The sequence below is a fragment of the Gottfriedia endophytica genome (assembly GCF_017814275.1).
In the GTDB taxonomy this organism is placed as follows: Bacteria; Bacillota; Bacilli; order Bacillales; family Bacillaceae_G; genus Gottfriedia; species Gottfriedia endophytica.
In genome coordinates, this window is the sequence record NZ_JAGIYQ010000017.1 from 1 (window position 1) to 57,671 (window position 57,671).

A 57,671-nucleotide genomic window follows, 5' to 3' on the forward strand; every position below is an offset into this window, starting at 1 on the left:
GTCTTAAAAGTCTATATCAAAGATATGAATTTCTGCGTCAGACTTAATTTGAACCGCCGTATACGGAACCGTACGTACGGTGGTGTGAGAGGTCGGGAGTTAGTCGCTCCCTCCTACTCGATTAGGCAGGATAGTTGATCAAGGAATAGAACTTAGTCTAAATGAAATTATTTTTTCGGGGGAGTAACAATGCATTTAATTTTTACTATAATTGGTAGTATTGTATCCGGTTGGTTTTATGGATTTTCATGGATTAAAATTCAAGAAGGGTTAAATAATCACTATTTAGATGATTACGAGAAAGAGGCTTTATACAAACGAAGTATATTAGTAAGTTTCGTATTAGGGTTAGTTTTTTATTTCATTGGATGGTAATAACAATATCCACCTTAGGATAACTACATCGTAGTGTTGAGATTGTAGGAAATGAGGTCATTTGAATCGTCAATAGAAATTGGCATGAATGCTTGCCATACTTAAGAGATTGTAACTACTCGCGAGATTAACAATCGATTTAAGTTAGGAGTCAAATCAAAGTATGATGATGGTAGTTGGTTTGAATTTGAAAATGTAAAATCAGAAAAAGATTTTGAGAAAGATAGATTTATTAAATCTTCCAAATCGCTCATGGATTATCAAGTTATTAAACTAATCCAAACTTAAATACAAACAAGTGAAAAATAAAGAATCAGGAGGTAAAGAAGAATGACACCAGAAAATATCGTCGTTGCCTTCTCATCCGGAAAAGACTCAGTCTACACCGTTCATCAATTAGCAAAAGACAAAAGGTACAACATCGTATCATTGATTACGACCTGTACCGAAAATGGAAGCGTGACCAGCCATCACGTAGCTGAAAAGCTCGTTGAAAAACAAGCTGAAGCGATCGGACTGCCACTATTTATAATCAAAATGAATGTGTTTACAACGGAAAACTTCGAAAACGAGTTAATCAGAACCATGATGTATTTCAATGAACAATTTGGCGTAACCAAAATTGCCTACGGCGACTTATTTTTAGAAGAGGTCAAGAACTATAAGGAAGAGTTGCTAGCGAAACATGGATTCCAACTCCTGCTCCCTTTGTGGAAGTGTGATACGAAAACACTAGCACACGAGATTGTGAACGAGGGGTACAAAGCTGCCGTCATATCTATAGATTCCACAAAATTGAGTACTGAAGCATTAGGGAAAACATTGACGGAAGAATGGCTGGAACAGTTGCCTCCAGGTGTAGACCCGTGTGGCGAATACGGCGAGTACCATACCTTTGTCTACGATGGACCATTATTTGCACATACTGTTCCTATTGAATTCGAGACGGATAAGATAACAGAAAGGGACAAGTGGAAATTTGTTGGAATAAAAACGAACTAATCGGCATTATCCTGTTTTATTTTTCTATGGAGAGTTTCAACGAGATGAACGATACATAGGAAACATTGATCTTGATCATCACGACAGACTTATACCTATAGGAGTCAAATGAATTCAGTGTATAATGAAAATGATTCAATATAAAAAGTGGCAGAAATAATCAGGGGAATATAGAATGATCATTCTTGACAATAAACTGATCGAAAAATTGAAGAGAGGTGGTCCTTTGATGACAAATAGTAGAATGAATCCTAAAGTTGATGAATTTTTAAGTAAAACCAAAAAGTGGAAGGAAGAATTTGAGAAATTAAGAAATATCGTTCTTGACTGTGAGCTGACCGAAGAATTTAAGTGGATGCATCCTTGTTACACATTGGATGAAAAAAATATCGTTTTAATACATGGATTTAAAGAATATTGTGCACTTCTGTTTCACAAAGGTGCTTTATTACAGGATGCCCATGGGATTCTAATCCAACAAACGGAAAATGTACAGGCGGGGCGCCAGATTCGGTTTACCAATGTTCAAGAAATAGTAGAAATGGAAACCATCTTAAAAGCCTATATTTATGAAGCCATTGAAGTTGAAAAAGCTGGTTTGGAAGTTAAAAAGAAAGAGCATAAAGAATTCATCATTCCAGAAGAACTTCATAAAAAATTCGATGAAAAGCCTAATTTTAAAACTGCTTTTGAATCATTGACACCTGGACGGCAAAGAGCATACATTCTTTATTTTTCTCAACCTAAGCAATCGAAAACTCGAGAGTCCAGGATTGAAAAATATATCCAAAGAATATTCGATGGAAAGGGATTAAATGATTGTACTTGTGGGCTTTCTCAAAAGCAGCCTAACTGTGATGGCTCACACAAGTCATTGAAGGCTTAAGTATTGCCAGTTAAGAAAAGAAAAATACTGCATAAAAAAGTGTACCCTTTGTTTTTTTGCTAAAGGTACACTTTTTTGAACTAATGGGTACGATAGTTGAACAAGACTTAGGAGCTGAGTAATGATCAGCTCTCTTTTATTTTGCAAAAAGTTATTCATTTGGTTTTATTATTGCTAAAACTTGATGGTTGATAAAGTAATAGTTATGATGTCCTATCTTACTTGAATATAAATAAGTATTTACTTTATATGGAGGGCTGCTTTGACGTTTTTATATGTACCTTATTAATCAAATAGTCATTTTAGAAAAAAGGAATATTCTTTATGGTATTGAATATATTCAAGGGATAATAATACCTAGTCTTACTTTAACCCTGAAAATTAGGTGAAATGACAAGGAGGAAAGAGCCCGATATGTCTCATAAACATAATTATTTTAGTGCCCTATGTCTTGTAATATCAGGAATATTGTTTGTTATTTATCCAGCGATTCGTCCTTTTTCAGATGAATCAACTTTGGAAGGAGCCTCTGCTTTTGCATCCACAGAATGGCTTATAGCTCATATTTTTGCAATTATTGCTTTCACTCTACTACCTTTAGGTTTACTTGGACTTCATAACTCATTGAAAGGAACAACTTTGAAGTCACTGGCTTATTCTGCGGTTTTATTATGTATATTTGGTATAGGATTAACTTTACCTTTTTATGGAGGTGAAAGCTACGGACTACACGCAATAGGGCAGGAGGCAATGAAACGGCATTCAGCTGATTTAGTTAGTATTGCAAATGTTGTACGTTCTGGTCCAGGGCTTATTTTGTTTGCAATTGGTCTTCTATTACTCGCAGCTTCTTCTATTATAGTCTCAATTACTATTTGGAGGTCAGAAAGGTACCATAAATGGAGAGGTATCCCCTTCGCTTTAGGAATTTCTTTATATATACCACAATTCTTCGCAGGTCAACCGCTACGAGTAGCGCATGGATTTCTTGTTTTCATAGGATGTCTACTTATAGCGGTTAGCTTATGGAGGCAAGATGATTCAAATTACGTAAAGAAAGAATAAAGAAACATTCGGAGGAATACTGAATAGAACCCAAATTTTCACACAAGATTTGCAAAGTAGAGTTTAATTAGCTTTTGAAAGATCATAATTTAATAAGCTAAAAATTATAGTTCTTTGTTGAGTTACCATAGAAGAGAGAATTAAAGTTCCATTCTCTGTGGTGTGGCCGCGTTACATGGGTTGCTAACAGGTCTTCTAAAACTGCCCAAGTAATCTGCGGTTCACCATCTAAAGTTTTCATTGAGCCTACATTGACTTGATTAGGGTTAACTTTACCTATTGCCATCTATACTTGGTAAAATGTATTAGTAATCAAAATTATAGATAATTGGGATCTACCTAGGGAAACCACCCATACCCATGCCAGGGAAACCACCCATGCCCATGCCAGGGAAACCACCCATGCCCATGCCAGGAAAACCACCCATGCCCATGCCAGGAAAACCACCCATGCCCATGCCAGGGAAACCGCCCATGCCAGGGAAGCCACCCATACCCATGCCAGGAAAACCGCCCATACCCATGCCAGGAAAACCACCCATGCCCATGCCAGGGAAACCACCCATGCCCATGCCAGGGAAACCACCCATGCCCATGCCAGGGAAACCACCCATGCCCATACCAGGGAAACCACCCATGCCCATGCCAGGGAAACCACCCATGCCCATGCCAGGAATACGACGTTGATAATCTAATGTCATGTTTTCACCTACTTTTTAGAAATATTTTAATGCTTTTACATGCTATGCTTAAAAAAATTAAATGAGCTTATTCTCCTTTAAAATTAGGCAGAATAATAAACTAGATTTGTACATGTTATTCATAGAAAATGAAGTGGATCTTCTTAAATTAACTTACAGTATAGTCAAAGAAGGAAAATTAATTTAAATAGTAGAATTACATTCGAAACTATATAGGTTTTAATATTAATGATAGGAACAGAAAGTAGACTGTAAGTCAGTTATTAATAATGCTTGGGAGCTGAATGATGTTCAGCTCCTATTTTACTACTGGTAGGTTAGTTAAATAAGATGGATTACAGAAGATCGTCTATAGAGTCGATCATTTTTTTTCACTTTCAGATCAAAGAGTTACTATTTGAAGGCACGTTGCCACCAATTTTCTAGTAATAATTTTTATGAATTAGAAAAAAATAGTGTTAATGATAAGGAGGGAATGCGAATGTCTGTGAAAAAGTGGTTAACAGGATTGGCTGTTTTGCTTGCAATGATTGTGGTTACGACAACTCTAGGATCACTGGGCGTATTTGCCGAATCTGGTGTACTAACCCAGCCTATGGAGACAGTGAAAGCAATTGAGGTAAAGATAAATGATGATTATTTTAATCCGAATGCCATCACTATTCTCAATGGAAAAGCGACACCGTTGATATTGAAAAACGAAGGTAACAAAGAACACACCTTCACAGTGAAAAAGCTAGGAATTGACGTAGAAGTCCAGCCAGGAAAAGAAAAAAGCATTACCGTTAAACCAAAAATGCCCGGTACATATGAACTGATATGTCGGTACCATTTCGAGAAAGGAATGGTTGGAAAAGTAATAGTTAACTAACAAGCAGGGCCAATGAGCCTTGCTTTTTTAATTAGCAACGGTAACTTGCATATTATTAATACCATCTATCATTCTTCCACAAAAGAATGTTCCTTTAAGGGGGCAATTAAGTTTTAGAGAGAAATGGACAGAGGTAAATGGAATCGGCTTATTTTTTAAAGATAGTAGTTAGTTTCAATCAAGATTGTGTAATAAGATTTGCTGGCATGTTAAAAAACAGGATGATCAGTTTAAATGTAGAATATCTACAGATGTGATTTTCATAATTTCTTTAAAATGAATGATAAGTGTTAAAGGAGGAGATAGATTTGGAACGAAAAGATTTGCTTTTATACGTACTAGATTCAACGTTTGATAAGGAAAGTTGGTATGCTCCACTCAAAAATGCAATTGAAGGAATCACAGCTGAACAAGCTAATTGGAGACCAGCAGGCGAAGCAACCAAAACAATCTGGGAGAACGTTAATCACCTTATTTATTACAAAGAGAGGCTTGTTGCAAACATGGACGGCTGTAACTGGACACATAATCTCGACGGTGACGAAACTTTCCATCTCACTGAACAATCAAATGAAGAAAAGGAATGGAAGAAAGTTGTTGAACGTGTGGAAAATGCACACCATAATCTAAGACAGATACTAAGTCATATTTCCATTGAAGAGCTTAATGAAAATTCCCTCGAAGGGAAACTCATGGATATATTACTTCATGACGCTTATCATACGGGTCAAATTATTCAAATCAGAAAAATGCAAGGATCCTGGCCATCACATCGTTGACCAAAAGAAATATCATTATATTTTATCAATAAAATTATTATATCTCTTACCACATTTTTAATAGTCTATTAAATTAAAACTAAAATATAAAATTTCTTTTTATTAAGAAAATACAGAAAAATCATTTTACTTCGATTATTGAAATGCTAAGATAGTTGTATATTGCTAAAGAAGGAGGAAAGAAGAATGACAAAACGCCCTGTTACCGCAGAAGACTTATGTAAATTTAAGTTTGTAGGAGATCCTCAGGTATCTCCTAACAGAGACAAGGTTGCCTATGTATTAACTCGTGTTGATAAAGAAAAAGATGGGTATTACTCTTTTATCTACATAACTGATTTAAAAGGTGAAGGCAGAAAGTTTACTTCTCATTATTCAAAGGATAGTTTAGTAAAAGATATGTCTCCAAAGTGGTCACCTGATGGAACCACACTTGCCTTCTGTTCAAATCGCTCAGGAAAAAATCAGGTTTGGTTATTACATACTGATGGTGGTGAAGCGAAACAATTAACAGACGTTAAGCAAGGAATTGGAGAGTTTACTTGGTTTCCAGACGGAAAGCAGCTAGCTCTTACGATTACTGGAGAATTAAAACTAACCTCTGATAAGGAAGAAGTGAAGAAAGAAGAAAAAAGTGATGTTAAAGTAATTACTAGACTTCGTTATAAAGGTGACGGAGCAGGTATTTATAATGACGATCGTAAGCATGTTTATTTATTTGATCTTGAGACAAAGGCTTATACGAAGATAACTGAAGGAGAGCATGATTTTTCTCAGCCTCGCTTCACTCCAGATGGGAAAAGCTTATTCTATATCGGAACGAAAGCGGAAGATAAAGAGTGGGGTTACCTTCCAGCCATTTGGAAGTTTGACATTACTTCCAAGGAAGAGACTCTTTTCTATCAAGGAAATGGATATCTTATGGCACCATCTCTGTCACCAGACGGTAAGTGGCTAGCCGTTGCTGGACATGCCCGTGGAGAAAGAAGCCAGGGTAATGCGAATATTCTTCTACTTTCTATAGAAACAGGTGAGTTTACTAATTTAACAGAAGACTTTGATTACACAGTTGGAAATCTTGTAGGTGTTGATGCGAAGTATGACACGGCAGAACAACGACTAATTTGGGACTCTGCTAGCTCTACTATTTACTTTAATGCGACCGTTGGTGGAGATTGCCAGTTGTTTAGAGTAAATCTAGATGGAGAAGTTTCACCGGCCTTATCTCCTTCCGCTTCAGTAGTTACTTCATTTGATATCGTTAGTGATGATCAAGCTATACTTATTATGGCAACTCCTCATTCAACAGGAGATTTGGTTACTCAGGATTTACATAATGTGAATAACGCTTACAAGTTAACAAATTGGAATAAAGAACTATATAACGAGGTTCATTTAAGTAATCCTGAAAATTTCCATTTCGACAGTACAGATGGAAAGAAAATTGAAGGTTGGATTCTAAAGCCTTATGGTTTTGAGGAAGGAAAAACATACCCAATGATCCTTCAAATACATGGTGGTCCAGCTACCGCTTATGGAAATGGATTACACCATGAAATGCAATTAATGGCATCTAAAGGGTATATAGTGTTGTATACAAATCCAAGAGGAAGCCATGGCTATGGACATGACTTTGTCAACGCAGTTATCGGTGATTACGGCGGCATGGATTATGAGGATATTATGGCTGGTTTAGATTATGCCTTAGAAAACTTTAATTACATAGATCATGACCAATTATTTGTGACAGGTGGAAGTTACGGTGGGTACATGACAAATGTTATCGTCACTCGTACAGACCGTTTCAAAGCAGCCGTAACACAACGTAGTATTTGTAACTGGCACAGCTTCTATGGCACAAGTGATATAGGATTCTACTTTACTGAATGGCAACATGGACAAGCTGATTTATGGGATGATGCAGTTAAGCTCTTAAAGGTATCACCACTTCACCATGCTCGTAATGTGAAAACACCAATCCTTATCCTTCACAGCGAACAAGACTTACGCTGTCCAATGGAGCAAGCAGAGCAATGGTATGTCGCACTTAAGCGTCTAGGTGTGGAAACAAAGCTCGTCCGCTTCCCAGATGAAAACCATGAACTTTCCCGCTCTGGTAAGCCAAAGCACCGCTTAGAGCGCTTACAGCATTTAATTGGTTGGTTTGATGATCGACGAAAATAAGAATATTTTTTAATAAATGATTGGAGAAAGGATCTTTTAGATTCTTTCTCTTCTTTTTTGAAAAAATAGTAAATCTATTGTTTTTAAGTTGGAAAATAAAATTGTGAATTAATTGCTGTCAGAGTTAAGAAGTACTTTCTAGTTTTTGAAGATTATTTTTTTCCTGTTTTACAGACTGCCAGTTTTGTTCATAAATTTAATTAATGAAAATATCCTTAAGAAAGAAAGGAGGGTGAGAAATGAATTCATTTAGAAATAAGGTAGCTTTGGTCACAGGTGGGGGATCAGGGATTGGAAGAGCTATAGCTATAAATTTTGCCAATCAAGGATCAAAAGTTGTTGTGGCAGGAAGATCACCCAAAACCATAAATGAAACTCAGAACTTAATTCGAGAAATGGGGGGAGAAGCACTATCATTTCAAACCGATGTGAGTTCTGAAGAACAGGTTAAAAAATTAATTCAATCAACTGTAGATAGTTTTGGAAGTCTAGATTTTGCTTGTAATGCTGCGGGAGTAATGGGGAGTATTGCACCAATTGCTGATACTACAGAAGCGGATTTTGATACAGTTATCTGTACTAATCTTAAAGGTGTATGGTTATGTATGAAATTTCAGATACAACAAATGCTAAAGCAAGGTTACGGAAATATTGTAAACATCTCATCGATTAATGGTTTAGGAGGAACTCCGTTTGCATCACTTTATGCTTCAACTAAAGCTGGAGTTATTAGTCTAACAAAGTCTGCGGCACTTGAATATGCGAAATCAAATATACGTATTAATGTTATCTGTCCAGGTGCGATCCACACACCTTTATTGGAAAAGGTATTTAAGGAAACAGGAGTTACAGTAAGTCAAACTGAAGCAGTTATTCCTCAAGGAAGAATTGGAGATCCAAACGAAATAGCTGAAGGTGCGATTTGGTTATGCTCTGATCAAGCTTCATATATAAATGGCCACGTATTGGTTATAGATGGTGGTGAATCAGCTAAATGCTGAGTCTAATATCAAATTCATCTGTAAGGTGCTTTAGTTAAATAAACCGTCATTGATGGTAGGATGGTGTATGTTCAACAATCGGGGGAAGAGTTGAAGAAGGGATCGCTGCAGGCGGTCCTATTTTTGTTGAACGCCTATGAATATAAAAAAAGAATAAAAGATAGATGGATAAAAATAAGGTGATCCTTGTTCAATTACATACAAAGTTAAACTTCTATTTTTAGAAATTGTGCCGATATATGTATTAGTACCTATTTTAAACCGTATTATTTGTATGAATTTCGATTCAGTAAATTGAATTTCAAACTTGTATCGAAATTAATTTGTAATTATTTACAACTAGAAGTGTAGTTAAAGGAGAAAGTGATGTTTAAATTAAGTATTCAAGTTTCGTGCCTTGCAACGGTTATGTCACTCTTTGTGAGTCTCACTAATTACTTAGTCTCGTATTCAGTAGGAAATACGAGTATAACTGATGCGATTAATTATAATATTTATGTAAAGTATTGGGTATATCTCACAGCATTTTTTTTGGGGTTAACAATTCTCCTGTTAATCGTGTTTTTAATACTAAAACCAAAGAATAAACAATCAGATATATCAAATAATGACAGTGAATTTACTAATACATATGCCTATACAAATACGAGCGAAAGTGGCCCGGTAGATGAATATGTAAGTATACGCGTAAAGAAATCTGAGTTATCCAAATTTCAGGAATAGGAATGGAAGAAGGCAGACTGAAGATTTCTTATATATATAAACTGTTTACTTTTCATGTTGCTATTCTAAAGGCTTCCGGTGGGAGTCTTTTTATATTGACTATAAGTTGAATAAGAAAAGGACTTTATAAATAATAAGAGTAAATTTATTTGAAAAATATTAACCGGAGATGATTGGTTGTGTCCTTTCGATCAAAAATAGATACTTCCATGGTTGTTTTTGGAATCATAACAGTTGGTACCTTAATAACAGGATTAATCTCAACTTTATCTTCAGGAGAGAATTTTTTCACCAGATTTTCTTTATCAATTTTATTTGGCATCGTTATTTTATATTTTGTATTCATGTTTGTAAATACAAGGTATGTTATTACAAATCAAGATTTAATTATTTGGGATTCATTCATAAAAAGAAAAATACCAATTAATGAGATTAACCAAATCAATAATGTTAGTGATCTTATTTCAAGTCCAGCTCTTTCTTTAGATAGAATTGAAATTATTCATCATCAAAATAAGAAACTTTATGTATCTCCAATGAATAAAGTTGAATTTGTTAAGACTCTTAAAACTTATAATGTAAATATATTGTTAGATGAAAGATTGCAAACATAATTTGTTCAAGGGTGGCTACCACATACGATTCAATAAGTGGCCGGACTGGTGAATAAAAGATGCACATATTTGTTTATGAAAGACTTAATAATGAAAGCAGGTTAACAATGAAAGAATTAATTACAAATATGATATTTTTGATGTTAGGGGTAGTCATTTTCACAATTGAATTAGTTTATAAATTCAATGATACACTAGGGTGGTTATTGGCGACAGTTGGTGTACTACTATTTGGTATAGGTTTGTTTTATAAATCTAGGAAACCAATTAAATTTTTTATTGAGTTTTTTATACATTTCTTTTAAATCTAAAATTAAAAGAAATCTTTATTAAAAAGTGTTAAACTGATATTCATCACAGTAATGAAATAATAAGGAATGATTGAAAACAACATGAATATTTATGATGCTTTTTCGAAAATTGTTATTGAAAATAAAGAAGATACAGCTTTAGTACATAATGGAAATTCCATTTCATATAAAGAACTTGATGAATCTTGTTCTATCTATTCACAGTTACTCTTGAGCAATGGAGTCAAAAGTAGGGATTGTGTAGCAATTTATTTAGAGAATAGTCCGGAGTTTTTATATGCTTATCTTGGTCTTTTAAAGATAGGGGCAACTGCAGTACCGATTAATCCAGTTTTAACGGAGACGGAATTACAATATGTTTTGCAAAACTGTAATGCGAAAGCATTATTTATTGGTGAAAAGCAAAAAGAGAAACTAGAAAATCTAAAAGATACTTTTTCTCCTTTTCCCAGACTTTTAATAGTAGAAAATATTAAGATACTAAATTTTGAAAAAGAAACTCTTTTGTTAAATAATACAAGCGATGGTGAAGCTAACGATATTGCGGTCATTATCTATACTTCTGGTACAACAGGTAAACCAAAAGGAGCCATGCTAACGCATGAAAACCTCTATTCGAATGCAATGTCGTTTACGCAAGTGTCTCAAACAACAAAGCAAGATCGAATTGTAGCTGTGCTACCAATGTTCCATTTATTTTGTTTAACAGTAAGTGTAAACCTAAGTTTACTAAATGGCGCAAAATTACTCATTCAATCTCCATTTAACCCTACAGAATTAGTTCAACTAATTCGTGACGAAAAAGTGACATTACTTGCAGCGGTTCCAACGATTTACAATTATTTATATCACTTAGAGCATGTAACAAGTAAAGATTTCTCTACTGTAAGAACATTTATTTCCGGTGGTTCATCTATGTCTGTTGATTTATTAAAAAATATTCAAGCAAAATACGGTGTTACGATATTAGAAGGATATGGCTTGACAGAAACAGCTCCGGTTATATCTTTTAATCCATACAAAGGGACCTGTAAACCAGGTTCTGTTGGATTAGACATACCAAATGTAAAAACAAAAATCGTGGATGAGGTTGGAAATGAATTAGCAGCTTTAGAAGTTGGTGAAGTAATTGTTAGTGGCCCGAATGTTATGAAGGGTTACCTAAATAATAAAATTGAAACTGATAAAGCAATAAAAAATGGTTGGTTTTATACTGGAGACATTGGACGTAAGGATGAAGATGGCTATCTATTTCTATTAGATCGTAAAAAGGATGTAATTTTAATGAACGGATATAGTGTCTATCCTAGAGAAATTGAAGAAGTGCTTTATGCACATCCAAATATTATAGAGGCTGCTGTCATAGGAATTAAAAATGAGCGGACTGGTGAAGCAGTAAAAGCATTCATTGTTTTAAATGATTCAAATGTTACAGAAGAAGAAATATTTACTTACTGTAAAAAACATTTAGCAAAGTATAAACAACCTAGTGAAATTCAATTTTTAGAAGAAATTCCAAAAAACAGTACAGGTAAAATTATGAAAAGACTACTAGAAAAATAAAAAGTAGATTTTAAGAAGGATATTTTGATATTATTTCAATTTTGTATATGAAAGGATTTTTCTAAAGGTTTCTTGTTTTTATAAAGATTTTGTTATATGACACTGGTGATAAATAAGTTGATTGGAGTGGAAGGTGCGAGACTCCTGTGGGAGCAGCGGGACAGGTGAGACCCCGCAGGAGCGTAAGCGACGAGGAGGCTCAACGCCCGCCCCAAGGAAAGCGAGTGTCCTGGAGAGGAAATGAACTTATCACATTTTCAAAATAGCAATGAAGTTTACAGAAATTGCTAAATGATAAAAGTAGGGGAGTATATGGAATTATTTATTAAGGATATGAATGAAAAATTTGCAGTAGAAATTGTAAATTGGAGATACGAAGCACCGTATGACTTTTATGATAATGAAGAAACCTTTGAAGCAATTAATGAAATGATTGAAAATCCGTATTATGCAGTAGTCAATCAGAGTGAAGAGTTGGTTGGATTTTTTTGTATAGGATCCTCAGCGCAAGTTCCAATTGGACATCAGTTTGGAGCATACTCTGAGGAAATTCTGGATATTGGAATTGGGATGAAGCCAGATATGACTGGTAAAGGATTCGGTTTCACTTTTTTTTCAAAAGTTCTTCAAACTATAGGAAAAGACAAATCAATTAGATTAACTGTTGCAGAATTTAATCGCAGAGCGATCCGCCTTTATAAGAAACTTGGTTTTATCGAAAAGATGAAGTTTAAAAGAGATTCAATCGAATTTATAGTGATGATAAAGGAATAATAATATTATATAGAACAATTAAGTGGTTTACTTCGAAAGTAGGACCACTTTTTTTAAAAATAGATACTATAATAAGTCAAAGAATATAAGATAGTTTATTTGAAACAAATGCATGAAACTGCCTCGTTCTTGAAGCGAGGAAAGGGAGCGGATCCTCATGAATATCAATAAAGTAATTTTATAGAGCCAACTTAAGAAAATTTTTTTAAATAATTTATTGAAAATTCACCAAAAGTGGAATATACTGAATGTAGTTACTAGTTTAAAGACTTCAACATCGAGGTAAACTTATATGGCACAACAAGAACAACGTATTGGTCGCTATGCATTATTACTAGCACTATCTGAAGAAAATGATCCAATTGTTATGGATCAAAAAAATGTTAAAAGCTGTGTTGGTAAAGTTGGAACAATGGACTCACAAAAAATTGTTGCCGCAATTGAAACCGCTGCCAAAAGTAATGGATTGATAAATGGTAATGTTTATCGTGAAGTACATGCATTATATCATGCGATTTTGGAAGCGATACAAGGTGTCACAAGAGGGCATCTACAGTTATCAGGAATTTTGAGAACAGTTGGATTGCGATTTGCTGTTGTTCGGGGAGCTCCTTATCGAAATAAGGAAGAAGGGGACTGGATTGCAGTTGCGTTATACGGCACAATTGGTGCTCCAATTAAAGGTTCTGAGCATGAATCTGCTGGGTTAGGAATTAATCACATATAGTAAGCCCATAGTTATTTTAGTGAATAGGGGGCTATGTTTCGTCATTGATGACGTTGCATAGCCTCTTTTTGTGGTTTTTTAGACATTTGGAGGTGGAAATAATGGTTACATTAACAGGTTCAACATTAACAATTGAACAAATGAAAGAAATTTTATTGAATAATTCTTATGTTAAAGCAAGCGAAGAAAGCATGGAACGAGTAAAAGCTTGTCGCGAAAAAGTAGAAAAAATCGTAGATGAAGAGCAAGTAGTTTACGGAATCACAACTGGTTTTGGGAAATTCAGTGATGTTTTTATCTCAAAAGAAAACGTTTCCAAATTACAACATAACTTAATTGTTTCTCACGCTTGTGGTGTTGGTGAATTATTCCCTGAAAAGGTATCAAGAGCAATGCTTGTTTTACGAACAAATACAATGCTTAAAGGGTTCTCAGGAGTAAGACCGATCGTTGTTGAGAAATTAATATCTTTAGTTAATGCACAAATTCACCCTGCAATTCCTCAGCAAGGTTCGTTAGGAGCAAGTGGAGATTTAGCTCCACTATCACACCTAGCACTTGTATTACTTGGAGAAGGTGAAGTTTTTTATAAAGGTGAAGTTGTTAAGACTGAAGAAGCTCTTGCAAAAGAGGGGATTTCACCAATTTCTTTGGAAGCAAAAGAGGGTCTTGCATTAATAAATGGAACTCAAGCAATGACTGCAATGGGAGTTTTAGCTTACATTGAAGGTGAAGAATTAGCTTATCAAAGTGAATTGATTTCTTCGATTACATTTGAATCACTACAAGGAATCATTGATGTATTTGATGAAAGACTTCATACAGCAAGAGGATTTAAAGAACAAATTGATGTAGCAGAACGCTATCGTAATATTTTATCAGATAGTAAATTGATCACAAAGCAAGGTGAAATTCGTGTACAAGATGCATATACATTAAGATGTATTCCCCAAGTACACGGAGCATCTTGGCAAGTTTTAACATATGTAAAAGAAAAATTAGAAATTGAAATGAATGCGGCAACAGATAACCCATTAATTTTTGATGATGCTGTCATTTCAGGTGGTAATTTCCATGGTCAGCCAATTGCGTTTGCAATGGATTTCTTCAAACTTGGAGTAGCAGAGCTTGCTAATATTTCGGAACGCCGAATTGAAAGACTTGTTAATCCACAGCTAAATGATTTACCACCATTCTTAAGTCCTGAGCCAGGTCTTCAATCAGGTGCGATGATCATGCAATACGCAGCTGCGTCTCTTGTATCAGAGAATAAAACGCTTGCTCATCCTGCAAGTGTCGACTCAATCCCATCATCTGCAAATCAAGAAGATCATGTAAGTATGGGAACGATTGGAGCAAGACATGCATATCAAATTTTACAAAACTCACGTCGCGTGTTAGCGATTGAATTAATTTGTGCATTACAGGCAGTTGAATATCGTGGAGTTGAGGGAATGGGATCCATTACAAGAAAGTTCTATGAGGATGCTAGAAATATTGTTCCTTCAATTAAACAAGACCGTATTTTCTCTACAGATATAGAGCGAGTAACAAGCTATTTAAAGGGCTTGTCTAATACAAAAAATACATTTCATCAAAAAACAATTTACGGAGGTTAAGAACATGCAAGAAACTAAACGTGTAATCAGAGCACCAAGAGGAACTGAATTAAATACAAAGGGTTGGGTTCAAGAAGCAGTTCTACGTATGCTGATGAATAATTTAGATGAAGAAGTAGCTGAAAGACCAGAAGATTTAGTTGTATACGGTGGTATTGGTCGTGCAGCAAGAAACTGGGATAGCTATGATGCAATTGTTGAGTCTTTAAAAAACCTTGAAAGTGACGAAACACTTCTTGTTCAATCTGGAAAACCTGTTGCAATCTTTAAATCACATGAAGATGCGCCAAGAGTACTATTAGCAAACTCTAATTTAGTACCAAAATGGGCAACTTGGGAGCATTTCCGTGAGCTTGATGAAAAAGGCTTAATGATGTATGGACAAATGACAGCAGGAAGCTGGATTTATATTGGTACACAAGGTATTTTACAAGGTACGTATGAAACTTTTGGAGAAGCTGCTAAACAACATTTCGGTGGTAGCTTAAAAGGAACAATTACAGTAACTGCTGGTCTTGGTGGAATGGGTGGAGCTCAACCGTTAGCAGTAACAATGAATGGCGGAGTTGTTATTGGTATTGATGTTGATGAAACAAGAATTCAACGTCGTATTGATACAAGATATTGTGATGTGTTAACACATTCTTTGGATGAAGCTATTAAACTAGCAAACGAAGCAAAAGCTGAAGGTAGAGCATTAGCAATTGGTTTAGTAGGTAATGCAGCCGAAATTTTACCTGAGTTAGTTTCTCGCAATTTTATTCCAGAATTAGTAACTGACCAAACTTCTGCACATGATCCTTTAAATGGCTATTTACCAATTGGATTATCAATGGAAGAAGGTAAAAAACTTCGTGAAGAAAATCCAAAAGAATATATTAAACAATCAAGTCATAGTATGGCAGTGCATGTTGAAGCAATGCTTGCATTCCAGCAAAAAGGTTCTATCGTATTTGATTACGGTAATAACATTCGCCAAGTTGCATTTGATGAAGGCGTAAAAAATGCATTTGATTTCCCAGGTTTCGTTCCTGCATTCATTCGTCCATTATTCTGTGAAGGTAAAGGACCATTCCGCTGGGCAGCTCTATCTGGAGATCCAGAAGATATTTATAAATTAGACGAAGTATTATTAAAGGAATTTGCTGATGATGAACATTTATGTAATTGGATCAAAATGGCTCGTGAAAAAGTAGCATTCCAAGGATTACCATCAAGAATTTGTTGGTTAGGCTATGGAGAGCGTGCAAGATTTGGAGCAATTATTAATGAAATGGTTAAAAATGGAGAATTAAAAGCTCCTATCGTTATTGGTCGTGACCATTTAGATTGTGGTTCTGTTGCTTCTCCAAACCGTGAAACGGAAGCAATGAAAGACGGTTCTGATGCAGTTGCTGACTGGCCAATTTTAAATGCATTAATTAACGGTGTAAATGGCGCAAGCTGGGTAAGTATTCACCATGGTGGCGGAGTAGGAATGGGTTATTCTTTACACGCTGGAATGGTAATCGTTGCAGACGGAACAGATGCAGCAGCTCGTCGTATTGAGCGCGTATTAACATCTGACCCAGGTATGGGTGTTGTTCGTCACGTTGATGCTGGATACGATCTAGCAATCAAGACTGCGAAAGAAAAAGGCGTAAATATTCCAATGATGAAGTAGGTGAACCTCTTGAAAGCAGATATTTTATTAACGAATATTGGTCAATTACTTACAATGGATCACGGAAATGGAGCAATTCATGGGAGTGAAATGAGTAATTTACCATTGATCGAAGACGCAGCAATAGCATGGAAAGATGGTCAAATCATTTATGTCGGTTCGAAAGATGGAGTAGAAATCGAAGCAAATGAAGTAATTGATTGTCAAGGTAAGTTAGTAACACCAGGATTAATTGACCCTCATACACATTTAGTGTTTGGGGGGTCTCGTGAACATGAAGTTCAATTGAAGCTTCAAGGATTATCATATTTAGAAATCTTAAGCCGTGGTGGGGGTATTCTTTCTACGGTAAAACATACACAAGAAGCAACTGAAGAAGTTTTAAAGAAAAAAGCGAAATTCCACTTAGATCGTATGCTTTCACTTGGTGTAACAACAATTGAAGCAAAAAGTGGTTATGGTTTAGATGAAGAAACAGAATTAAAACAATTACGTGTTGTAAAAGCGTTGCAAAAAGAGCATGATATGGACTTAGTTTCTACTTTCCTTGGGGCACATGCTGTACCTGCTGAATACAAAGGAAAAGAAGAAGAGTTCTTAGATCGTATGCTTGCAATGCTAGACCAAATTGAAAAAGAAGAGCTAGCAGAATTTGTAGATATCTTCGCTGAAACAGGTGTATTTACTGTAGAGCAATCGAAAAAATTCCTACAAAAAGCAATGGATTTAGGATTTTCAGTAAAAATTCATGCTGATGAAATTGATCCACTTGGCGGAACAGAAATGGCTGCTGAAATCGGGGCAACATCTGCCGACCACTTATGTGGTGCTTCTGAAACAGGTGTGAAAATGTTAGGGGAAAGTGAAACAGTTGCAGTCATTTTACCTGGAACAACATTCTACTTAAATAAACCAGAATTTGCTCCAGCTAGACCAATGATTGAAAACAATGTAGCAGTATCACTTGCTACTGACTTCAATCCTGGTAGCTGCCCAACTGAAAATCTTCAGCTAATTATGAGCATTGCAATGCTTAAACTTAAAATGACACCAGAAGAAATTTGGAATGCTGTAACAATTAATGCGTCTCACGCTATTAATAGAGGAGAAACAGCTGGTAAATTGAAAGTTGGTCGCCAAGCTGATGTTGTTATTTGGGATGCACCTAACTATGTTTATATACCGTACCATTTTGGTGTAAACCATGTTAATTCTGTATTTAAAAACGGGAAGCTTGTTGTGAATAGAGGTGAGGAACTTGCCACTATCACATCTTAAAAAAGCTGGTGATGCTGTCTTTGTAGATTCATATGTTACGAAGGCTCATGAAATTGTAGTTCCTTGGGATGGAAAAGAGGTTGCACCGTTTTCTTTAATCGGTGCACCACTTTCTAAAACATCGATTAGTCATTCAGGTGCTAGTTTTTCTCCAACTGTTATCCGTAAAATGTTATCTAGTTATAGTACTTACGCTATTGAGGATGACATTGACTTAAAAGATGTCATGGTAACTGATTTTGGTGATATCTTGATGCATGTGACGGATTTAGATGAATCACGTAATCGAATTAGAAATACAATTGAAGAGTTACTAAGTCAGCATTCAAACACAATTCCAATTGTTTTAGGTGGAGACCATGGTATCAGTTTCCCAAGTATATCTGGGTTTAAGAAAAACAAAGGTAAAGTGGGAGTTATTCAATTTGATGCACATCATGATTTAAGAAATACAGTTGATGGTGGAAGGTCAAATGGAACACCATTTCGAAGTTTAATTGAACAAGGTATTATTGATGGAGAAAATCTGATCCAAATTGGGATCCGTAATTTTTCAAATAGTAAACCTTATTCAGAATATGGCCATGATCATGGTGTAACAATTTATACGATGAGAGATGTTCGCCAGCAAGGAATCGAAAAAATAATTGAAAAAAGTGTAAATAGCTTATGTGAAAAAGTAGATGCGATCTATATAAGTGTTGATATGGATGTACTTGATCAAGCATTTGCACCAGGCTGTCCGGCAATTGGGCCAGGTGGAATGGACAGTATGACATTACTTGATGCAATTTCTTTATTAGCAAATGAAGATAAAGTGCAAGGAATGGATATTGTTGAAATTGATCCTACGATCGATTTTAGAGATATGACAAGTAGAATTGCTGCACATATCATCTTAACGTTTTTAACGAATAAACAAAAAGCTATTGTTTAATAACTAAACCTCCTTTAAAAGGAGGTTTTTTGCTTTAGAGTAGTATGTATTTTCTTCTAACTTCATAGAATGGAGTAGGAGTGTGAACAAATGAGAAACTTTTTTAATCTAACTAATATTATGTATTCAATAGTCATAACTGTAGCATTAAATATATTATTATTAGGATTCATGTATATATCTGGGCTTTATTTTCAGATTTACTTTTCATTTTCATTGTATTTTTACTCGTTAATCTATCTACCTTTTAGTTTAATAGTTTTTATTGTGATGCTAGTAGTTGTCGGTCTTTCTTCACTAAATAATAAAAAAGGATCCCAATTAAATCAAATGGAAAATAAGAATTTTGACAGTAGATATGAAAGATTCCATCAAAAAAAGTAAGTAGACAAAAATAGTAAGGTTTTGAAGATTATGGAGGGGGAGATATGTCTTTATTTGAGGATGTGAAAACGAATTTATTACATCGAATTGAGCATGTTAGACAGCTGCAATCTTCAAATGGTTCATGGGATTTTTGTTTTGAAGGCCCGATCATTACAGACTGCTTTATGATTATGTTATTAAGAGATTTAAAGATAAATAATGAAGTAGTCATTCAAAAAATAGTAGAAAAACTAATATCACTACAACAACCTAATGGATCATGGAGTATTTATAATGATGAAATTGAAGGGAACTTATCAGCAACGATTCAAGCCTATGTCGCATTACTTTTTTCTGGGAATTTTAGTAAGGAGCATCCAAGGTTAAAACAAGCTGAGAGCTTTATCCTTAGTAAAGGTGGACTAAATAATGCGCATTTTATGACTAAAATGATGCTTGCAATTCATGGGTATTATCAATATCCACCATATTTTTATTTTCCTATGTCCTATTTTCTACTCCCAACTTCCTCACCATTTAACTTATTTGAATTAAGTAATTATGCACGAGTTCATCTAATTCCGATGATTATTTGTATAAATAAGCGATTTACATTAAAATCTGAAACGATTCAAAATCTGAATAATTTATTGGTTGATCATGAACAATCTTGGTTTAGAGAGGATCGATTTTCTTTTTTTGAATGGATGAAACAAGAAATGAAGGAACTTTTGAAATTACCAGTGTCTATTCATCAATTGGGATTTCAAACAGCAGAAAAATTCATGTTAAATCGAATAGAATCAAATGGAACTTTATACAGTTATGCCAGTTCAACATTTTATATGATTTATGCTCTTTTGGCGTTAGGTTATAAGTCTTCCTCTAAAATCATCGAAAATGCAATTCATGGTTTATTTTCCTATCTTCATAATACGGAGAAAGGAATTCATTTACAAAATTCTCCCTCAACAGTTTGGGATACCGCTTTACTAAGTTATGCTTTGCAAGAAGCGGGTGTACCGTACACAGATCCAATGATAAATTCATCAATTTCCTATCTTAAAGATAGACAACATGTAAGAAAAGGGGACTGGTCAGTTCATGCAAAGAATTTAGAAACAGGTGGATGGGGATTTTCTGATGTAAATCATTTTATACCTGATAATGATGATACTAGTGCCAGTTTACGTGCAATTCATCGTCAAGCACAACATGACCTAACTACTTATGATAGTTGGGAAAGGGGATATAAGTGGTTAATGGGAATGCAAAACAAAGATGGCGGATGGGGAGCATTTGAAAAAAATGTATCAAATAAATGGCTAACTCATTTACCTTTAGAAAGTGCAACTGACGCAATTATAGATCCTTCGACAGCTGATTTGACTGGAAGAGTATTAGAGTTTTTAGGTAATTTTGCAGGCTTACATAAAGAAAATCCAAAAATAAAAGCGGCAATTCATTGGTTGCTGAAACATCAAGAGAAAAATGGTAGTTGGTATGGCAGGTGGGGAGTTTGCTATCTATATGGTACTTGGGCTGCCGTTACTGGATTAAGGGCAGTAGGATTACCAGCCGAACATCCTTCGCTTCAAAAATCATTAGATTGGTTAATCAGTATTCAAAGACAAGATGGTGGTTATGGTGAGTCGTGTCGCTCAAGTGAAGTAGAATCATATGTTGATCTTCCTTTTAGTACGCCGAGTCAAACAGCTTGGGCAATAGATACGTTATTGACGCTATTACCAAAAGATCACCCAGTTATCGAAAAAGGGATAGTATTCCTTTTAAATCAACATATGCTTGATGATCAGTCGAATAATTATCCGACTGGTTTAGGACTACCAGGTAACTTTTATACTCATTATCATAGTTACCAGCATGTTTTTCCAATTCTAGCACTTGGGCACTATTTGAAAAAATAGTTGTTAAAATGGATATAAGTAAAATTAAACTACTATAATAATATTATGTAAATAAAAGTAATTACTAGAAACTAGAACTTACCTAGTACCTAAAAAGGGAAGGGAATAATTCAGTTAACAGCATAAAGAATTTTCCCTCAAAAAATTTTACAAGCTATTTCTTTTTATTAAATTGATTAGATAATAACTGTTTCACTTGATTATATGAAAGTCCAGATTGACTATTTAATCTTCTTACTTCATCAATGTCGGTACCAACTACAGTAAAGTTTTTAGATTTTTCTCGCATTCTAATCATCCTTTCTTCTCTTATTATTTGCAAAGAAAATTAAAAAATTCGAATAGCATAATCTTTCTATTTTAATTCATACTACTATTTAGAATGAAATGGAAAGGGTTTCAAATATGATAAACTTGCCTAGCCAAGTAACTTTACCTATATCTGGATGGATTATTAGGTCAATTATTGGCTTTATTTATATGATTGTTATCTCAAGATGTCTAGGACAGCGTTCAATATCACAATTAAGGTTACTCGATTTCGTTATTGTATTAATGTTGGGAGATATCATTGCAAATCCACTTTCAGATGATACGGTTGAAATGCAAGGTTCTTTAATCACTATTGCAACTACTGTAGGTCTATATGTATTAGCAACCATATTTACTTATAAAAATCCTCGATTTCGAAAATTTGTCAGTCCAGAAGCTATTCCATTGGTAACAAAAGGACAAATAAATTTTAAAAACTTAAAGAAAGCTAGGTTGACACTTGATGATTTATTATCTGAATTAAGGAAAAACAAAATTGATGACGTATCAAAAGTGGTTCTGGCAAATTGGGAACCAGGTGGAGTTGTATCCGTATTTCAATTTCCACAGTATGATCCTGTTACAAAAGAAGAATTGAATATTCCTATAAATGCATTTATTGAATCAAGAGCCGTTATTAAAGATGGAGTTATTGATAATAAAGCATTATATTTTTTTGAGAAAAGTGAAACATGGTTAAAACAAAAATTAAAGGAAAATTACTCGGTTTCAATTGAGGAAGTGTTGTTGGCAACACTAAGTGAGAAAGAGGAAGTTAAGATATATTTATATAAGTAAGTAGAAAAACATAAAAAAACAGCCAGAAAAGGCTGTTTTTTATTACTTATAAACTTTTACAGTAACGGTTCTTATACCCCATTGATTTGCTTTGTACTCACTAGGCATTAAAATATCAATACGATTTCCTTTAATCGCACCGCCTGTATCTGCAGCGATTGCGTAGCCATAACCCTCAACATATACTTTTGAACCTAATGGAATAACTCTAGGATCTACTGATATAACTTTTAAATTTGGGTTTTTCTTTAAATTAATTCCCGTTGCAGATTTACCACTACATCCTTTACAAGTTGCAGTGTATGCCGATGCTCTTACTTTAATAACCTTGTAAGTTTTTAAACTAGTACTTTTTGTTTTTTCTGCTGTTCCGGACGTTTTAGGGTTAATTTGTAATATTTGATTTGGTTTAATATTGTCTGATGAAAGCCTGTTCCATTTTTTGATTTCTGCAATACTTACATGTTTGTTGTGAGAGATTTTCCATAAGGAATCTCCTTCTTTAACTTTGTAAGTAGAGGCAAAAGCGTTACTTGAAAAACCAACAGTAAAAAGAACCGTTGCCATCAAACTTGCTGCGATTTTCTTCATACGAAACTCCCTTTTTATATTGTATTAATACAATACCAATAAAATATGACAGGTTGATGACAAGCATTTGAATATTGTATTACAAAAAAAAGAGTAATGTTACTTTTATCTGAAAATTCAAACTAATACCCTTAGTCATTGGGTGTTCTTCACCTACTTATTTTTAAATTAGTAGTTCAATAGACTAAATTTTAAGAATATTATATAATAATCTCATATTTCATAAGGGGTGATTAGATTGTCTACAAATACATACTCATTAACATGGGACTTGGATGTGTTTTTTAAAGATGGCAGTGAATCTACAGAATTTGAAAATTATTTAGCTAGTCTTGAAGATTCTATTAATGATTTAACTGAAGAAGTAAAAAGTTTTACACCTCCTCAATCAGCTTCAAATAAAGAGGAGCTTAAATCAATTCTTTCATTATTTGTAAAGAATCTAAAAAGTATTTCTCAAGCAAGTTCATTTATAGGTTGTTTACAAGCACAAAATATGTTGGATCGAAAAGCAGATTTATTAGAAGGTAAAATATCACAGTTGTATGCAAATGTAGAAACATCTTTAACAGCATTTAACGTAAAATTAACTGAAATTAAAGAAGAACTTTGGACAGAATTATTAGCATCAGATGAATTTAAAGAGATTGCATTTGTGTTAAATGAGTCTCGTGAAAAAGCATTAAGCAGTTTATCATACGAGCAAGAGGCATTAATTACTGCTTTATCTGTTGATGGTTATCATAGTTGGGGACAAATGTATGATACAGTTGTAAGTAGAATGAAAATTGAGCATGGTGGTAAAGAACTATCCGTTGGTCAAGCTTCAAATGTATTCTCTTCAAAAGATCGTAATGAACGAAAAGAAATGTTCGAAAAATGGGAGACTACTTGGGGAGCAGAAGAAGATTACTTTGGAAAAATTTTAAACCACTTAGCTGGATTCAGGTTAAGTGTTTATAAACAAAGAGGTTGGGATGAGGTATTAAGTGAACCTCTTAAGATTAATCGAATGAAACAAGAAACACTTGATGCAATGTGGGGAGCAATAAGTGACTATAAAGGGGAATTTGTTAAGTATTTAGATAGAAAAGCACAAATTCTTAATGTAAATAAATTAAGTTGGTACGATTTAGATGCCCCAGTTGCTGATATTGATTCATCAGTTTCATATACTGAGGGAGCTGAATTTATTTTAGATCAGTTTAATCAATTTGGTGATGAGCTAACAAAGTTTACAAAAAAATCATTTGAAGACTCATGGATTGAAGCGGAAGATCGTCCTGGTAAACGTCCAGGAGGATTTTGTACAGATTTTCCAGAAAGTAAACAATCTAGAATTTTCATGACTTTCTCTGGTACTCCTTCAAACGTGTCAACTTTAGCACATGAATTAGGTCATGCATTCCATTCTTTTGCAATGAGAGATGTAAATCCATTAAATCAAAGCTATGCGATGAATGTAGCTGAAACAGCTTCTACATTTGCAGAAATGATTGTTGCAGACGCAGCTGTTAAAAATGCAAAATCAGAAGAAGAAAAGCTTGCGTTATTAGAGGATAAACTTCAGCGTAGTGTTGCATTTTATATGAATATTCACGCGCGTTTCTTATTCGAAACACGTTTTTATGAAACACGTAAAAAAGGTATTGTTAGTTCAGAAAAAATTAGTGAACTAATGGAAGAAGCACAAAAAGAGGCATATTGTGGGGCTTTAGAAGAGTATCATCCACATTTCTGGGCGTCTAAGTTACATTTCTTTATTACTGGTGTACCTTTCTATAATTTCCCATATACATTTGGCTATTTATTCTCATTAGGTATTTATGCTAAAGCTTTAGAAGAGGGGAAACAATTCGAACAAAAATACATTGCTCTATTAAAAGATACAGCTTGTATGACTGTTGAAGACTTAGCACAAAAACATTTAGGTGTAGATTTAACAAAACGTGATTTCTGGGAACAAGCTGTAAAACTTTCAGTTAAAGATGTTGAAGAGTTCTTAGAGTTAACTAAATAATTTTATTTTTAAGCTCGTTATTTAATAGCGGGCTTTTTCTATGAAACGGGCAGGATAGCTCAATAAGGAATGATGGGATTTTATGATGATATTTTGGTAATACATATTATTTTTTGGAGATGAACAATGAAAAAGATTCTAATTGTATTGATTTTTACTTCTCTTTTGGTAATTACAGCTTGCGGAGGTCCTTTTACATCAACATCTTCTTATTTGTATGTAGTTAAAAAAGGACATTCAAAGGATTATAAAGAAGTGTGGATAATAGCATTTAACCCAAATAATAAAAAAGAGCAAGAGAAAATAAAAATTATGGTCAAAGAACCAATGGTTTGGAATTTGATTGAAGTGAATAAAACCTATTTTACAAGTTATTCTAAGGAAGGAGATAATCCTTGGAAATTAGATCAGATAAACTATCCTGGTGACAACGATACAATGAGATAATGAAGTGAATTTAGTTAGTCCTATTGAACTGGCAGTATAGTTGAAATAGAGAGGTCTTAATGAGATTAAATGGAATATTATTAGAGTGATAAATACATTTATTTCAACTAAGGTGGGGTAAGGAGTGTCTAAACGAAAAAAGTACTTGTTGTTTGGCATTATTGGAGTAGTGTTAATTGCTATTACATTTTCCTATTATATGATCCCAATAAATGCCGATACAGTATTTTCTGAGAGGAATCTGAATAAAATTGATAATATTCATTTCAGTACCTATAAAGACGACGCATATGCACATTCGTTTGAAGTAGATTTTAAGAAACCATCAGAAATCAATCGAATTTTAGAGACATTGCATCAATCCAAATATACTAGGGTTCTTGGATATAATAATATTAGAAATGATGGAAAATTTTTATCCATGTTTTTAGGACCCAAAAACGTTATTTTAGATATTAACGAACATGGTTATTTAAGAATTGATGAACACACCTATAAGTTAACTGATAATCAATCAAAAATATTTAATGAACTGTATAAAATTCTTGTTGCTGACCATAAACCAGTCAATGAATGGTATTAATTTTAATATACAAACTACCTTTTTATTGTTTTAACTGGCTGATATTTAGTGTTAGTAATATCGAATTTATCGTTTTTATAGGAGGATGAGAAATTAAATGAAACATTATTTAGAATTTATTGTGGATGTGAAGCCTTATCAAGCGGTGCAACTAATTTTTGAAGACCAAGAATTGAAGTCTAATTTGATTTTTGAGGATTATAAAGTTACTGAGGTTGATGAGAAAGAGATTGCTATTTTAGTATTTGAAAAATACTTCTTAAGGAATAATAGTACAGCTACATTGACAGTTACTATTGATAATTTTAGTGGGGTGACACTTGTTAAGTGTATATCATCAGGTAATGGAGAAGGCCTATTCGATATTGGTTGGGGAGCAGGAAAAAGTTTTATTAAACCGTTAAGAAAAAAACTGGAATCTAACATTATTGAAATAACTAAGGAAACATAATCACAAGTGTAGGGTTGTTTCTTATTCAATTAAAGCATGCTTTAGATGCATAACTGGGACTACTTTGGTAGTCCTTTTTGCATTGTAACTTGAAGATTAAATGATGAAATTTTTGCTAAAAAGGAAAAAAATGGCTATTTATAGAAATAGTTAAAATGATAACTATATTTGGATGTAAATAAAGGTTAAAAAGGTACTTTAACTTTGTAAATAAAATAGAAGAAAAAAATTTTGTAAGTTTGCAACTTATTTAGATATAAGTGGAGGTGTCCAATTGAAAAAAGTATCTTACTATTTATTGTGATTCTTTCTTTATTTTCGTTAATTGGATGTGGGAAAAGTAAAGAGGAACACATTAAAGGTGTAGCTTATGCAAGTCTAACAATGTCTGAAAAGCCGAGATCAGTAATAAAAATGGCGTTGTGAGAAAAATAATATCAATACCAGGAAGTGCTACGATATTTACTAAAAACTATCAAAAAGACGAATTGTATTCTGTTACAATTGAAGATAGTTTAGTGGTTTATGTAGATGGAGTGAAAAATAAAATAATCGCAACGACACAAATAATAAAGAATTAACTCATGTGCTAGTTGAAGTTAACGAGTTACTTGATGTAGCTCGTTTTTTATTGAAGTAACCGACAGAATAGTTGAATCATTTATTACGGTCAACATTCCCTATATGTCTCTTCTCTTAGGTATAAAGTCAGGAAATGGAGTATTGTCTTTACCTAGAGTAAAGGTAAATGTAACAATTGCTGGGATGGGAACTATTAAGCAATCGAGTTAAAATAATAACTGTAATTCAGAAAAAATTAGGACCCTTTTGAGGTCCTTTCTTTAGTTTTTATTTTTATTTATTCAAAGATTTTAAATGGTATCTTTATAGTGCCACACCATACCACAAGACGGTAAAAATACATATTGTGTGGACCTTTTGGAATTGGTGCAAATATGAAAAAATGTTAGCAAGGGGATGAATGAAGTGTTTAACGATTTTAAGCTTACGGAAGACCGTCCTGTATATATTCAGCTTAAGGAATATTTAAAAAGAATGATAACCAACGGGCATTTGCTTGAGCAGCAAAAGCTTCCTTCCACTCGTGAACTCAGCTCTTTATTATCAATCAGCCGAAACACCGTTCTTACGGCTTATGCGGATTTGGAACAAGAAGGCTTTATCTATGCGGTAAAAGGGAAAGGAAACTTTGTAAGTCATGTCGAGACATTTAAATCCCAATCCTTCCAGTTAAATTGGACTGAAAAAATCAATGAGCAAACCCTTTTGGCAGATTACTTGGACCTAATGAAGCATGGAGTGCGCTGGAATAAAGGCATGATCTCATTTAATAGTATCGCACCAGATGAAAAGCTTTTTGATGTAGAAAATTTTAAAAGGGCTTTTTTAAATCGGATGTCCATAGAAGGAGATATCGTTCTTAACTATGGGTATGCAAAGGGCTATAAACCACTTACCGAATACCTGCTTAATTACATGGAAACTAAAGGGGTAGACACTAGAAATAAAGATATTTTAATTACCAATGGATTCACGGAAGGGCTAGATATCTTTTTATCCTCTTTAAATAAAAAGAACGGCCGTGTTCTTTGTGAAAATCCAACCCATTATTCAGCGCTTAAGCTCTTTCGATTACATGGATTTGAAATCGATGGAATTGAAATGGATGATGACGGTCTTAATGTATGTAAGCTCGAAACATTATTATCAAAAAAGGAATATGATTTTGCATACTTAATTCCGTCTTATCATAATCCTACTGGAATCGTAACGTCCTCTGAAAAAAGGAAGGAAATCATGGATCTTTTTTCCAGATATAAGCTTCCTATCGTTGAAGATGGATTTAATGAAGAATTACGTTACTCAGGTTCACATCTAGCACCGTTGGCTGCATTTGCTGGACTTGGCAATAATGTCATTTATATTAGTAGCTTCTCTAAAATTCTTTTTCCTGGCATACGGGTTGGATGGATTTTAGCAGATAAAGAGTTGATTTATTACTTGGAAAGTATGAAACGAGCTAGAACAATTCATACGTCTACATTAGATCAAGCGGTGTTATATCAATACTTGTATGATGGCTACTTTGAGAAGTATATAAAAAAAGCTAAATCAGTCTATAAGAAAAAGTATGAATTAGCTGTTCATTATTGTAAGCAATATATTCCTTTTAAACGAATAACTGGTGATGGTGGACTCCATCTTTTTATAGAACTAGAAAACAACATCGATTCACGAAAACTTTTAGAAAAATGTTATCAAAAGGGAGTTGTTTTTTCCCCAGGTGATGTTTATTACACGGACAGTAGTGGAAAGCATACTTTACGATTAGGATTTTCTAGATTGCAAGAAAGAGAGATTATACAGGGTATTAAAATCATAGGTGAAACATTAAAAAATAATTTTGGAGGCTAAAAAAATGAGAGTTGGCGTAATTATGGGTGGGGTTTCTTCCGAGAAACAAGTTTCGCTCATGACAGGTGAAGAAATGATTGTCCATTTAGATAAAAATAAATATGAAATTGTACCGATTCAACTAGATAACAAAGAAGATATAGTTGAAATGGCGAAAAATCTTGACGTTGCGCTACTGGCGCTACATGGCATGTACGGTGAGGACGGAACCGTTCAGGGTACTCTTGAAACCATCGGAATTCCTTATACAGGAAGTAGCGTACTGTCTAGTAGTATATGCATGGATAAGAATATGTCGAAAAAAATTATCCGTTATGAAGGTGTTCAAACACCAGATTGGATTCACCTTACTAACATGGAAGAACTTAATATGGATGAATTAGACCAAATGGGTTACCCAGTAGTTGTGAAACCTAATTCAGGTGGGTCGAGTGTAGGAGTAAAAATTGTTTATGATCAAGACACGATAAAGTCTACGATTGCTGAAGTATTCAAATGGGATTCTGAAGTGATAATTGAAAAGTATATAAAGGGTGAGGAAATCACTTGTTCTATATTGGATGGGCAGCTTTTACCTGTGGTTTCCATTCGTCATAAGGGAGAGTTTTTTGATTATACTTCCAAATATAATGATGTGGCTACTATTGAAGAGGTGGTCCAGCTGGCGCCCGAAACACATAACCGCGTCTCTTTAGCTGCAATGACTTGTTATAAATCACTAAAATGTAGTGTTTATGCTCGAATCGACATGATGATTAACAATGGTATCCCTTATGTGATGGAAGTTAATACATTACCTGGGATGACGAAAAATAGCTTGCTGCCAAAAAGCGCACAGGCAGCGGGTATTCCTTATAATAAATTACTTGACTTGATTTTTGAAAATTCACTTAAAGTGAGGGGAAATAGAAATTAACCTTAAGAATATTTCACCTAATATTTGTGAATTTTGAAAAATAATGCCTATCTCAATCAATATTTGGCAACAGCTTTATACGACAATGCGCTATCAAAAATTTGCAATGAAAAAAGACACAACGAGTGTCTTTTTTTGCGCATTTAAGCGATTGTTCCTGTGAAAAATTGAAGAAATATTTTCTGTACATTCCTTTGACATATTTTCAAAAGAGTTTCCATTAGAAATAAATAATTTTAATAGATATCCAGAGTTAAAACATTTATCAAAGTTCGATAATTATTTATTGCTTGGAAAGTCAGAAAAAGGACATCTTTCTGTAAGTATTTTAATATAGTTAGAATAATCTAAACCTTTAAAAATTTTTACTGATAATGTCTATCTATTAATTAGCAATCATTTTTAACAATACATTGAAAAAGGTGAGGCTTATGACATTACTAAAAGTGGAAGATTTGACGATTAAATTCAAGTCGCGCCAAGGTGTTGTCCAAGCAGTAGATAGTTTAAGCTTCGAATTAGCACAAGGTAGTTCACTAGGAATCGTTGGTGAAAGCGGTAGTGGCAAGAGTGTTACCTCTCTCGCAATAATGGGACTTTTGCAAAATGCTAACTCTGAAATCACTGGAAAAATTGATTTTGATGGCGTAGATTTGTTAAAGCTTTCAGCTGAGGAAATGCGGAAAATTAGAGGAAAGTCTGTGTCAATGATATTTCAAGAGCCGATGACATCACTTAATCCGCTGCATACTTGTGGCAAGCAGATCATGGAGCCAATCCTGGTTCACCAAAAAGATGTAAGCAAGAGAGATGCAAAAAATTATGCCATTGAGATGTTGAGAATGATAGGAATTCCCTCTCCTGAACAGAGATTTCACGAATATCCTCATCAAATGTCAGGCGGTATGCGACAAAGAATCATGATTGCCATTGCGTTAGCTTGTAATACAAAATTGTTAATTGCAGATGAGCCTACCACTGCGTTAGATGTTACTATCCAAGCGCAAATACTAGATTTAATGAACAGTCTAAAGAAAAAGAGAGATATGAGTATAATCATGATCACCCATGATTTAGGTGTCGTGAAAGAAATTTGTGAGCAAGTGGTAGTCATGTACACTGGTCAAATAGTTGAAAAAAGTCCAACTGAATTAGTGTTTAATGATCCGCTTCATCCGTATACAAAAGGATTGCTAAATGCAATACCGAAAATCTCTAGTAAAGTAGAAAGACTTGAAGCGATAGAAGGCACAGTCCCTGATGCGCTTTATATGCCAAGTGGTTGCAGCTTTCATCCGCGTTGCAAGTATGCAACAGAGAGATGCACACATGAATCTCCTGCATTATTTAAACGAAAAGATGGTCGTGAAGTAAGATGTTTTATTTATGACGAAGCAGAAAAGGTTGATGATGTAAATGTCTCAAAATGATATTAATAGCATAGTAACAACATCAAACAATAATGCCTCAGAAAACATTTTAGAGGTTTCACACTTAAAGAAGACCTTTCAAATTAAAAGCCATGATGGAAAAAAAGGCTTACTTAGAGCAGTAGATGATGTTTCTTTTACGATTAAAAAAGGTGAAACATTTAGTCTTGTTGGTGAAAGTGGATGTGGTAAAAGTACGCTAGGTAGGACACTACTTGGTCTTTATCCGTCAGATCGTGGATCTAAAATTATTTTTAATGGTGAGGATATTACCAAAATTCCTAAATCAAAGAAGAAAGATTTCACCAAGAAGGCACAACTGATTTTTCAAGATCCATCTGCTTGCTTAAATCCACGTAGAACCATCAAGCAAATTTTATTAGAACCATTCAAAATTCATAAAATTGGAAATGGTGAAGCAAAAATTACTGAACTGATGGATAGGGTCGGTTTAGCAAGTCGCTTTCTAGATAAATTTCCTCATGAAATGTCAGGTGGTCAGAAACAAAGGGTGGGCATAGCTAGAGCATTAGCACTAGGTCCAGAACTTATTGTGTGTGACGAACCTGTCTCGGCATTGGATGTGTCGATTCAAGCACAGATAATTAACTTACTAAAGGACTTGCAAAAACAATTAAACCTTACATATCTATTTATCTCTCATGATCTTAGTGTTGTTCACCATATTAGTGATCGAGTGGCAGTTATGTATTTAGGTAAAATTGTTGAGCTGACAACTCGGGATGATCTATATGAAAAAACACAACACCCATATACAAAGGCGCTCCTCTCATCTATTCCAGATACAAGCGGAGATCAAAGGGAAAAGATTATTCTTACAGGGGATGTACCAAGCCCAGCTAATCCACCATCTGGCTGTCGATTTCATACAAGATGCCCCGCAGTGATGGATATTTGCAAAATAGAAGCACCAGATTTTATTCATACAGGTGATGAACACTTTGTTGCATGTCATTTGTGTACAAAGTGACTCTATAAATAGTTAAAAAGGGGGTTTTGAACGATGAAAAAAATTTCTATATTAGCGATTATATTGATTTTTACGCTATCTCTTTTCGCATGTAGTAAAGGAAATAACAATGGAACTGGAGGTAAATCTACATCCAATGCTGATACAATCGTTATTGGACTAGCATCTGACTGGAAAACGATGGATCCAGCTCGTGCTTATGAGGTGTACGCGAATTTCTATTTCTATGCAACGTATGAGAATTTATATATGTTGGAAGGGTCAGAGCTTTCTCCAAAGCCAGCGCTTGCTAAAGAATACACAGTAGATAAATCAGGACTTGTGTATACATTCAAGCTTGCCGATGGACATAAATTTTCAAGTGGGAATCCAGTAACTGCAAATGATGTTGTATTTAGTTTTAATCGAACAATGAATATAAAAGATAATGCTTCTGCTCTTACAAAAGGCATTGCAAAAGTTGAAGCAAAAGATGATAAAACTGTTGTAGTCACACTAACTGAGAAAGATGCGTCATTTCTTTCAAAAATCACAAGCAATGCATTTGCAGTTGTAGATAGTAAAGTTGTGAAGGAAAAGGGTGGTACAGATGCAGTGGATGCGAGCACATCAGATAAAGCAACTTCTTACCTTGATGGAGCATCAGCTGGTAGTGGTCCATATGTATTGAAGAAGTGGACTAGAAATACAGAGATGGTTCTTGAAAAGAATCCGAATTACAAGGGCACTATCAATGCAAGTAATATTATTATCAAAGAAATGCCTGATCCAAACACAGAAATTCAAGCACTTGAAAAAGGTGAAATTGACGTTGCATTAAGCATTGGGCCTGACCAAGTGAAAAGCATTAAAGCTGGAGGGAAAGCAAAGGTTGTGTCCTCACCAACTTCAACAATTTCATTTTTGTTAATGAATAATAATCCTAATATCGGTAAAGAAATGGCAAATCCACTTGTTCATCAAGCTGTTCGTTATGCACTTGACTATAAAGGATTTCAACAATTAGCAGGTGATGGAGCCCTATTACCATTATCCTTTGTTCAAAAAGGATTTGTTGGTGCTAAATCAAGACCAGATAATTATCAAAATATTGCAAAGGCAAAGGAATTGATGAAGCAAGCAGGATATGAGAATGGATTCACAGTACCTCTTACTGCTGCTAACTTCAATTCTGAAGGACTTTCATGGACAACAATTGCTGAAAAGGTAAAAGAAGATCTTGCAAAAATTAATATCAAGGTAGAAATTAAAACTGGTGAAATTGGCGCTGTTATCGAAGATTATAGAAATGGTAAATCTCCATTCCTGGTGATGCATTGGTCACCAGACTACTTTGATTTAAGTAATCAATTAGCATTTGTTCCAGGTGATATTGTAGGTAAACGTGCTAACTGGTCACCTTCAGAAAACCCTGAATTAGTAAAATTAGCTGAACAGGTGAAGGTGGAAATTGATGAAACAAAGCGGGCAGAGATTTCAGGTAAGATGCAAGACATCATGGCAGAAAATAGTCCTTATGCATTCTTAGTACAGCACCCGAAAACATTTGCTGTTAGCTCCAAACTTGAAGGCGTTGCTTATAATGACCTTTGTAAGTTGCATTTAAATGATTTGAAACTTTCTAAATAATTATTAGAATTAGCTGAAAGCTAGCAGTGGGTATGCAACTACCTACTGCAGCTATTCATATTCAATATTGTTTTTTTAAAATATTTGAGATTTATCAGTGATTTGTTTTGTAGGGAGTGTGATCCAAATTGATTAGATTTATTGGTAGACGTCTATTGTTTCTGCTTTTCTTATTATTTGGTGTGGCACTTTTCGTTTTCATTCTTTCGCATTTAGTCCCAAGTGATCCAGTTGCTGCGAATTTGAGCCAAAGTGCAATGAGTAATCCTGCAATTGTTGCTGCTTTTAAAGCGAAGTGGGGACTCGATCGGTCGCTATTTAGTCAATTAATTCTGTATTTCCAACACTTATTGACTGGTGATTTAGGTACTTCTATTCGAACTGGTAAACCTGTGTTGGATGACTTAATGCAGTTCTTCCCAGCGACAATTGAACTATCATTAGTAGCAATGATGATTGCCTTAATTCTTGGGATTCTTTTTGGAATAATCTCTTCAATTTATCGGAATAAGTCTGTTGACCATGTCATTCGTACGGTTTCTATTAGTGGGGTTTCAATACCAAGCTTTTGGTTTGCTTTAATTATGCTCTATGTTTTCTCTTCTCTCTTAGGAATTACACCAGGACCAGGAAGAATTGATCCACGAGCATCAACTCCAGAAGGGGGAACAGGGCTTTTATTGATTGATACACTTTTTAGTGGGAATTTCCAACTATTTGGTGATGTAGTAATGCACTTGATCCTTCCAGGAACAGTGCTAGGATTCTTTACTATGGGTTTAATTGCTCGTCAAACAAGGTCTAATCTACTTGAAGTAATGTCAATGGATTATATTCGTACAGCTAGATCAAAGGGTCTAAAAGAATCAGCTGTCATCGTTAACCATGCGCTTGCCAATTCAATGATACCTGTCATTACAGTAGCGGGAATGGGATTCTGTAATCTGCTAGGTGGAATGGTGCTTGTTGAGAACATTTTTGCATGGCCAGGAATTGGACAATATGCTTATCTTTCTGCTGTTTCACTAGACTTCCCAGCTATATGCGGTGTCTCATTATTAATTGCATTTATTTATGTAGTTATCAATCTACTAATTGATATCCTTTATGGAGTTATTGATCCGAGAGTGAGGTATCGATAATGCAAACATTTAAATCTTTTATCACTCAAAAAGGATTCCTTTTTAAACTAGGATTAATTATTTGTACATTGTGGATTCTCGTTGCTATTTTTTCGTGGTTAATCCCAATACACAGTATAACAGGACAGGATTTATCCGTTAGATATCAATCTCCGAACCTTTCGCACTACTTTGGCACTGATGAGTTAGGTCGTGATGTTTTCTCACGGGTTATGTACGGCTCTAGAATTTCTTTAACAGCAGGTATTATAACAGTTATTTGTGCTTTTGCCTTCGGTATCCTATATGGGGGAATAGCAGGTTATAAAGGTGGATTAGTGGACGAAGCGATGATGCGTTTTTCAGAACTCATTATGGCGTTTCCTCCACTAATTTTGGCGATGGTAGTCGCTGCTTCTCTAGGACCAAGTATCCTAAATGCAGTATTTGCAATGGCTATTATTTGGTGGCCAAATTATGCAAGGTTGATGCGATCAATGGTTATTTCTTTAAAAGAAATCGAGTATGTTACTGCTTCTCGCGCTATGGGGGCTTCGCATTTTCGAGTACTATTTTCAGAAATTTTACCGAATAGCTTTGGTCCATTATTGGTTATGGCAACGCTTGACCTTGGGAATGCAATATTAATGTTCTCAGGACTAAGCTTCCTTGGACTAGGCACACAGCCGCCTACACCAGAGTGGGGTTCAATGGTAGCAAGTGGCGCAAAGGTAATTGATAATTGGTGGGTTTCTACCTTCCCAGGACTAGCAATTTTCTCAATTTCTGTAGGTGCTAACTTCGTAGGCGATGGTCTACGAGACTTTCTAGATCCAAAACTTAAAAAAGAATAGGTAGGTTAATGAAATGGAAAAAATCAATATTAATCAAGTAGATCCTATTGGCATGCCGATTTATGAAATGAAAAAATTTTTCTCCAAACAGGGCGATTTTAAAGAAGTGAGCATGAGTGTCATTTCGCTCACACCTGGCGAACGAATTCCAGCTGTAGGCATGAGCTGTCATGATGAGGACGAGTATTCCTATATTTTCAGTGGAGAAGTGGATACTTATTGTAATGGGAAATATAGTGTAGAAAAGGCGGGCGATGCAACACTGATCCCAGCTGGTGAGGAGCACTGGTGCATTAATAACGGCAGCGAGCCTTGTATGCTAGTTTGCTTTATGGTAAAAAGAGCTGAATAGTGATTTAAGTTGCCATAATTTATGGGGAAAGATTTAAAGAAAAAATATGGCAGGTACGAAAGAGGATGGGACAGCATGACTTTCTAAAATAATATTTATCTACCTTTCCAGACCGATGCTGACTGATACTATAAAAATATCGTTAAAAGCACAGAAATGATTCAATTTGACGTAATAATCCTCACATGAGTTAAGTTGAACAAGATCACATAGGGGCTGTGCAAGCAGTCCTTTTAATGTGCTAACGGGCAGTTTAGTGCAATAAGGTGAGATAGCTTAATATTAACTAAAGATATAGAAAATAAGAAAGTCTATATAAATTCATAAGGAGAATTTTATGAAAAATCAACGTAAATTAGTATTATTTATTGCAACAAGTTTAGATGGATATATCGCTACGAAAGATGACTCTTTAGATTGGTTATTTAAAGTTGATGGTGAAGGTGATAATGGCTACTCAAAGTTCTATGAAACTGTAGATACTATTTTACTTGGAAGACGAACTTACGATTGGATTTTAGATTTTGAAAAAGGGGATTTTCCATATAAAAATAAAGATTGTTACGTTTTCTCTAGGACAGCAAATCAAGATAATAGTAATGTGAAATTCATCAATGGAGATATTGTTCACTTTACAAATGAGCTGAAAAATAAGAAAGGAAAAAGCATTTGGATTGTTGGTGGAGGAGAGTTGGTACACGCGTTTTTAAAAGAAAAATTAGTAGATGAACTTATCATTACAGTGGCTTCTGTAATAATTGGTAAAGGCATTCCTTTATTTAAAGAGGATGATTATGAATTGGAACTTACTTTAAAAAGTATAAATCGTTTCAATCAATTTGCTGAACTACATTATGAGGTAAAATGATAGTATATCACCCATTTGTTCATTTTCAATCCACTGTTGAAATCTGTGATTTATAATTGGTTAACAGATGCATTAGTTCTACATAATCGATTTTTCATATTGCGAACTAGTGTTCTATAATGTATTATTTAGTTATGGGAAATAATAGAAATAAGTTTCTTTTATTCTTTCGATGGAAACACTGATTTTTAGTAATTGATTATAGTTAAAACACAGGAGATGATTATTAATGACACTGAAGTTGATTCCTTATTTAGTAATGGATGGAAATGCAAGAGAAGCGATTACATTTTATCAAAAGGCACTAAATGCAGAAATACTCTTTTCACAATCTTTCGGAGAAATGCCTGAAAACCCTGAATTTCCAATTCCTGAAGATGCTAAGGAACGTGTATCTCATGCAACAATAAAAGTTGGCGAAACTGAGCTTATGCTTTCTGATACTTTTCCTGGTCAGCCACATACAAGTGGAACCCAAGTTACCATTTGTATTTCAACAGATGACGCAGAAAAGTCTAGACAGATGTTTAATGCATTAAAGCAAGACGGTCAAGTAAAAATGCCATTGCAAGAAACCTTTTTTAGCCCAGCTTACGGAAGTGTAACAGATAAGTTCGGTGTTTGTTTCCAAATTTTCACTGAAGGTCAACATCAATAATCTATTTCTTGGTTAAGGAAAAGTTGACATTGAGTTTCGTAACTACGAAACTCAATATAGAATGATGGAGGAGAATACCCAATGTCGGACAACACAGAAAGTAAAACTACAAGCAAAATGCACTTTATGCTAAAGTCAACTCCACCTAGAACAACTTTTCATCAGGATATGACAGAAGAAGAACGAGACATCATGTTAAATCATATTGCCTATTGGACGGACAAGCAGAAACAGGGGATTGCTCTGGTCTTCGGTCCTGTTTTAAATCCTACAGCTCCGCAAGGACTTGCCATAATTGAAGTTGAAAATGAAGCTCAAGTCCCAATACTTATCGCAGAAGATCCAGCTGTAATTACTGGAATAATGACAACGGAATTTTATCCGATGCTTGCAACGCTACCGAATCAACACGCTTGACCTTAGTAGGGGATAGGTTTAAAGGAACTTGAAATGAAATAAGCAAATGGCTCAGTATCTGACTGAGCCATATACTTTTTCAGAACAAATATTTATCAAAATAAAAACTAGCTAATTTTAGCGAGTTTTAGCCTTTCCTAATACTTTTCCTTCAATATTGTCTTTAGATAATGGGCCGAAATCAAAGCTATCTTTTACTCTCCAGCTATTATCAGCTAAAATAAACACCTCATTTTCTTTGACTGTAATTGGTTTTAAATTTCTAGTAAAATATTTCATCCATTCTTTTTCATTAATGATACTTTTACCACTTTTTTTCAAATTCATTTTATAAGTAGCAAGCTCAGAAATCCCATTATTCATGGCTTTTGCATAAAATGTGTCTAAACGTTTGTCATCGATATAAAGTTGACCTTTTTTGATTTCGATTTTTTCACCAGGTAATCCTACGACTCTTGCGACATTTTTTTCACCAGTTATTGATGTAAGGTAATATACTATTTCACCACGCTGAAATCTATGTTTTTTGTAGTACGTTGCATCGACTACTAATGTACCCGCATACTCATGATTTCCTCGATCCATTTCATCGTATAAGTGCTCTATTTCTATAAATCCTCCTGTTTCAACTACTGGGACAGTTTTCAAAGTAATTGTATCCTTTATTGTTTCTAGTTCAGTAGTCTTCTCTTTAGATTGGCAACCCACAAAAATGAAACACATTCCGATGATAATAAGTAAATGTTTCATAATATACCCTCCTATAATTACGGTATTCTATAGAATGATAATAAATACTTTTTTCATTTGGTTTCTAAGAGTGTTTATTATTCTAGGAATATTTCAAATTTAGGGGTCTTTTTTATATGATTAAATATCAACAATCTATATCAAGAGAGAAATATGCATATTAATCCACCAGTTGATTTTTCGAACTTTATAGAAGACTTAAATAAATCACTTTTGAAGCATTTGGAATGCAAGATTTTGAAGGATGAGTGTATTTTATGTAAATTCGAATTATTTTTACTATATAAACATAATGAATAAATATTGTTAAGCTATGAATAAGTATGTATAATCATTTCTATTGAAAGAAACGAAAAATTAATTAATAGATTAATAATATAGAAAGGTGACCTACAACAATGAACTCGACACAACCGAAAAAATTAGGTGTCTTAGGACTTTCATTAATTAGCATTAATTCTATTCTTGGGTTAAGAAATATTGCATATGCATCTACGATAGGGCCATCTGCAATCTTCTTTTGGATTGTAGCAGCACTTTTGTATTTTATTCCGCTTGGCTTAATTGTTGCAGAACTTTCAACTACGTATCCAAATCAAGGTGGTATGGGAGTTTGGGTGAAAAAAGCATTCGGTGAAAAAGCATCATTTTTAGTCTCGTGGTTTTTCTGGATTGCAAATTTTACGTATTATCCATCATTACTATTAACAACAACAGTGGCATTGTCTTACGGTTTTAACAAGCCAAAGCTAGCAGACAATCCTATTGAAACAGCTATCATTTCTTGTATCATATTCTGGTTAGTTACAATCCTTACATTGCGCGGGACAAAAATGAGCGGAAAATTAGCTTCGATCGGTGCTCCTTTAGGAGTATTAGTTCCTGCTATCATTATTTTTGGATTTGGATTCTACAGTATGATAAAAGGGGAGCCAAGTGCAACGCATTTTACGACACAAAGTATGATGCCGAATCATTTATCTTTAGATACAATTATGTTTTTATCAACCCTAATGTTCGGATTTTCTGGGGCAGAAATGCTAGGTACAATTGCTGGTAATGTTAAAAATCCACAAAAAACATTTCCAAAAGCGATTTTTATTACATCAATCATCATTGCGGCAGTTTATATGCTAGCAACAGTTGCATTTCAATACATCATTTCTATTACACCAGATCAAACTGCAACTGCATTGTATTTATTTGCTGACAAAGTAACGTCAAAATTTGGTTTAGGTTTTTCATTATCACAAGTATTGGGAATTTGTTTTGTTTTAGCATTTTTAAGTTCATTATCATTCTTAATTTTAAATCCAAGCGTTATGATTTCTGAAAGTGCGCAAGGAATTTTACCTGAAAAATTATTACAAAAAAATAAAGATGGAATGCCAAGTAAACTTGTAGTTGGACAAGCAATCGTTGTTACACTCATTCTAATGCTTTCTGCACTTGTACCAAGTGTTTCGAGTGCATTAAACATGCTTGTTTTAATGTCAACATTAGCATTTTTTATTCCATATGTATTTTTAATTAGTGCTTATATTAAGTTAAGAATGTCAGATAAAGACGTAAATAGACCATTTAAAATTAAATATAATGGATTGGCCTATTTCATTGCATCAATAGGAATGGTTGCTGTAGTAGGGACTATCGTATTAACATTAATACCTGGTAAAAACACGACATTACTTGAATATGCACCTATGGTAATCGGACCTATACTATTTGGAGTAATAGGGTTACTATTTTATAATCGTTCTCAAAAAAATAAACAATCAATGCAATATAAAAAAGTAAGTTAATTAAAGCAAGATGTTTCACAATTAAAACAGCTCAAAGTTCATATTGAACAATGAGTTGTTTTTTTGTAATTAATTAAAACTTTTCTCTAATTCATCAATAAGTGATCCAACGTATTGAACCGCTTGACGAATTGGTTCCGGTGTAGACATGTCGATTCCCATTTGATTTAATAGCTCATTAGGTGACATTGTACCACCTGCTTTTAGCACATTAATCCATTTATCAACTACCGGTTGACCTTCTTCTTCAATTTTTTGAGCAATTGCAGTAGAAGCTGTTAATCCAGCTGAGTAAGTATATGGATATAATCCCATATAATAATGAGGCTGGCGCATCCAAGTTAAGCTTGCTCCTTCATCAATTTCAACTGTATCTCCCCAGAACTCTTTTAAAATAGTTCCTTTTGTATCACATAATACATTCGCTGTTAAAGAAGTTCCTTTTTCTGCTAAATCATAAATACGTCTTTGGAATTCAGCTTCTAAAAGGTGTGTAACAAAGTTATGATAATATGTTCCAAGTGACTGTAAAATAACCCAACGTTTCATACGATAATCATCCGTATTTTTTAATAAATACTGCGCTAAAAGTCGCTCATTTAGAGTTGATGGTGCCTCAATAAAGTAAAGGGATGGACGAGTGTTAAAGATACTTTGATGTCCATTAGCCAAATAGAAATGTCCCGCATGGCCTAATTCATGTGCCATTGTAAAAGCAGATCTCATATTATCTTGGAAGCTAATTAAGATATAAGGATGTACGCCATAAGGGCTAGAACAAAAAGCACCTGTACGCTTACCAACATTATCACTGTAGTCAATCCAGCGCTCATTATAAGCTTTTTCCATAATAGCCGAGTACTCAGGACCTAAAACTTTCAGTGCATCTAAAATAATTTCTTTTACTTTTTTATATGATGTTTCTGGTTGGAAGTCAACATCAAGTGGAGCTTTTAAATCATAAAAATGGAGTGTTTCTAATCCAAGTTCTTTTTGTTTTAAACGAGCAAAACGGCGCATATGTGGAGCAAACTCATTAAAGATGACATTAAGTTGATTATGATACATTTCAGTTGTTACTTTTTGTGGATGTAATAGCATGTGAGTAACAGATTCATAATTTCGTAATTTACTTAATGCAACTTGTTTTTTTACTTCAGTAGCATAAACCGATGCATATGTATTTTTATATTGTGACAATGTAGCAACAAAAGACTCATACGCATTTTTACGAATCGTAGGATTTGATGAAAATTCATATTTCGTTTCAAAGAGAGCAAAAGAGTTAGGAAGTTCAACTTCTTCTTCATTTAAAAATGGCTTGAACGTAAGATCAGCTGCTTTGCTCATTTGATAAATATTAAACGGTGCAGATGATACTTCACCGAGGGCAGCAAGAGCTTCTTCAGTTTCTGGAGATAGTTTATGAGATTTAGTTTTAATAATATCTTGTATGTATGATTTGAAAGGTTGGAAATTTGAATCATTTTCTACATAAGAAAGGAGTGTATCTTCATCAATTAATACCAATTCTGAATCAACAAATGTAAGTTCTTTACTTAATTTAGTAGCAACACTAGAAAATAAGATGCTATCCGCTTGATTGCTTGGATTTGTTCCATCTTCTGATTGACGTAAACTTACATATGTACCTAAGCGAACCATTCTCTTATAAATAGTTTCATAGGCTTTTAAGCAGTTTAGTAGATTCACTTTATTATCACAAATAGTGCCTTTAAATGTTGTAACAGTTTGTATATCAGCCTCTAAATTCTTTAATTCATTTTCCCATTCACTTCTTGTAACAAATAAGTCACCTAAATCCCAGGTCATTTCAGTTGGAACTTCTGAACGATTTAATCGTTTTTCGATTGTCTTTTCCAAAAAAATCACTCCTAAATTATTAATAGAATTACAAAATCATTATACAACTTTATTCAGAATAATTAAAATTATTTGTAAAATAATAATTCAAAGGGAATCAATAGGAAATGTCGAATTATCATATTAAATCTAGGCAGTTTTCGTAAACTTTGTTTTTATTTAAGAATGTGTAAAGTTGATTTCCACTCCAATCAACTTCATTATCAACTCAACTTTTTAGAAAAGAGTCTAAATCTATATGTAAAGAAGGGGAAAATATGAAAAAATTACTACTTACAGGGTTTGAGCCATTTCTAGACTTTACGATTAATCCAACAGAGCAAATTGTAAAAGCTTTAGATGGAGAGAAAATTGGTCCATTTCAAATTGTTGGAAAAAAACTACCTGTTGATTTTTCAAGTTCAGGTTCTATATTGTTAAAAGAATATTATGAAGTTATGCCTGATATCATCATTTCTTTAGGGCTTGCTGCAGGGCGTACAACGATAACTCCCGAACGCATTGCGATTAATTGTAAAGATGGTGAGAAGGATAATCGAGGAATTATAAAAAAAGATGAAAAAATAGTTGAGAATGGACCAGATGGTCTTTTTACAACATTACCAATAAGGGAAATAGTTGACGGTTTAAATGAAATGAATATCCCGGCCGAAATATCGAATTCAGCGGGTACTTATTTATGTAATCTCGTGATGTATGAAATGTTACACCATTTAAAAATTCATAATACCAGTTTGCCATCAGGGTTTATACATATCCCAGCATCTCATGAAATGGCAATTCACAAAAGAAATATGCCAAGTTGGTCGCAAAGTGATTTAGAAAATGCAATAAGAAATGTTATAAAAATCATTGGTAAAAATGAATGAAAGTAGACTTTCCAGTTTTTCATCCATTAGGATGTTCAGCTGTGACAATTTATTTTAGCGATACGATTTCAGTTGAAATAAATGATTTCATTCATATTTTTGCAAATTTTTTAAGAGATAACACTGAGAAATATTGGACGGAAATTGTGCCAACCTATCATAGTATAACTGTTTTTTATCAACCAACAGAATTATCGTATGATGAAGCGGTAGGTAGACTTAATAAAAATTATCATGATTGCCAAAAGTGTTATCGACAAACAGAGCTAGATAAAAGGCTTTATAAAATACCTGTTTTATATGGTAAAGAATTTGGGTTAGACATTAATAGAGTTGCAGAATTGAATAATCTTACCATAGAGGAAGTTATTTCTTTACATAGTTCACAAATATATAGAATTTTTATGATTGGTTTTTTACCTGGATTTCCATACTTAGGAGGGTTGCCTTCTTCATTAATTACCCCAAGACTAATGAAACCTAGAAGGAGTGTTCCTGAGGGCTCAGTTGGTATAGGTGGAAATCAGACTGGTGTTTATCCAATTTCATCACCTGGAGGCTGGAATCTAATCGGTAGGACTCCGATTAAACTATTTGATCAATGTTTAGAAAATCCAATTAAATTAGAGGCTGGACATTACCTTCAATTTATACCAATTGAAAAAGATGAATTTGATGATATACAAAATCGAAGTAAGTTAGGAAATTATGAGATGATCTGCGAGGAATATGTTCATGAGAAAAATTGATTTGAATTGTGATTGTGGAGAAGGATATGGCATCTACCAATTTGGTCAAGATGAAAAAATAATAAAATATGTATCTTCTGTAAATATTGCATGTGGATTGCATGCAGGAGATCCATTTGTCATCGCAAAAACGGTTCTACTAGCAAGGGAACAGAATGTAGCTGTTGGAGCTCATCCTGGATTTTCTGATTTAATGGGATTTGGAAGACGAGAGATTACTTTGACATACGATGAAATATATAACTTAATAATCTATCAAATCGGTGTCATGCAAGCTTTTTGTAAATCACAAAACATCCAACTTCATCATGTTAAACCACATGGTGCTTTATATAACATGGCAGCCAGGGATATGAATATAGCTAGAGCAATTGTGCGAGCTATCAAAGATCTAGATACGCAGTTAATAGTATATGGACTGGCAAATAGTAAATTAATTGATGCAGCAGATGAGGTTAATTTACCTTTTGCTTCAGAGGTTTTTGCAGATCGAGTGTATTTAAATGACGGAATTCTGATGTCGCGTAATCTAAAAGGTTCTGTTCATGAAAATGTAGATACTATGATAGAACAGGCATTAACACTAATAACTGAAGGTAAAGTATCCTGTGATAATGGCGAAAAAATTTCATTAGATGCTGATACAATTTGTATTCACGGGGATAACGCAAATGCTTATCAATTTGTTAAAACATTACGTGATAGATTACAAGAATTAAGTATTAACGTATGTCCAGTGGGGAGTAAATGATGAAATTTCCCTTGTTTCAAATAGAAAAAGATGGCCTTTTACTAAGTTTACAAGATTTAGGTAGAGAAGGTATGCGTCATCAAGGGATTCCTTGTTCGGGTGCTATGGATTCATTTTCATTAAGGATTGGAAACATATTAGTAGGTAACCATTATTCTTGTGCTGGGTTAGAAGTAACAATGGGAGGATGTATTTTGCGAGTGTTGAAAGATACAACCATTATTGTTACAGGCGCAAATCTCACTCCTAAACTGAATAATAAAGACTTGCCGATGTGGAAAACAATTTCTTTAAAGAAAGGTGACCAAATTGCTTTTCTTGGTCCTAAATCTGGATTGCGTTCATACATTTGTGTGTATGGAGGATTTGAAGAAGAATTTGTTTTAAATAGTGTATCTTATTATGACAAAGCAAATCTTGGTCGTAAGCTTGAAAAAGGAAGTACAATTTTCGCAAAGCTGAATAGTACGAATCCTAAAAAAATTGGTCTTCGTTCTAATTTAATTCCAAATTATCATAAAAGGGTTAAAGTTAGAGTAATTCAAAGTCCACATATCAATCGCTTTTCACAAGAAACCATACAATTCTTCTTTTCTACAGTATTTCAGGTTAGTTCGAGTGATCGAATGGGAATGTATTTAACAAATGATCTACCAGTCATTCAAGAGGATAATAGTGGGATGTTATCTGAAGGCGTGACATATGGAACGATTCAGATTTTACCAAATGGATCACCAATTATCTTGTTAGCTGACGCTCAAACAACCGGTGGATATCCAACAATTGGAACAGTCATTTCAGTTGATCTATGGAAATTAGCGCAAATTCAAACTGGAGGATCCATAGAATTTATTCCAATAGATATTTATGAAGCTCAAAGATTATTTTTTGAAATGGAAAAGAAATTAAGAGTTATACAAATTGAATATAATAATATTATGTAAACAGAAAAGTCGAGGGATTAACAATGGAAAATAAAATGAGACAAAATAAACATGAAGTGACTAATGAAGAAAAAATTTCATACTGTTTAAATGAAACAGATACTGGCTATTTAGGATTAGTAGATGGAGAGCATCCATACGTTGTTCCTTTAAATTTTACATATTATAATGGAGCTATTTATTTTCACGGGGCCAGTGAAGGAAGGAAAATGGATATCATTCAAAACAATTCGAATGCAACTTTTACTGTTTCACAGCAATTTGGAACAATAACTGATCCAGTACCAGCTAAAACAGATACAGCATATATGAGCGTTATGGTATTTGGAACAGTTGAAGTTGTAACTGACTTAGATGAAGCAACTGAAGCATTACAACAAATCCTTACTAAATATGTACCTAATTATTATTCAAATCCATTATCAAAAAATCATGTGAAAAGCTATGTGTCTTCATTAGGGAGTAAAACAGCAGTTTGTAAAATCACACCTTCATCCATAACTGCAAAAGAAAATGAATTAATTTCCAGCAAAGCTTTTTATCCTGGAAGAACGGCGGAAATGGATTTAAAATCATAATGACTAGAATAATAGAATCAATCTCTTGAAATATATGAAAACAAAAGGGGTACGAATAGAATGACAAAACAAGAATTACTAAATCACCATACTAATGTAATGAATTTTGTTATGTCACTTAATCAATTAACTAAAAACGAATGGCAAAGTCCGATCGAAGAAGGAAAGTGGTCGATTGCTGAAATCGTATACCATTTTATCCCTTGGGATTTGTTTATAATTGAAAAGAGATTGCCCTTTTTTCGTTCAAATCAAAGTTTACCACAAGCTCCTATCGTAGAAGAATTAAACAAAACTTCGTCAGAGAAAGCGAAAATAACTTCTAAAGAAGGTACAATTAAGTATTTCATTGAAACTAGAACATTATTAAAAAATCAAATCGAAAGTTTGACTGAAAATGAATGTGGAATTGAAATTGTAATAGGTACTAAAAAAATTACTATTATCGATTATTTATTTGGAATGGCTGAACATGATCAACATCATATAAAACAAATTAAAAATTACTTGAATTCATAGTGTTTATTTTTTTAGGTTCTACAAGGCATACACTATTCTTATTCGAGACTCTTTTACATAAAAATCTTCACAATCCCAGTAACCTGATTTTCAATATAATTAGAGAAAAAAAGTCTTAAAAAAAGTAAAAATCGCAAGGGAGTAAACGATGAAAAACTTTATTATTTTCGGAGGAAGTAAAGGTTTGGGTCAGGCTTTCGCTAAAGGATTGCCTGAAAAGGGTGATAATATTTGGCTCGTTTCTAGAAGTCGTCCTGAAAGTTTGGAGCTAAACGATGGTATCCATAGATATTGGATAGAAGCTGACTTATCGTTGGCTGATGTATGTACTCAGATAGCGAATACATTAAGCGGTTTTACTATAGACGTTTTAATATACAATGTTGGGATATGGGAGAGCAAAGGGTTTAGTAATGATTATGATTTTGAGAAAGATGCAGTTGACGAAATTACAAAAATAATTAATGTTAATCTAACGTCTGCAATTACTTGTATCCAAAAGCTATTACCTAATCTAAAAAATTCAGATAACGGAAAAATTTTCTTAATAGGTTCTACGGCAGGTCTTGAAAATAATGATTTTACTCAAATTTCATTTGTTACTTCAAAATTCGGAGTACGTGGAATTGGAAATTCATTACGGGAACATGTGAAGAAGTATAATATCGGTGTAACATGTATAAATCCAGGTGAAATTGCAACCCAAATTCCATATGAAGAGGGAATTGATAAAGTCTTATCGGCTTATAATGGCACACAAATTCCACTTCAAGATATTGTTTCATTGGTAAAGTGCGTCATGAATCTCTCTAAGGCATCTTGTGTGAAAGAAATAAATATTCCAGCGATGCTTGATCCGAATGCATAATGAATGTGAGAAAACTAGAGGAATTATACGCTCTTTCATTGAGCGGTTTTTTTGATTGAAAAATATAAAGTACAAGGATAGAAAATTAAGAGATATGGGGGAAATAGATTGAAAAGTGTTACAGGATTGTATTTAACTATGTGCATAATGAATTTTGCGATATTGGCTAATATTACAATTTTTCATGGGAAATGGAATGGAATTACAATGAGTCTTTGTACATTATTGTTGATAGTTGGAACAGGCTTCTTTGTATCTGCAAAAATGAATAAGAATTCTTTGTAAAAAACTTATTCGTTTTCTACTTTATAGTGAAACAAAAATTTTCTTGCTTAATAATTATAGAATAGGATATAATATCTGAAAATATTGATAATATCGATGACAAAGAAAAGTAGGTAGTTGCGATGAACAAAGCGAATTAGGGGTGGTGGAAGCCTAATATCTAACAATTACTGAACCGCACTTTCGATGATGCTTACTTGAATAAGGAGTAGAGTAAGCCGGGGAGCACGGCCCTGTTATTAACCGAAGAGGTTCATTTATGAACAAGCAGAGTGGTACCGCGGGAAAATAAACTCGTCTCTATTTTTTATGGAGATGAGTTTTTTTATTTGTTCAAATGTTAGTCAAATCAAAAAAAGATTTAAGATAGGAGGATTTTTATGAATTTTAAACAATTGGTAGCAAAGAGTATCCATCAAACAATCAATACAAAATATTCAGAGGATGATTTGTATAACGTATTAGAAATTCCGAAACATACTTCTTTTGGGGATGTTGCTTTTCCTTGTTTTATTCTTTCTAAAACGTTAAAACAGCCACCTCAAAAAATTGCAGAAGAGTTAGCATCATCTCTTAAAAGTCAGTATTTTCAAGAAGTAAAAGCGGTTGGTCCTTATGTAAACCTCTTTCTGAATAAAGAATATTTTTCATGCGAAATTGTAAAGACAGTAGTCGAGCTAAAACAAAACTACGGAAGTCTTAAAATCGGAAATGGTGAAAATATAACAATTGATTTATCTTCACCAAATATTGCAAGACGTTTTTCAATGGGACATTTGCGTTCGGCTGTAATTGGTAATTCAATTGCAAATATCGTAGAAAAATGTGGATATAAGCCAGTGAAAATTAATCATCTCGGTGATTGGGGTACACAATTTGGAAAACTAATAGTAGCTTATAAAAAATGGGGAGACAGGCAAAAAGTTGAGGCTGAACCAATTAAAGAGCTATTAAAATTATATGTTAAGTTTCATGAAGAAGCAGAGAAACAAAAAGAACTAGAAGACGAAGCACGTGCATATTTTAAAAAACTAGAGGATGGGGATGAAGAATCACTTGCTTTATGGAAATGGTTTAGAGAAGAATCATTAAAAGAGTTTCAACTTATTTATGATTTGTTGAATATCACATTTGATTCTTTTAATGGAGAAGCATTTTTCAATGACAAAATGGAAGAAGTTGTGGAATTACTTGCTAATAAACAGTTACTAATTGAGGATAATGGCGCTCAAGTTGTCAGACTTGATGAAGAAGAGATGCCTCCTTGTTTGATCCGTAAATCCGATGGTGCAACACTTTATGCAACAAGAGATTTATCAGCGGCAATTTATCGTAAGAGAACATATAATTTTTCAAAATCAATTTATGTGGTAGGGAATGAACAAAGTTTACATTTTAAACAGCTTATTGCCGTACTAAAAAAGCTTGAATTTGATTTTGCAGATGATATGATTCATGTACCTTTTGGATTGATTTTAAAAGATGGAAAGAAAATGTCAACACGAAAAGGAAGAGTTGTCTTGCTTGAAGAAGTGCTTCGTGAAGCAATAACAATGGCTAATCAAAACATACAAGATAAAAATCCATTACTACAAAACAAAGAAGAAATTGCTAATCAAGTTGGTGTAGGTGCTGTCATTTTCCATGATTTAAAAAATGAGCGTATGAATAACTTTGAGTTTTCATTAGAAGAAATGCTTAAATTTGAAGGAGAAACAGGGCCATATGTTCAATACACTTTTGCACGGGCATGTTCAATCTTAAAAAAAGCAAACTATGTGGAAGTAAATCAAAACCTAACTTTAAATGATGATCTAAGTTGGGAAATTGTAAAACAATTAAATGATTTTCCATTCATAATCGAAAAGGCATATCACCGGTTAGAACCTTCTGTCATTGCTAAATATGTAATCGATTTAGCTCAATCATTTAATAAATATTATGGCAGTGTGAAAATTTTGCATGAAGACACTGAAAAACAGTCACGTTTGGCACTCGTTCAAGCAGTTAAAATCGTATTACATGAAGGATTACGATTATTAGGGATCTCAGCTCCTGAAGAGATGTAAATATTAGAGTATATTTAAACATAAATGTATTGTGATAATTATTAATGTTACTGAAATATTAATTTACAAATAATGTGTTAGTTAAGATGGTAAATACAACTTCAAGTGTACTATTAAGACAGAATAACAAATCGGGCGTTCTATTGACCTGATTTGTTATTTTTTGTTTTTTAATACTTTTCATAACACATTTTTACTAGTGTTGAATACTTCCGTAAAAATACGTCCAATGCCTTACTATATTATCATTTTTCAACATCTTACTTTAGCTCTACACAACGGATAGTCGGTTTAATTAAAGGGAAATATTAAAAAGAGTACTATTAAATAGAACAAGCCCAAGAAATGGATAAGGAGTGAGCTTGCGATGGACAACATGATAGCTCAAAAAACGGTTGGCCAGTTTTTGTTCGATTGCCTGAAACTGGAGGGCATTACAGAAATTTTCGGCGTCGCAGGGGACTATAATTTTACACTTCTTGATACTTTAGAGTGTTATAGCGGCATCCGTTTTATAGAAGGGCGGAACGAGCTAAACTCGGGCTATGCCGCAGATGGCTATGCAAGAGTTAAAGGAATGGCAGCACTTATTACGACTTTTGGGGTCGGGGAGCTCAGCGCCTGCAATGCGATAGCGGGAGCGAACAGTGAGCATGTACCAATAATCCACATTGTGGGTGCGCCTCTTGATAAGGATCAAAAAGAGCACAAGCTGATGCACCACACCTTAATGGATGGGAACTTTGATGTCTTTCGCAAGGTGTATGAGCAGATTACGGCCTATACCGCAGTCATTACGCCGGAAAACGCAAAGATTGAAATTCCGGCTGCGATTCGCATTGCAAAGGAAAAGAAAAAACCAGTATACCTAGTTGTAGCCGATGATTTAGTTACCATGCCAATTAAGGTCCGGGATGAGCCAGTACCACAACGTCCCTCGTCCAACCTGAAAACCCTTCAGGCTGCGGTGAATAATGTTCATCTGATGCTGGAGCGTGCCCACAGGCCGGTTATCGTGGTGGATGTGAAAACAATGCGTTTTGGCCTTCAGACAGCAGTTCGACAGCTGGCCGATGCTATGAAAGTGCCTGTTGTAACGATGATGTATGGGAAGGGGGCATTCGACGAAACACATCCAAATTATATCGGAATGTACCTAGGCTCTTTCGGAGATTCTGAAGTCCAAAGTATGGTGGAAAATGCCGATTGTATCATTGCAATCGGCATGGTATGGGCTGACACAAACACCGCAAATTTTACTGCAAAGTTAAACCCGTTAGTGACTATCAATATTCAACCAGACATGGTTAAGATCGCTGAGGCGGAATATCCGAATGTACTTGCAGCTGATATGCTACTTGCCGTGCAGAAGGTGGGTTATAAGGGCCAAGGTTTGGTAGGGAAATTGTCATTCCCTTACGATCAATTCTTATCTAATGCCGACGGCCCTCTATTGGCGGATGGCTATTATCCCCGTTTTCAGCGCATGCTGAAAGAGGACGATATTGTAATCGCCGAGACTGGGACGTTCTATAATGGAATGGCGGAGGTTAGACTTCCGGGTAATGTAACATATATTGGGCAAGGAGGCTGGCAGTCCATCGGTTACGCGATCCCCTCGGCGTTCGGTGCTATTATGGCCGCGCCGGAACGCCGAGTTTTGCTATTTACTGGTGACGGCGCCATGCAACTAACAGCCCAGGAAATCAGTTCCATGCTCTATTACGGCTGCAAGCCTATTATCTTCGTCTTGAACAACGATGGATATACAATTGAGAAATATTTGAATGTCAAAACAGAGGGTCAAAAGTACAACCAAATCCCTAAATGGTCTTACACCAAGCTGCCCGAAGCATTTGGAGGTAACGCGTTTACCGTTACGGTCCGGACCTATGGAGAGCTTGATCAGGCTATAATCCAAGCTGAAACGGAATGTTCCGAAAGACTATGTATTATTGAAATGATCGCAGGGGATCCGATGGATGCACCTAAATATATGCACCTGATGCGGAGTTATATGGAGAAGCAGGAAATGCAGCGGAGCGAGAAATAGTCCAGAATAACAAAATGCTCTTGAAAAAGAAGAAATAGAAAAACCGTGTAACTTATTATAAAGACCCAATATATAAAAAACCTTAAAAAATATGATACTTTATAAAATATTCATGTATATTGTGCGATTGAATCACAATATCAAAAAAATCATAACCGTTAGCAAATAGAAAAGCATCGTCATTCACATCAGAATGCTCATGCTTTTTTTTTTACTTCTTCTTTTTTAGGAGAATCAAAAGAGTTTCTTGGAAATCCTTTTTCCTCTTTCCGTTGTTCAGTATTTTATCAAGTTTTGCCAAACCAACAGTTAAGCGAACTTGTTTGTTTTCTAAAAAAGATTTCGTGTGTTCAGAAAACAATTCTTGAAACCATTGTTCTTTTCTCAATTGCTTTAAATTCTCATTAATTTTCTCTTCTGTAGGGAAACTTTTTGAACCTGATATTACTGTGACTAAGTCTCCTAAAAATTCAAATATATTAAACATAACAGATTGTCTCAACCCTTCCAATAAAAATAATCTTTATTCAGTTTTGATACTAACCTATACGCTCATAATGTCGTATAAGTTTCGATTACTGGTAAAAGGAAACCTCTCTTATGATAAATTCAACTTAAAGGGTACAACACCCTTTATCTGCTATGTTTTTTAATTAATTATTCTTTTTCTTTCTTACTTAATATAAATAATATCCTGCATGTCTTAGAGTTTATCGTTTAAACCATTTCTTTGTGAAGGGGTTTTCTTTGTTATTTTGCTTTCAAATGGAAGACGAAACTTCCCAATTTTTGAAAATCTTGATGAAGATAAGCCTCCGTAATTTTAAATGATTATCAAATATTTTTAAGTAATTTCCCCTAATTCTCTGGCCTTAATTTGATACTAATAGAACAGTTCTAATCATATTCTTTTAAGAGAAATCAATAAAAAGAGGTGTAAAGTTAGTTGATAAAAGTAAAGGTTAGTTTACGACCCATTGTAAATAACATAAATTTACCCACCGTTTTGAAAACAGCTATACTTCCGGGTGAATCGATTGAAAGATTATTTATTGCAACCCAGGTAGGAGAAATCTTTTACATAGGAAACGGAGATATAAGGACTTTTTTAGATATTCGCTCGCGAGTCATAAAATTAGGTACTTCTGAAGAAGGGGTTTCTAGTAGTGGATATGATGAACGAGGATTGCTAGGGCTAGCGTTTCATCCAGATTTTTTTCATAATGGTTTGTTTTATCTTCATTATTCAGTAGCTGGAACACAAGGTCCAGGGGCTCTTTCTGAATATTTTAAGCCTAACCCATGTGATCCCAGTACTTTAAACCTAAGGTGGATAAATAGAGAAACTAAATATGATCATATTGATACGGTAGAAGAATGGATTTTACAATCGAATGGTCAACCTCAAAAACGACGAACATTACTTAACATAAGAAGACCATTTTTTAATCACAATGGTGTCAATAGCCTAAACTTTTCACCTGAAACCAGAAAACTTGTTTTAACAACTGGGGATGGTGGAGCAGGGTATGATCCATTTAATTTAAGTCAAGATGATATGGAAATAGCGGGTAAAATAATTGAAATTGACGTCGTTAAGAATACATTTATTGATAATCCACCCGTAGTCACGCGCTTTAATGAACTTCCCGTACCTATTCAGGAAACGCTTACGGTAATTGCCAAAGGGGTTCGGAATATACCTGGGATTTCATTTCAAAGGTTTTATAATCAGTATATCAAATATGTGGGGAATGTCGGACAGGATTTGGTAGAGTCGATTTTTTCATTCGTTCATTATAAACCCATGCCGGTTACTCAGCTTATTCAATCCTCTTTAATAAGATCTGAACCTGACCCAGAAGGACTTATAAATTTTGGTTGGCGAGGGTGGGAAGGAGCTTTTCCTACTTCATTTATTACGGGCTGTTCTGAGAATCTGGCTTTGAATGAGAAACCATTTGCTTATTACGATGAAACAGTAAAAACTTCAGTGAGGCGACTACTGCCTTTAACTAGTTATTTTCATAATGATTCCAGACCCGATAAGTTTGGAGGAACTGCACTTACAGGAGTCCAGGTATATATGGGGACTGGAATTCAAAATTTAACGGGATGCGTTGTGTTTACCGATTTTGCCCGAAAAGAAGAATCTCGGCCACCGGTTAGAGGGGTTTTAGCTTATACCAGGTTAAGTACAGATTGTAAACTAAATGATTTCAGTGTTATTGAAACCGATTATAATTTTGAGTCTCAATCAGCTTATTATGTGAGTTTAGGAACGAATATGGATCAAACCAGACTATATTTAGGGGTTTATGGCTCTATGAAAGTGAATGATTTTAACCAAGGTACTATTTTTGAAATTGTTCCATGATTTATAAATAAAAAATTCGTAATCCCCCTAGAGAAAGCTTCTATTTTTAAATATTAATAGAGAGGCAGTTTTCATTCCATTTGATTATTAACATGCAGCAATACTGCATATAGCGCAATGCAATGAATAGTATAGGAAGTGAAGAATTGGCTATTTTTAGGGGGGATTATGATCAATCGGTTTGTTCGTTATTGGTATCAATCGATGATAGACACTGGTGCAAACTATGTTCATGTAAGTAAGATTGCCCTTACAACCAGGTTAGTTATTACAGCCTTATTGAGTACATTTACCACTATATTTCAATCAGCGGGAGGCTTTATGCCTGGTATTGGCTTCCTGATTAGTCCTCTAGCGACATTACCAATTTTTCTAGCTACTTACGTTTCTATCCGCCAGGGAATCCTCTGTTTTACCCTTTCCGTTTTCCTTTTATTTATTATTCAGCCTAGTGAACTAATTATCTTTCCATTTACAACAGGTTTATTAGGTATAGCGATGGGTGTGGCGTTTTTACAATTGAAGAGAAGAATTTTGATTGTTTCCTTTGTATCAATATGTTTACTTACTGGTATTATGGTGATTCTGTATGGATTCCGTTTTCCTTTGCTAGGACCAACTGTTGATACAACTAGGGATCCAATGGTTATTGCAATAATATTTATATTTTGTTTTCTTTACTGCTGGATCTTCGCGGAAGTTTGTAGAATACTCATGAATAGATTGTGTCGGGCATTGCCTTAAAAGTTTAGTAAAATCTTTTGCTTTTAAAGATAGGTTGATAGTTGCCTCTAGACAATAAAATTAACAAGTACACAAGTTAAACAGACTATATACTTCCCGAAAATCGGGCGCAAAAGTAAAAGATTGATACATTAGTCAAAAATAACATGTATCAATCTTTATTTTTTATGATTTTTTACGAATTAGGTCCTGATAAATTATTTACTGGTTTATTTTTCGTATTGGAAATAATAAATGAAGTATTACAATAATAGTCTTAAAAATGTTGAATATAAACTTATATGCGTTGTAATGGTTTAATCAATGTTATATAATGTAAGTAAGTTACTTATAGTAAGTTAAAAACCAATGAATATTTATAGGAGGCATTGTAATGATACCATCATTATTTTTAGCACATGGATCTCCAATGATCGCAATCCAAAACAATGAATATACAAAAGCACTAAAAGAAATAGGCGAAAATATTAAACCAAAGGCAATCGTTATATTTTCTGCTCATTTTGAAGAATATACAACAACAATTGGATACACAGATTCAGTATATGAAACTATTTATGATTTTGGTGGATTTCCAAAAGAACTTTACGAGATAACTTATCCTGCAAAAGGGTCAAAAGAGATTGCAGAGATGGTAAGCGAACGTTTAAAAGCAAATAACATTCCTACAAACTTTAATACTTCTAGAGGATTGGACCATGGTTCATGGACTTTACTGAAACATATGTATCCTGATGCAAGTATTCCTGTGGTTCAAGTTTCAGTTAATCCAACTTTACCAGCTAAAGAGCAGTATGAAATTGGTAAAGCACTAAGAGGCTTAGGTGAGGAAGATATTTTAGTAATTGGTAGTGGTGCACTAGTGCATAATTTGCGCATCCTTAAGTGGAATCAAACAACACCAGATGAGTGGGCAGTTGAATTCGATGAATGGGTAATAGAAAAAGTTCAAAATCAGGATTTAGATGCGTTATTTAATTGGGATAATGAAGCACCACATGCTAGATTAGCTGTACCTAGAGAAGAACATTTTGTACCTTTATTTATTGCAATGGGTAGCGGACAATTGGAACCAAAGTGGATCTACCGAGGGTATGAGCTTGGGAATTTAAGTTATTTAAGTTTTGCTTTTTAATTGATAAAAATAAAAAAAGATGAACATTCATTTAAAGATATGGATGTTCATCTTTTTTTCTCTCTGAAAATTCTTCTTTAAAAAAGACTTTCAATGGAGATTCATCCATGAAATTCCTCTGTAAAACCATTCATTTTTTTAGATTATATGACCACTTCATAAAATTTCTATAAACTCATAATCTTTATTCATATTGTATTGATTTTATACGTAGGATTAAAAGTAGTTCACTTTTATAAAATTTTGTTTTGTAACGGAGGGGAAAATGATGCGGATCAAAGGTAATTATGTTGAACGGCATCTAGTTAAATACATCAATGAAGATTTCACTTTAAAAGAAGCATATGATTTTCTAATTAAAACTGGGTATAGATGTATTCCTGTTTTAGATAAAAAAGAGGAAAAATATATAGGGAATATTTATAAAGTGCATATTTTGGAATATGAGAAACAAAACACTTTAAATGAGAAAGTATCTAAATTAGTAACAGATACAGACGTCTCAATTTATGAAAACTCATCTTTTTTTGAATTGTTTTTTTCGATTAAAAAATTCCCTTATATTGCTGTACTAAATGATGAAAAAAGATTCTTAGGTATTTTAACTCATGCAAAAGTATTAGAATTATTGCAAGACTCATGGGGATTAAGTAAAGGCGGTTTTGCGCTTACTTTAGCAACTAGCGATTATGTAGGAACACTTGCTAGGATCTCTAAAATTGTAAATAAATACACAACGATTCAAAGTTTAATTACATTGGACAATGAACATCTTTTTGTTCGAAGAGTTGTTGTAACTTTACCTAAAGATGTTTCAGAGGAAAAATTAGAACTCGTTTCATCAGATTTAGAAAATCACGGCTTACGGGTAATTCATATTGAGAGTTTGTAAGTTGTTTTTATACAATTTAAGTTAATTTAAAACTGACTCGTTTTGAAAGATAGGACTACTCTTGAAAAAAGGGTTTCAAGCCTATCATTACAAAGTGAGTCTATTTTTTTGTCTAAAATTTGACTTTCCAAAAGGATTATTGTTCAATAAATAGAATAACT

At 34.1% G+C, this 57,671-nt stretch carries 56 protein-coding genes and 1 other annotated feature; of the genes, 50 read left to right on the forward strand and 6 right to left on the reverse strand.

Annotated elements, in window-relative coordinates:
• Window positions 1-189: 189 nt before the first annotated feature.
• The 4 genes from J5Y03_RS17455 (at window position 190) to J5Y03_RS17470 (ending at window position 3,328) form a co-directional block, all read left to right on the forward strand.
• Window positions 190-375 (forward strand): hypothetical protein, encoded by a 186-nt coding sequence (locus J5Y03_RS17455; protein ID WP_209407291.1) that lies wholly within the window; start codon window positions 190-192, stop codon window positions 373-375.
• Between the two features lie 330 nt (window positions 376-705).
• Window positions 706-1,377, forward strand: a complete 672-nt coding sequence (locus J5Y03_RS17460) for a Dph6-related ATP pyrophosphatase (RefSeq protein ID WP_209407292.1) — start codon at window positions 706-708, stop codon at window positions 1,375-1,377.
• 229 nt (window positions 1,378-1,606) lie between these two features.
• Window positions 1,607-2,263, forward strand: a complete 657-nt coding sequence (locus J5Y03_RS17465; protein WP_209407363.1) for a DUF1801 domain-containing protein — start codon at window positions 1,607-1,609, stop codon at window positions 2,261-2,263.
• A 414-nt stretch (window positions 2,264-2,677) separates the two neighbouring features.
• Window positions 2,678-3,328 carry a hypothetical protein gene (locus tag J5Y03_RS17470; protein WP_209407293.1) on the forward strand — a complete coding sequence of 217 codons (651 nt, stop codon included), beginning with the start codon at window positions 2,678-2,680 and terminating at the stop codon, window positions 3,326-3,328.
• A gap of 335 nt (window positions 3,329-3,663) precedes the next feature.
• Here J5Y03_RS17470 and J5Y03_RS17475 read toward each other — a convergent pair whose 3' ends face one another.
• The gene (locus tag J5Y03_RS17475; protein WP_245208950.1) at window positions 3,664-4,029 is read right to left on the reverse strand and encodes a hypothetical protein; all 366 of its coding nucleotides are present in this window, start codon (window positions 4,027-4,029) and stop codon (window positions 3,664-3,666) included.
• A gap of 481 nt (window positions 4,030-4,510) precedes the next feature.
• On the opposite strand from J5Y03_RS17475, the gene J5Y03_RS17480 reads away from it, so the two are divergent.
• From J5Y03_RS17480 to shc, 15 genes are all read left to right on the forward strand, one after another.
• Window positions 4,511-4,900 carry a cupredoxin domain-containing protein gene (locus tag J5Y03_RS17480; protein WP_209407364.1) on the forward strand — a complete coding sequence of 130 codons (390 nt, stop codon included), beginning with the start codon at window positions 4,511-4,513 and terminating at the stop codon, window positions 4,898-4,900.
• A 308-nt stretch (window positions 4,901-5,208) separates the two neighbouring features.
• Window positions 5,209-5,679, forward strand: a complete 471-nt coding sequence (locus tag J5Y03_RS17485) for a DinB family protein (protein ID WP_209407294.1) — start codon at window positions 5,209-5,211, stop codon at window positions 5,677-5,679.
• A gap of 186 nt (window positions 5,680-5,865) precedes the next feature.
• Window positions 5,866-7,863, forward strand: a complete 1,998-nt coding sequence (locus tag J5Y03_RS17490) for a S9 family peptidase (RefSeq protein WP_209407295.1) — start codon at window positions 5,866-5,868, stop codon at window positions 7,861-7,863.
• Window positions 7,864-8,102: 239 nt separating this feature from the next.
• Entirely contained in the window at window positions 8,103-8,864 is a 762-nt protein-coding gene (locus J5Y03_RS17495) for a glucose 1-dehydrogenase (protein ID WP_209407296.1), read from the forward strand.
• 902 nt (window positions 8,865-9,766) lie between these two features.
• Window positions 9,767-10,201: a PH domain-containing protein gene (locus J5Y03_RS20145; RefSeq protein ID WP_209407297.1), complete on the forward strand. Its 435-nt coding sequence runs from the start codon at window positions 9,767-9,769 to the stop codon at window positions 10,199-10,201.
• Window positions 10,202-10,260: 59 nt separating this feature from the next.
• Complete coding sequence (locus J5Y03_RS17505; RefSeq protein ID WP_209407298.1) at window positions 10,261-10,506, forward strand: hypothetical protein; 246 nt, start codon at window positions 10,261-10,263, stop codon at window positions 10,504-10,506.
• 72 nt (window positions 10,507-10,578) lie between these two features.
• The gene (locus J5Y03_RS17510) at window positions 10,579-12,075 is read left to right on the forward strand and encodes a long-chain-fatty-acid--CoA ligase (protein WP_209407299.1); all 1,497 of its coding nucleotides are present in this window, start codon (window positions 10,579-10,581) and stop codon (window positions 12,073-12,075) included.
• A gap of 312 nt (window positions 12,076-12,387) precedes the next feature.
• A complete protein-coding gene (locus J5Y03_RS17515) occupies window positions 12,388-12,849 on the forward strand; it encodes a GNAT family N-acetyltransferase (protein WP_209407300.1) in 462 nt (153 codons plus the stop codon).
• A 292-nt stretch (window positions 12,850-13,141) separates the two neighbouring features.
• Window positions 13,142-13,576 (forward strand): hut operon transcriptional regulator HutP, encoded by a 435-nt coding sequence (gene hutP, locus J5Y03_RS17520; RefSeq protein ID WP_209407301.1) that lies wholly within the window; start codon window positions 13,142-13,144, stop codon window positions 13,574-13,576.
• A gap of 101 nt (window positions 13,577-13,677) precedes the next feature.
• Entirely contained in the window at window positions 13,678-15,195 is a 1,518-nt protein-coding gene (gene hutH / locus J5Y03_RS17525) for a histidine ammonia-lyase (protein WP_209407302.1), read from the forward strand.
• 4 nt (window positions 15,196-15,199) lie between these two features.
• On the forward strand, window positions 15,200-16,858 hold the full coding sequence (gene hutU, locus J5Y03_RS17530) for a urocanate hydratase (RefSeq protein ID WP_209407303.1): 1,659 nt from the start codon (window positions 15,200-15,202) through the stop codon (window positions 16,856-16,858).
• 54 nt (window positions 16,859-16,912) lie between these two features.
• Window positions 16,913-18,136 (forward strand): imidazolonepropionase, encoded by a 1,224-nt coding sequence (gene hutI, locus J5Y03_RS17535; protein WP_245208956.1) that lies wholly within the window; start codon window positions 16,913-16,915, stop codon window positions 18,134-18,136.
• A complete protein-coding gene (gene hutG / locus J5Y03_RS17540; protein WP_209407305.1) occupies window positions 18,117-19,073 on the forward strand; it encodes a formimidoylglutamase in 957 nt (318 codons plus the stop codon). The genes hutI and hutG overlap by 20 nt, the downstream gene beginning before the upstream one ends.
• A 90-nt stretch (window positions 19,074-19,163) precedes the next feature.
• The gene (locus tag J5Y03_RS17545) at window positions 19,164-19,457 is read left to right on the forward strand and encodes a hypothetical protein (RefSeq protein ID WP_209407306.1); all 294 of its coding nucleotides are present in this window, start codon (window positions 19,164-19,166) and stop codon (window positions 19,455-19,457) included.
• 44 nt (window positions 19,458-19,501) lie between these two features.
• Window positions 19,502-21,367, forward strand: a complete 1,866-nt coding sequence (shc, locus tag J5Y03_RS17550) for a squalene--hopene cyclase (protein WP_209407307.1) — start codon at window positions 19,502-19,504, stop codon at window positions 21,365-21,367.
• 154 nt (window positions 21,368-21,521) lie between these two features.
• On the opposite strand, the gene J5Y03_RS17555 is transcribed toward shc, so the two are convergent.
• A complete protein-coding gene (locus J5Y03_RS17555) occupies window positions 21,522-21,665 on the reverse strand; it encodes a hypothetical protein (RefSeq protein ID WP_209407368.1) in 144 nt (47 codons plus the stop codon).
• Window positions 21,666-21,772: 107 nt separating this feature from the next.
• Between J5Y03_RS17555 and J5Y03_RS17560 the strand changes: the two genes are divergently transcribed.
• Window positions 21,773-22,477, forward strand: a complete 705-nt coding sequence (locus J5Y03_RS17560; protein WP_209407308.1) for a DUF421 domain-containing protein — start codon at window positions 21,773-21,775, stop codon at window positions 22,475-22,477.
• A 42-nt stretch (window positions 22,478-22,519) separates the two neighbouring features.
• Here J5Y03_RS17560 and J5Y03_RS17565 read toward each other — a convergent pair whose 3' ends face one another.
• Window positions 22,520-23,068 carry a 3D domain-containing protein gene (locus J5Y03_RS17565; protein ID WP_209407309.1) on the reverse strand — a complete coding sequence of 183 codons (549 nt, stop codon included), beginning with the start codon at window positions 23,066-23,068 and terminating at the stop codon, window positions 22,520-22,522.
• 238 nt (window positions 23,069-23,306) lie between these two features.
• On the opposite strand from J5Y03_RS17565, the gene J5Y03_RS17570 reads away from it, so the two are divergent.
• The 15 genes from J5Y03_RS17570 to J5Y03_RS17640 all read left to right on the forward strand — a co-directional run bounded on the left by J5Y03_RS17570 (window position 23,307) and on the right by J5Y03_RS17640 (window position 38,241).
• The gene (locus J5Y03_RS17570) at window positions 23,307-25,088 is read left to right on the forward strand and encodes a M3 family oligoendopeptidase (protein ID WP_209407310.1); all 1,782 of its coding nucleotides are present in this window, start codon (window positions 23,307-23,309) and stop codon (window positions 25,086-25,088) included.
• A 126-nt stretch (window positions 25,089-25,214) separates the two neighbouring features.
• Window positions 25,215-25,535, forward strand: a complete 321-nt coding sequence (locus J5Y03_RS17575) for a hypothetical protein (protein ID WP_209407311.1) — start codon at window positions 25,215-25,217, stop codon at window positions 25,533-25,535.
• Between the two features lie 124 nt (window positions 25,536-25,659).
• A complete protein-coding gene (locus J5Y03_RS17580; RefSeq protein ID WP_209407312.1) occupies window positions 25,660-26,118 on the forward strand; it encodes a hypothetical protein in 459 nt (152 codons plus the stop codon).
• A gap of 97 nt (window positions 26,119-26,215) precedes the next feature.
• Window positions 26,216-26,569, forward strand: a complete 354-nt coding sequence (locus J5Y03_RS17585) for a DUF6054 family protein (protein WP_209407313.1) — start codon at window positions 26,216-26,218, stop codon at window positions 26,567-26,569.
• Between the two features lie 987 nt (window positions 26,570-27,556).
• Window positions 27,557-29,005 (forward strand): MocR-like pyridoxine biosynthesis transcription factor PdxR, encoded by a 1,449-nt coding sequence (gene pdxR, locus J5Y03_RS17590; RefSeq protein ID WP_209407314.1) that lies wholly within the window; start codon window positions 27,557-27,559, stop codon window positions 29,003-29,005.
• Window positions 29,006-29,009: 4 nt separating this feature from the next.
• The gene (locus tag J5Y03_RS17595; protein WP_209407315.1) at window positions 29,010-29,921 is read left to right on the forward strand and encodes a D-alanine--D-alanine ligase; all 912 of its coding nucleotides are present in this window, start codon (window positions 29,010-29,012) and stop codon (window positions 29,919-29,921) included.
• A 431-nt stretch (window positions 29,922-30,352) separates the two neighbouring features.
• Window positions 30,353-31,351 (forward strand): ABC transporter ATP-binding protein, encoded by a 999-nt coding sequence (locus J5Y03_RS17600; protein WP_209407316.1) that lies wholly within the window; start codon window positions 30,353-30,355, stop codon window positions 31,349-31,351.
• Complete coding sequence (locus tag J5Y03_RS17605) at window positions 31,338-32,342, forward strand: ABC transporter ATP-binding protein (RefSeq protein ID WP_209407317.1); 1,005 nt, start codon at window positions 31,338-31,340, stop codon at window positions 32,340-32,342. Before J5Y03_RS17600 ends, J5Y03_RS17605 begins: the two co-directional genes overlap by 14 nt.
• 33 nt (window positions 32,343-32,375) lie before the next feature.
• Entirely contained in the window at window positions 32,376-33,971 is a 1,596-nt protein-coding gene (locus J5Y03_RS17610) for an ABC transporter substrate-binding protein (protein ID WP_209407318.1), read from the forward strand.
• A 128-nt stretch (window positions 33,972-34,099) separates the two neighbouring features.
• Complete coding sequence (locus tag J5Y03_RS17615; RefSeq protein WP_209407319.1) at window positions 34,100-35,113, forward strand: ABC transporter permease; 1,014 nt, start codon at window positions 34,100-34,102, stop codon at window positions 35,111-35,113.
• Window positions 35,113-35,946, forward strand: coding sequence for an ABC transporter permease (locus J5Y03_RS17620; protein ID WP_209407320.1), 834 nt, complete (start codon window positions 35,113-35,115; stop codon window positions 35,944-35,946). The genes J5Y03_RS17615 and J5Y03_RS17620 overlap by 1 nt, the downstream gene beginning before the upstream one ends.
• Window positions 35,947-35,959: 13 nt before the next feature.
• On the forward strand, window positions 35,960-36,298 hold the full coding sequence (locus J5Y03_RS17625; RefSeq protein ID WP_209407321.1) for a cupin domain-containing protein: 339 nt from the start codon (window positions 35,960-35,962) through the stop codon (window positions 36,296-36,298).
• 337 nt (window positions 36,299-36,635) lie between these two features.
• Entirely contained in the window at window positions 36,636-37,166 is a 531-nt protein-coding gene (locus J5Y03_RS17630; protein ID WP_209407322.1) for a dihydrofolate reductase family protein, read from the forward strand.
• 229 nt (window positions 37,167-37,395) lie between these two features.
• Entirely contained in the window at window positions 37,396-37,824 is a 429-nt protein-coding gene (locus J5Y03_RS17635; RefSeq protein WP_209407323.1) for a VOC family protein, read from the forward strand.
• Window positions 37,825-37,905: 81 nt separating this feature from the next.
• A complete protein-coding gene (locus J5Y03_RS17640; protein ID WP_209407324.1) occupies window positions 37,906-38,241 on the forward strand; it encodes a YciI family protein in 336 nt (111 codons plus the stop codon).
• Window positions 38,242-38,358: 117 nt separating this feature from the next.
• Here the strand turns inward: J5Y03_RS17640 and lepB are convergent, their stop codons facing one another.
• Window positions 38,359-38,991, reverse strand: a complete 633-nt coding sequence (gene lepB, locus J5Y03_RS17645) for a signal peptidase I (RefSeq protein WP_209407325.1) — start codon at window positions 38,989-38,991, stop codon at window positions 38,359-38,361.
• 398 nt (window positions 38,992-39,389) lie between these two features.
• Between lepB and J5Y03_RS17650 the strand changes: the two genes are divergently transcribed.
• The gene (locus tag J5Y03_RS17650; RefSeq protein ID WP_209407326.1) at window positions 39,390-40,793 is read left to right on the forward strand and encodes an APC family permease; all 1,404 of its coding nucleotides are present in this window, start codon (window positions 39,390-39,392) and stop codon (window positions 40,791-40,793) included.
• 69 nt (window positions 40,794-40,862) lie between these two features.
• Here the strand turns inward: J5Y03_RS17650 and pepF are convergent, their stop codons facing one another.
• Entirely contained in the window at window positions 40,863-42,677 is a 1,815-nt protein-coding gene (gene pepF, locus J5Y03_RS17655; protein ID WP_209407327.1) for an oligoendopeptidase F, read from the reverse strand.
• A 257-nt stretch (window positions 42,678-42,934) separates the two neighbouring features.
• Between pepF and J5Y03_RS17660 the strand changes: the two genes are divergently transcribed.
• The 10 genes from J5Y03_RS17660 to J5Y03_RS17705 all read left to right on the forward strand — a co-directional run bounded on the left by J5Y03_RS17660 (window position 42,935) and on the right by J5Y03_RS17705 (window position 52,362).
• Window positions 42,935-43,546 (forward strand): pyroglutamyl-peptidase I, encoded by a 612-nt coding sequence (locus J5Y03_RS17660; RefSeq protein ID WP_209407328.1) that lies wholly within the window; start codon window positions 42,935-42,937, stop codon window positions 43,544-43,546.
• Complete coding sequence (gene pxpB, locus J5Y03_RS17665) at window positions 43,543-44,295, forward strand: 5-oxoprolinase subunit PxpB (RefSeq protein ID WP_209407329.1); 753 nt, start codon at window positions 43,543-43,545, stop codon at window positions 44,293-44,295. Before J5Y03_RS17660 ends, pxpB begins: the two co-directional genes overlap by 4 nt.
• Entirely contained in the window at window positions 44,282-45,046 is a 765-nt protein-coding gene (locus J5Y03_RS17670) for a 5-oxoprolinase subunit PxpA (RefSeq protein WP_209407330.1), read from the forward strand. Before pxpB ends, J5Y03_RS17670 begins: the two co-directional genes overlap by 14 nt.
• The gene (locus J5Y03_RS17675) at window positions 45,046-45,990 is read left to right on the forward strand and encodes a 5-oxoprolinase subunit C family protein (RefSeq protein WP_209407331.1); all 945 of its coding nucleotides are present in this window, start codon (window positions 45,046-45,048) and stop codon (window positions 45,988-45,990) included. The genes J5Y03_RS17670 and J5Y03_RS17675 overlap by 1 nt, the downstream gene beginning before the upstream one ends.
• Window positions 45,991-46,013: 23 nt before the next feature.
• On the forward strand, window positions 46,014-46,568 hold the full coding sequence (locus J5Y03_RS17680) for a pyridoxamine 5'-phosphate oxidase family protein (RefSeq protein WP_245208952.1): 555 nt from the start codon (window positions 46,014-46,016) through the stop codon (window positions 46,566-46,568).
• 60 nt (window positions 46,569-46,628) lie between these two features.
• Complete coding sequence (locus J5Y03_RS17685; protein ID WP_209407332.1) at window positions 46,629-47,087, forward strand: DinB family protein; 459 nt, start codon at window positions 46,629-46,631, stop codon at window positions 47,085-47,087.
• Between the two features lie 148 nt (window positions 47,088-47,235).
• Window positions 47,236-47,955, forward strand: coding sequence for an SDR family NAD(P)-dependent oxidoreductase (locus tag J5Y03_RS17690; protein WP_209407333.1), 720 nt, complete (start codon window positions 47,236-47,238; stop codon window positions 47,953-47,955).
• 108 nt (window positions 47,956-48,063) lie between these two features.
• Window positions 48,064-48,240, forward strand: a complete 177-nt coding sequence (locus J5Y03_RS17695) for a hypothetical protein (RefSeq protein WP_209407334.1) — start codon at window positions 48,064-48,066, stop codon at window positions 48,238-48,240.
• A gap of 87 nt (window positions 48,241-48,327) precedes the next feature.
• Window positions 48,328-48,545 (forward strand) — a binding site (T-box leader).
• A 75-nt stretch (window positions 48,546-48,620) separates the two neighbouring features.
• Complete coding sequence (gene argS / locus J5Y03_RS17700) at window positions 48,621-50,309, forward strand: arginine--tRNA ligase (RefSeq protein WP_209407335.1); 1,689 nt, start codon at window positions 48,621-48,623, stop codon at window positions 50,307-50,309.
• 367 nt (window positions 50,310-50,676) lie between these two features.
• Window positions 50,677-52,362 (forward strand): alpha-keto acid decarboxylase family protein, encoded by a 1,686-nt coding sequence (locus J5Y03_RS17705; protein WP_209407336.1) that lies wholly within the window; start codon window positions 50,677-50,679, stop codon window positions 52,360-52,362.
• 211 nt (window positions 52,363-52,573) lie between these two features.
• Here the strand turns inward: J5Y03_RS17705 and J5Y03_RS17710 are convergent, their stop codons facing one another.
• Window positions 52,574-52,849 carry a hypothetical protein gene (locus J5Y03_RS17710; protein WP_209407337.1) on the reverse strand — a complete coding sequence of 92 codons (276 nt, stop codon included), beginning with the start codon at window positions 52,847-52,849 and terminating at the stop codon, window positions 52,574-52,576.
• Between the two features lie 459 nt (window positions 52,850-53,308).
• Between J5Y03_RS17710 and J5Y03_RS17715 the strand changes: the two genes are divergently transcribed.
• From J5Y03_RS17715 to cbpA, 4 genes are all read left to right on the forward strand, one after another.
• Window positions 53,309-54,739 carry a PQQ-dependent sugar dehydrogenase gene (locus tag J5Y03_RS17715; RefSeq protein ID WP_209407338.1) on the forward strand — a complete coding sequence of 477 codons (1,431 nt, stop codon included), beginning with the start codon at window positions 53,309-53,311 and terminating at the stop codon, window positions 54,737-54,739.
• Window positions 54,740-54,910: 171 nt separating this feature from the next.
• Entirely contained in the window at window positions 54,911-55,483 is a 573-nt protein-coding gene (locus J5Y03_RS17720; RefSeq protein WP_209407366.1) for a YybS family protein, read from the forward strand.
• A 373-nt stretch (window positions 55,484-55,856) separates the two neighbouring features.
• Entirely contained in the window at window positions 55,857-56,618 is a 762-nt protein-coding gene (locus J5Y03_RS17725) for a dioxygenase family protein (RefSeq protein WP_209407339.1), read from the forward strand.
• A gap of 265 nt (window positions 56,619-56,883) precedes the next feature.
• Window positions 56,884-57,510, forward strand: a complete 627-nt coding sequence (gene cbpA, locus J5Y03_RS17730) for a cyclic di-AMP binding protein CbpA (protein WP_245208954.1) — start codon at window positions 56,884-56,886, stop codon at window positions 57,508-57,510.
• The last annotated feature ends 161 nt before the right edge of the window (window positions 57,511-57,671 follow it).

What these genes read in the sequence shown, in the direction of transcription:
- J5Y03_RS17455 (WP_209407291.1), top strand. Translation starts at nt 190, where the DNA reads ATGCATTTAATTTTTACTATAATTGGTAGTATTGTATCCGGTTGGTTT.
- J5Y03_RS17460 (WP_209407292.1), top strand. Translation starts at nt 706, where the DNA reads ATGACACCAGAAAATATCGTCGTTGCCTTCTCATCCGGAAAAGACTCA.
- J5Y03_RS17465 (WP_209407363.1), top strand. Translation starts at nt 1,607, where the DNA reads ATGACAAATAGTAGAATGAATCCTAAAGTTGATGAATTTTTAAGTAAA.
- J5Y03_RS17470 (WP_209407293.1), top strand. Translation starts at nt 2,678, where the DNA reads ATGTCTCATAAACATAATTATTTTAGTGCCCTATGTCTTGTAATATCA.
- J5Y03_RS17475 (WP_245208950.1), bottom strand. Translation starts at nt 4,029, where the DNA reads ATGACATTAGATTATCAACGTCGTATTCCTGGCATGGGCATGGGTGGT.
- J5Y03_RS17480 (WP_209407364.1), top strand. Translation starts at nt 4,511, where the DNA reads ATGTCTGTGAAAAAGTGGTTAACAGGATTGGCTGTTTTGCTTGCAATG.
- J5Y03_RS17490 (WP_209407295.1), top strand. Translation starts at nt 5,866, where the DNA reads ATGACAAAACGCCCTGTTACCGCAGAAGACTTATGTAAATTTAAGTTT.
- J5Y03_RS17495 (WP_209407296.1), top strand. Translation starts at nt 8,103, where the DNA reads ATGAATTCATTTAGAAATAAGGTAGCTTTGGTCACAGGTGGGGGATCA.
- J5Y03_RS17505 (WP_209407298.1), top strand. Translation starts at nt 10,261, where the DNA reads ATGCACATATTTGTTTATGAAAGACTTAATAATGAAAGCAGGTTAACA.
- J5Y03_RS17510 (WP_209407299.1), top strand. Translation starts at nt 10,579, where the DNA reads ATGATTGAAAACAACATGAATATTTATGATGCTTTTTCGAAAATTGTT.
- J5Y03_RS17515 (WP_209407300.1), top strand. Translation starts at nt 12,388, where the DNA reads ATGGAATTATTTATTAAGGATATGAATGAAAAATTTGCAGTAGAAATT.
- hutP (WP_209407301.1), top strand. Translation starts at nt 13,142, where the DNA reads ATGGCACAACAAGAACAACGTATTGGTCGCTATGCATTATTACTAGCA.
- hutH (WP_209407302.1), top strand. Translation starts at nt 13,678, where the DNA reads ATGGTTACATTAACAGGTTCAACATTAACAATTGAACAAATGAAAGAA.
- hutU (WP_209407303.1), top strand. Translation starts at nt 15,200, where the DNA reads ATGCAAGAAACTAAACGTGTAATCAGAGCACCAAGAGGAACTGAATTA.
- hutI (WP_245208956.1), top strand. Translation starts at nt 16,913, where the DNA reads ATGGATCACGGAAATGGAGCAATTCATGGGAGTGAAATGAGTAATTTA.
- J5Y03_RS17545 (WP_209407306.1), top strand. Translation starts at nt 19,164, where the DNA reads ATGAGAAACTTTTTTAATCTAACTAATATTATGTATTCAATAGTCATA.
- shc (WP_209407307.1), top strand. Translation starts at nt 19,502, where the DNA reads ATGTCTTTATTTGAGGATGTGAAAACGAATTTATTACATCGAATTGAG.
- J5Y03_RS17555 (WP_209407368.1), bottom strand. Translation starts at nt 21,665, where the DNA reads ATGATTAGAATGCGAGAAAAATCTAAAAACTTTACTGTAGTTGGTACC.
- J5Y03_RS17560 (WP_209407308.1), top strand. Translation starts at nt 21,773, where the DNA reads ATGATAAACTTGCCTAGCCAAGTAACTTTACCTATATCTGGATGGATT.
- J5Y03_RS17565 (WP_209407309.1), bottom strand. Translation starts at nt 23,068, where the DNA reads ATGAAGAAAATCGCAGCAAGTTTGATGGCAACGGTTCTTTTTACTGTT.
- J5Y03_RS17575 (WP_209407311.1), top strand. Translation starts at nt 25,215, where the DNA reads ATGAAAAAGATTCTAATTGTATTGATTTTTACTTCTCTTTTGGTAATT.
- J5Y03_RS17585 (WP_209407313.1), top strand. Translation starts at nt 26,216, where the DNA reads ATGAAACATTATTTAGAATTTATTGTGGATGTGAAGCCTTATCAAGCG.
- J5Y03_RS17595 (WP_209407315.1), top strand. Translation starts at nt 29,010, where the DNA reads ATGAGAGTTGGCGTAATTATGGGTGGGGTTTCTTCCGAGAAACAAGTT.
- J5Y03_RS17600 (WP_209407316.1), top strand. Translation starts at nt 30,353, where the DNA reads ATGACATTACTAAAAGTGGAAGATTTGACGATTAAATTCAAGTCGCGC.
- J5Y03_RS17605 (WP_209407317.1), top strand. Translation starts at nt 31,338, where the DNA reads ATGTCTCAAAATGATATTAATAGCATAGTAACAACATCAAACAATAAT.
- J5Y03_RS17610 (WP_209407318.1), top strand. Translation starts at nt 32,376, where the DNA reads ATGAAAAAAATTTCTATATTAGCGATTATATTGATTTTTACGCTATCT.
- J5Y03_RS17620 (WP_209407320.1), top strand. Translation starts at nt 35,113, where the DNA reads ATGCAAACATTTAAATCTTTTATCACTCAAAAAGGATTCCTTTTTAAA.
- J5Y03_RS17625 (WP_209407321.1), top strand. Translation starts at nt 35,960, where the DNA reads ATGGAAAAAATCAATATTAATCAAGTAGATCCTATTGGCATGCCGATT.
- J5Y03_RS17630 (WP_209407322.1), top strand. Translation starts at nt 36,636, where the DNA reads ATGAAAAATCAACGTAAATTAGTATTATTTATTGCAACAAGTTTAGAT.
- J5Y03_RS17635 (WP_209407323.1), top strand. Translation starts at nt 37,396, where the DNA reads ATGACACTGAAGTTGATTCCTTATTTAGTAATGGATGGAAATGCAAGA.
- J5Y03_RS17640 (WP_209407324.1), top strand. Translation starts at nt 37,906, where the DNA reads ATGTCGGACAACACAGAAAGTAAAACTACAAGCAAAATGCACTTTATG.
- lepB (WP_209407325.1), bottom strand. Translation starts at nt 38,991, where the DNA reads ATGAAACATTTACTTATTATCATCGGAATGTGTTTCATTTTTGTGGGT.
- J5Y03_RS17650 (WP_209407326.1), top strand. Translation starts at nt 39,390, where the DNA reads ATGAACTCGACACAACCGAAAAAATTAGGTGTCTTAGGACTTTCATTA.
- J5Y03_RS17660 (WP_209407328.1), top strand. Translation starts at nt 42,935, where the DNA reads ATGAAAAAATTACTACTTACAGGGTTTGAGCCATTTCTAGACTTTACG.
- pxpB (WP_209407329.1), top strand. Translation starts at nt 43,543, where the DNA reads ATGAAAGTAGACTTTCCAGTTTTTCATCCATTAGGATGTTCAGCTGTG.
- J5Y03_RS17670 (WP_209407330.1), top strand. Translation starts at nt 44,282, where the DNA reads ATGAGAAAAATTGATTTGAATTGTGATTGTGGAGAAGGATATGGCATC.
- J5Y03_RS17675 (WP_209407331.1), top strand. Translation starts at nt 45,046, where the DNA reads ATGAAATTTCCCTTGTTTCAAATAGAAAAAGATGGCCTTTTACTAAGT.
- J5Y03_RS17680 (WP_245208952.1), top strand. Translation starts at nt 46,014, where the DNA reads ATGGAAAATAAAATGAGACAAAATAAACATGAAGTGACTAATGAAGAA.
- J5Y03_RS17685 (WP_209407332.1), top strand. Translation starts at nt 46,629, where the DNA reads ATGACAAAACAAGAATTACTAAATCACCATACTAATGTAATGAATTTT.
- J5Y03_RS17690 (WP_209407333.1), top strand. Translation starts at nt 47,236, where the DNA reads ATGAAAAACTTTATTATTTTCGGAGGAAGTAAAGGTTTGGGTCAGGCT.
- argS (WP_209407335.1), top strand. Translation starts at nt 48,621, where the DNA reads ATGAATTTTAAACAATTGGTAGCAAAGAGTATCCATCAAACAATCAAT.
- J5Y03_RS17705 (WP_209407336.1), top strand. Translation starts at nt 50,677, where the DNA reads ATGGACAACATGATAGCTCAAAAAACGGTTGGCCAGTTTTTGTTCGAT.
- J5Y03_RS17710 (WP_209407337.1), bottom strand. Translation starts at nt 52,849, where the DNA reads ATGTTTAATATATTTGAATTTTTAGGAGACTTAGTCACAGTAATATCA.
- J5Y03_RS17725 (WP_209407339.1), top strand. Translation starts at nt 55,857, where the DNA reads ATGATACCATCATTATTTTTAGCACATGGATCTCCAATGATCGCAATC.
- cbpA (WP_245208954.1), top strand. Translation starts at nt 56,884, where the DNA reads ATGATGCGGATCAAAGGTAATTATGTTGAACGGCATCTAGTTAAATAC.